Source organism: Pseudomonas fluorescens (assembly GCF_900636825.1).
In the GTDB taxonomy this organism is placed as follows: domain Bacteria; phylum Pseudomonadota; class Gammaproteobacteria; order Pseudomonadales; family Pseudomonadaceae; genus Aquipseudomonas; species Aquipseudomonas fluorescens_BG.
The window spans coordinates 3,360,909-3,417,490 of record NZ_LR134318.1; the positions used below are offsets into that span (position 1 = coordinate 3,360,909).

The window sequence follows — 56,582 nt, forward strand, 5'->3', positions numbered from 1 at the left end:
AGTTGCCGCCCATGAAATAGCCTTTGGCGTTGGTGCCGCCGAGGTGGAAGGACGAGTCGTTGAAGCCGTCGGGCAAGGCGTCCGGCTGGATGTACTTGTAGCCAGCGAACAGGTTCCAGTCGCCCTTGCGCTTGAGGTCCAGCGAGTTGCCGAGGGTGAACTGCACCATCCACGCATTGGCACCGCTCTCGATGTCGCCGTTGCTGTCGAGGTTGTTGACGATCTGCCCGGCGGAACGCTTGCGCATGTCGCCTTCGTCGTAGCTGAGGTTGTGGATGTAGTTGCCCTGGCTGCGCAGTTTGAAATCCTGTGGCAGGTCGGCGTCCCAGACCACGTTCAAATCCAGCAGGTTGAACTCCGAGGCCAGGCCGACATATTGCGGCTGCGCTGTAGTGCTCGGGTTGAGCGGGTTCGGCGTGATGTCACGCAGCAGGAACACGCTGTTGCCCTTCTGCATGAACGCCGCGCGGCTGCCATCGCTGTCGCAGCCCGGCGCGCCGGCCCACGGCTCGCAAGGGCTGGAGCGTTCGCCTTGAATATCGTCGAAGCGGTAATAAGCGAGTGCGCCCTTGAGACGGTTGTTGCTGTTGATCGCCCACTTGGCGCCGAGTTGTGCGCCATACAGCCATTTGTTGTCGCTCTCTTCCTTGTCGAAACCGTTGCTGCTGGAGGTGTCGTTGGTGTAGTCCACCGGGAACGCGCCGACGGTGCCGAACACGCCCCAATCATGGTTGAGCTTGTGGTCGAAGATAGCCGCGACACCGTCGAAGTTCAGGTCGTTGGAATAGAGCATGTCGGTGGACATGAAAGGGTTGGCGAAGCGCCCGCCGGTCAGCGTCAGCTCATCCGTGGGTTTCCAGTTCAGGTAACCCTGATCGAGCCAGATGTCTTTCTTGGCGAAGCCACCGCCGAGGTTCTGGGTGGTCGACACCGGGTTGTTGTCGGAGCCGGTGCCGATGCGGATACCCGCAGTCCATTCCTCCGAAATCACCGCTTTCATGCCCAGCCGCGCACGCAGGCGGAACTGGTTTTCGCGGTCTTCACGGGTGTTGAGCAACGGCGGCAAACTGGTGCTGCTATTCGGGTTGACGTCGTACGGGCCGTTGTTGTTGAGCTTGGCGAAGTCGACGATTTCGTTGCTGTTGTTGCCCGAGTAGTAACGCGATTCGTCACGCAGACGAATGTCGCCGTCGAAGCTGATCCGCGAGGCCCAGTCCGGGAAGGTATTCGGCGCGGCCCAGTTTTCCTGTTTGGCGGTGGCCATGACCTCGGCTTTGACCTGATCGCGAATCTGGTCGCGCACCGCCGCCGGCACGTACTGCACACGCACATCGCCCGGCGCGGCGACGGGCCCGGCCACTACGGCAGTGGACGCGGCAGCCTGTTTGGCCTGAGCGGCTTCGTTCTGCGCCTGAGCGATCAGCGCGTCAGCCTTGTCCTGTTTCAGAATGCCCTGCTCGACCAGCAAGCGGATCAGATTGATCGTGGCGTTCTCCGAGGGCGCAGGCGCTGCCACGGCCTGACCGACCAGGGTCGCAATGACCATGCCGACCGCCAGGGACAATCGATTCACGTTGGAAATCATCTGCACACAACTCCTTTTGCCGAAGCTTGAATAAGTGAATTAACCCGGACGCCGCCCTTGCAGGGACAGGCGCACAGGCAAAGTGATGGAGGCCGGAGGCCGTTCGCTAAGAGCCGGCGCACCACGCAGCGCGGCCAGCACCTGCTGGTCTATTTCGGGATTGCCGCTGGACTTGATCAGCTCGACCCGAGTGATTTCGCCGACGCTGCTCAGCCAGACATCGGCCTGTAGCGAGAACGCGAGGTTGCGCAGTTCGGGGTTTTCGCGCAGCAAACGCTGGAAGGTAAACGCCAGAAACTGGCTGTATGTCCCCGTGCCCAAACGCCCGCCGCCAGCCCCGGCCATGCCGCCGCCCTTGCCCGCGCCGATGTTGAAAGCGTCATTGCCGGACTGCGCGTCGCCATCCATTTGCATCGGGTTGGCCAGATCGTCGGCCGGGGACGGCGGCGCCTCTTCCTCGGGCTTGACCTCTTCCGGCTCCGGCGTTGGCTCGGGCTCGACAACCTTTTCTTCCACCGGGGTCTCCGGCTCTGGCGGTTTCTCCGGCGGCGGTGGTGGCGGTGGCGGCAACGGAATGATCGTCGGCACCTTCGGCGCTTCCCGGCGCACGCCAGCCATGTCGTTCGCCCATTGCCAGAGGAACCACGCGGCGAGCACGGCGAGCAGCAAAGCGGCGCTCCACTTCACATAGCGCAACGGCGACTTTTTCACGGGCGGCGGTTCGATCGGAAGTTGTGCGGTCATGACTCAGCCCTGACTCGGTTTGCCGGTAACGAGACCGACCTGGGACAGTTCGAGCCGGCGCAGCAGATCCAGCACTTCGATGACTTTCTGGTATTGCACCGTCGCATCGCCGCGCACGATTACCGGGAAATCCGGGCTCTGCGCCTTCTCGATGCGCAGGCGTTCTTCCAGTTCCGCCAGGGTCACCGGATAGGCATCGAGAAACACCTGGCCGCCGTCGTTGACCGAAATCGCCTTGGTCTTGGCTTCCGACAGCGACACCGAGGCGCTGGCCTTGGGCAGGTTGATCTGGATCCCGGAGACCTGCGCAGTGGCGGTGAGGATGAACATCACCAGCACCACCATCAGCACATCGACCAGCGGGGTGATGTTGATGCTGTCCACCGCAGCATCTTCGTCATCGTCGTGGGAGGCATTTACGGACGCCATGTCAATGCTCCTCAGGCCGGTACGGAGTGATTGGCGTGATGGCCGCGCTGATGCGCTGCCTCACTGAACTGGCTCTCGCCATGCATCTCCGCCAGGCGCGTGATGAACTCGTCGACGAACACGCGCATGTCGGCGCTGACTTCCTTGTTGCGGGTGATCAGGCGGTTGTAGCCAAACAGCGCGGGGATAGCGACGAACAGGCCCATCGCCGTGGCCAACAGTGCTGCGGCCATGCCCGGCGCGATGGCATTGATATTCACGTCACCGGCCATCGCCGTACCGAGGAACACCACCATGATCCCCAACACCGTGCCGAGCAGGCCGATGTACGGGCCACCGGCGATCGCATTGGACAGGGTCGACAGTTTCGAACTCAGTTGCTGGTTTTCGCGGGTGCGCACGCCGTCCATGGAGCAGCGGATGGCTTCGATGGTGGCGGCGGAAACCGACGAGGTATCGGCGCCCTGCTCGCGGCGGGTGCGGATCTCTTTCACCGCCACCAGATACAGGCGCCACAGCGACGAATGCTGCAAACGCTGCGCGAGTTGGGCGTCGTCGGCGAACATTTCCAGACGCGTGCCGACCTTGGCGAATTGCACGCGGAAATCTTCGTTGGCCGCAGAAACGCGGCTGAGGCTGCGGTTCTTGCGCAACATGATGACCCATGACTGGAACATCATCAGCACCAGCACGGCGATGATCACCCAGGCGTCGATCGGCACTGCGTTGAGGAGGAAGCCGAGGCTGCCGAAACCGAAGCCGGACTGTTCTTCATCGACGCCATAGGCGACCAGTTTCGACTCAGCGCCTTGCGAAGTGGCATCGGCCAGCAACAGCGCGGCGGGACGGGCGACTTTCGACAGGCGCAGTTCGTCGATGGCACCTGCGAACGGCTGCAACGGACCTTCGTGCACGTCAGCGCCGATGGCCATGACCGAGTTGAACGCCGGCATCGCTTGAGCCAGCACCGCGCCTTCGCGACCATTGATGTAAAGCGTCACTTTCGAGCCTTCAGCGGTCAACGCGACGTGTTGCCATTGGCCCGGATTGAGCGCTTGCGCGGCAGCGGCGCGTTGACCGTCGATCTCCACAAACGGCACGCCCTGATTGACGCCGATCAGCAGATTTTGCGTGCCTTCGCGACGCGACAGAATCAGCTGCTCGCCATTCGCTTGATCCAACCGCAGCCAGGCGCTGAAGGTGAATGCGCTGCCGGCGTTGTGTTGCAGCGAAGGGCTGGCCGGCAGCAGCAACGGCTGGCCGCTGAACTGCAAGGCGCGCCCTACTACACCGTCAATCGCCGCGCCGGTCGCACTTTGCGCAGTGTTGCCATAGGCGGTGGTGTCTTTGGCCGGAGTGCCGGTGGCGCCGTCGAAGTGATAGAGCGCGGTGTAATTCGGATCAAACGTCAGTTGGCCATTGCCAGTCGCCGCAGCTTTCTGGTTGCCGTAATACATCCAAATGTCCTGGCGCTGACCGCCCTCGACATTCGGCACATCTACCCAGATCAGCGCCATGCCCATCAGCGCATCGAAGCTTTCGATCTGATGATTGAGCACGGTTTTGTCATCGGCGGCGACGAAACGCAGATCGGCGCCGTCCTCCTTGACGCCGTCAAAGGTGAAATTGCCGGTGTGCAAGCGCACCAGCAGCGCAGTGCGGCCGAGGGCCTGATTGATCGCCGCGCCTTGTGGCGTGGTGTCGACAGCAATTTGTTTGCGGTAATGCCAGTCGTCCTGCCACCAGGCCTGAGCCGTGGCCGGGAGCACGAAGCCCAGGCAGATCAACAAGGAAAGGAAAAGGCGCGGCATGGAAATGCTCCTGATTAGAAAGTGGCCTGAAGGTTGAAGTGCAGGCGCGATTCCTGTTTCGAGGTGTTCGGCCCTTCGAGTAACGGGAAGCCCCAATCGAGGCTGCCGGACAGCCATTTACTGAGGCTGGCGCGGGTGCCGAGGCCGACACTGGCCAGGGCGTAATTGGCGTCCTGATCTGGCAGTTCGTCGCGCAGATACAGCTGCGCACCTTCGGCGAAGGCGTAGAAACGCCAGTCCTGCATCCAGGTGCCGGCGTACTTGGCCAGTGATGGCGTGCGTACTTCCTGACTGAGCAGCACGCCGTCATCGCCGGTACGTTCGGCGGCCAGATAGCCGCGCACGGAGGTGGCGCCGCCGGCGGAGAACTGTTCGTTGGAAACCAGTGGCCCGGACGCCAGTTGGAACGCAGCTTTGCTTGCGCTCTGCCAGTCGCTGTCGAAGGTCCAGGTGTAATTCGTGTCGCCCTTGAGTACGGCGAAACTCGGCTTGGCGCGGTAGCGTTTGTAGTCGAAATCTTCATCGTCGCTGCCGTAGCCGAAAACACTGCGGGTGGCGGCGACCAGGCTCAGGCCGAGGCCGAGCTGGCTCTTTTCGCTGTAGCGGTAGCCGTTGTAGGCAAAGGTGAACGGCGCATATTGCAGCGGCACCTTGTCGCTCTCGCCCGACAAGGTCAGGCGCTCGTCGAAGTCTTTGAAGTCGATGCCGGCCGACAATGAATTCGACCAGTTGCCGCTCGACGGCAGCGTGTAGATCGCCGACACGCCATAACTGTGGCCCCTGCCAAGCACGTTGCTGCCACCGATGGTGGCAACGTTGCTGTCGGACTGGTAACCGGAGAACTGCACGCTCCAGCGCTCGTCCAGCGGCGCGGTGTAGGAGCCCGACCAGACCTTGGCGTTATCGGTTTCCTGCGGCGCGGTGAAAAATGTCAGGTTGACGCTGTGGCCGAGTTGCCAGAGGTTGTTGTAACCGACGCTGGAGACCGTGCGCAGCTTTTCGGTGTCAGCGCTGTAGTCGTTGTTGAGGCCGACACTGGCGGTCCACGGGTTCTGGTCTTCGACTTGCAAATCGACATCCATGGTGCCGGGACGCTGACCTTCGCGCACCAGCGGCATGACTTGTCGACCGGGAGTTTTGTTGAGCTGCGCCAGTTCGCCCTGGACCTTGGCGAAGTCCGGCACCTCGCCTTCTTTGAGCGCCGGAACGTTGTCACGAATATCGAGTGGCGAATAGTGTTTGGCGCCGACCACACGCACGCGTCCGACTTTGGTTTCGCTGACTTGCAGATACACGATACCGTCGGCGACCGCTTGCTCTGGCAGTTCGACGAACACCGATTGGTAGCCGCGTTGCTGATACGCCTTCTGCAAGGCATCGCGCGCACCTTCGATATCGGTGAGGGCTTTTTGCGGGCCGAGAAACGGGTACACCGCTTCTTCGATCGCCCGCGCATCGAGCACGGTGTTGCCGCGCACGAAGTATTCGTTGACGTCGACTAGGCGCTGCGCCGCTGCGGTTTCGGCGACCTCCTGCGCCAATGCCGGCTGCGCGCCCGCCGTCACCAGCAGCCAGCTCCACAGCGCCAGCCGTGACTTGAAAATCGGTTCCACACTACCCCCTGAATTCGCGATGACCTGTTGGCGTGAATCGCCCGGTGTGTTGCCTCAGTTGCTGATCGTTGTGGCGCAGGCGTGCTTGCCCAGCCAGGTGTGCAGCAGCGCGAAGTTCAGCGAGAACTCGGGCATTTGCAGCAGCGCACCGCAGAACACTTCGCCGATGATTTTTTGAATGAGCAGCACCGCCCGCGGCTCGTTGAGTAGCGTGGCGATGTCGCGGCTGAGGGCGTTGAAGCTCCAGACTTTCTGGTTCAGGCCGAGGCCGACGAACCAGCGGAACAGCAGGTTGTAATTGAGCTGTTCATACAGCTGCTGCTCACTGGGCACCGAATACAGCAGTTGCAAAAGCAGGATGTGCATGACCGTTTGCGCAGGGATCAGCATGCCGGGCTGGGCATTCAGGTCGTGCATCAGCGCGCAGTGGGCGTCGAGAAGGTCGTCGATCTGTGGGCGCAGCAACACCAGCGAATGCCCTGGCGGAATGTAGCTCGACACCTCTTTCAAGGCGCCCTGCCAGTCATCCTGCGAGACGATCCAGACCCACGGCGCGCCGTAGCGATACACCGAAACCGGCTTCTTGCGCGCCGCTTCGACGATCTTCGACAAGCGTTGATCGAGCTCCTGCATGCCCACTTTCGAGTAGCGTTCCATAGTCCCCATTGCCTCACTCCCGGCGTCCCGCCTCGGCTTGTGAAAAGCGCCCCGTTGGGCCCCTCAAGCGCGTTACATAGGCATGACCGGACTGGCGATGTGCTACCGAACTTTTGTCATAAAAGCTTCATTACGGGAGATGGGGTGGCGGGGATTTCAGGCAAAGATAAAAGCCCCTCACCCTAGCCCTCTCCCGGAGGGAGAGGGAACTGACCCAGGTGTATGCGAGGTGTGCCGACGTGAAATACCAAATCGTACTCAGAATTTGAAAAGCCAACAGATCGGCCCCCTCTCCCTCGGGAGAGGGCTGGGGTGAGGGGCGAATCCACAACACATCCAACAATCATCCCCACAAAATAATCGCTGCCGCGCCCCATCTTCCCTGCATCTGCGCGTGACATTCGCGTGACATTTGCGGGTTTAAACTCCGGCGCGTTCAGGCGTATAACCTGTACAGACTTTTTGATCTGCATGGACATCAACACGGGGTAGCGACATGACCACAGCAAATATCCTTGGCAACCTGTTTCCTTCTGTCAGCGACATCCCGGAAAAATATCGCCTCGACGGTCAGGTCGAGCAACGCGAATACCTCGTCGATGGCCAGTTGCGGCGCTGGGACGGCCCGCTCGCGCAAGTGCGCAGCCCGGTGTATCTGCAAAACGAAAACGGCGCTGAGCAAGTGATCCTCGGCAGCACGCCGTTGCTTGACGCCGGCACCGCGCTCACCGCTCTCGACGCCGCCGTACGGGCCTACGACCGTGGTCAGGGCCTGTGGCCGACGATGCGCGTGGCCGAGCGTATCCAGCATGTCGAAGCGTTTCTTGGGCGCATGCGCCAACAGCGCGACGCCGTGGTCAAGCTGTTGATGTGGGAAATCGGCAAGAATCTCAAGGACTCGGAAAAAGAGTTCGATCGCACCTGCGACTACATCGTCGATACGATCAATGCGCTCAAGGAACTCGACCGCCGCTCCAGCCGTTTCGAACTGGAGCAGGACACGCTCGGGCAGATCCGCCGCGTGCCGCTGGGCGTTGCCCTGTGCATGGGCCCTTACAACTATCCGCTCAACGAAACGTTCACCACGTTGATTCCGGCGCTGATCATGGGTAACACCGTGGTGTTCAAACCGGCCAAACTCGGCGTGCTGCTGATTCGGCCGTTGCTGGAAGCGTTCCGCGACAGTTTCCCGACCGGCGTCATCAACGTGATCTACGGCAGTGGCCGCGAAACTGTCAGCGCGCTGATGGCCAGTGGCAAGATCGATATCTTCGCGTTCATCGGCACCAACAAGGCCGCCAGCGACCTGAAAAAACTGCACCCGAAACCGCACCGTTTGCGCGCCGCGTTGGGGCTCGATGCGAAAAACCCGGGCATCGTTTTGCCGGAGGTGGATCTCGACAACGCCGTCAGCGAAGCGCTGACCGGTTCGCTGTCGTTCAATGGCCAACGCTGCACCGCACTGAAAATTCTCTTTGTGCATGAGGACGTCGTCGACAGCTTCATCGAGAAATTCAACGCCAAACTGGCCACGCTGAAACCGGGCATGCCGTGGGACAGCGGCGTGTCGCTGACGCCGCTGCCGGAATCGGGCAAGGTCGATTACCTGCACGGTCTGGTCGCGGATGCGCGCAGCAAAGGCGCGGAAGTGGTCAACCCGAATGGCGGCGAGTCCCGCGAGTCGTTCTTTTACCCAGCGGTGCTATACCCAGTGAATCCGCAGATGCGCGTCTATCAGGAAGAACAATTCGGCCCGGTCGTGCCGATCGTGCCGTACCGCCACCTCGATACCGTGATCGATTACGTGCTGGAGTCGGATTTCGGTCAGCAACTGAGCATTTTCGGCACCAACCCGGTAGCGGTCGGGCGGCTGGTAGATACGTTCGCCAACCAGGTCGGGCGGATCAACCTCAATGCCCAATGCCAGCGCGGCCCGGACACCTACCCGTTCAACGGGCGCAAGAATTCCGCCGAAGGCACTCTGTCGGTTCACGATGCACTGCGGGTATTTTCGATCCGTACGCTGGTGGCGACCAAGTTCCAGGAGAGCAACAAGGATCTGATCAGCGAGATTATTCGCGGGCGGGATTCGAGTTTCCTGACCACCGACTACATCTTCTGACCGGCCACTGGCAGGAATGAAAATTAGCGACTGAAACCGTCAGCCCCCCGGCAATCCAGTGTCTACACTGAGCCCAACATTGCTCGATGCCGGGAGGGCTGGACATGCTCGATTATTTCGCGCTGGGTCTGTTGGTGTTCGTCGGTCTCGTGCTGTTTTACGGGATCATCGTGTTGCACGACATTCCGTATGAAATTGCCGTTCACCGTAACCACCCGCATCAGGATGCGATCCACGCCACTGGCTGGGTCAGCCTGTTCACCCTGCATGCGCTGTGGCCGTTTCTGTGGATCTGGGCCATGGCCTATCGCGAGGATCGCGGTTGGGGATTCGGTGACGGCAAACCCGTGCACAATCATGTCCTGCGCCTTGAGCAGCAAGTGCTCGAGTTGCAAACCCGACTTGAGCACCTTGAGGCGCAGTCGGCGATTGCACCATCTTCCGATGCACGGGAAGTCTGAGCATGGATCTGCTCCTTATCCTGACTTACGCGGCATTTTGCGTTGCACTGTTCAAAATTTTCCGCATTCCGCTGAACAAGTGGACCGTGCCCACGGCGGTACTCGGCGGCGTTTTGATCATCGGCGCATTGATTTTCACCATGAACTACAACCATCCGTACTCGGAGGTGGCGCGTTCCTATTTCGTTTCCGTGCCGGTGATTCCGATAGTCAGTGGCCAGGTCATCGAAGTGCCGGTGCAGGGTAACGAGCCGCTGGAAAAAGGCGATGTCTTGTTTCGCATCGATCCGACGCCTTTCGAAAACCGGCTCAAATCGCTGAAGGCGCAGCTGGTGGCCGCTAAAGGCGACCGCTATCGCATCACCGAACTGATCCGGCGAAATTTCGGCACGCAACGTGAACTGGACGCCGCGATTGCCCGTACCGATGACCTCCAGGCACAACTGGACAATGCCAAGTTCGAACTGGACAACACCGTAGTCCGCGCGCCCAGCCGAGGTTTCGTGACCCACGTTTCCTTGCGCCCCGGCATGATGGCGAGCAAGTTGCCGCTGCGCCCGTCGATGGTGTTCATTCCCGAGGAAGGCCAGTACTTTGCTGCGTGGATGCGCCAGAACAGCCTGTTACGCCTGACCGTGGGCGATGAAGCGGAAGTGGCTTTCGATGGCATTCCCGGCAGGGTTTTCGCCGGGCGGGTGAAGAGTGTCATCGGTGTGATTGCCGAAGGCCAGGTGCAGCCGTCGGGCACGTTGATCAGTTATACCGGATCGCCGCCGGCCGGGCGGGTACCGGTAATCATTGAAATCACCGACCCCGATTTCGCTCAGTATCGCCAGCAGATGCCCGGCGGCGCTTATGGTCAGGCGGCACTGTATAGCCAGCATTTCCACCACATCGGCGCCATGCGTAAAATCCTACTGCGCATGGCCGCATGGATGAACTACATCTTCCCTTTCCATTGACCTGAATTGAACAGACGAGGCCCGCACTGAGCCATTACAGCTCCCATCGACTTCCGCCCTTGCTGCGCCGTGTCTTGCGTCCGGTGCTGGATCCCTATCGTCGTTATCGCCACGCGCGGCTGATCCACGCAGTGCGCGTGGCCCTCGGGTTGCTGGCGACGATTCTGCTGACCACCGGCATCAATCTGCCCCATGGCGAGTGGGCGTCGGTGACGATGCTGGTGGTGATCGGCGGCTTGCAACATCATGGCAACATCGGCAAAAAAGCCGCCGAGCGCGCCACCGGCACGTTGATCGGCGCCGGTGTCGGATTGCTGCTGGTGGCACAGCACGCATGGCTCGGTCTGCCATGGCTGACGTATTTTGCGATGGCGGTGGTCTGCGGATTCTTTTCCTATCACGCAATCGGCAAAGGCGGCTATACCGCCCTGCTCTCGGCGATCACCGTGTTCATCGTCGCCGGGCACGGCGACAACCCGATCACCGATGGTTTGTGGCGTGGCGTCGACATCCTGATCGGCATCGCCCTCGCGCTGGCGTTCTCGTTCGCTTTGCCGCTTTATGCGGTGTATTCGTGGCGTTACAACCTCGCCGACGCTTTGCGCGATTGCGCCACTGTGTACGGGCGGATCATCAGCGGTCAGCCAGTCAGCGCCGATGAACACCTGAAACTGATGAGCCGCCTCGGCGCGGTGATGGTGCAACTGCGTTCGCTGATGCCGTCGGTGTCCAAGGAAGTGAAGATTTCCATGACCGAACTCGATGCCATCCAGCGCAACCTGCGCATGTGCATCAGCACCCTGGAAATTCTCGGCAATACCCGGCCCGATGCCAATGACCCGCACGCCATGGCCCATCTGCAATCGGCGCTCAAGGCCGAACACCGGCAGATCCGTGTGCAATTGATCGGTATGGCCCGAGCTTTGAAAAGCGGTGCCACGCAACGCCTGGATCGACCTCAGGAACTGCCGGACGCGAGTCTCGAAGTGCCGGTGTATACCGCGCTGGACGGTTATCGCTTGTTGACCAGGCAATTGGCGGCAAATATCGGCGAAATGCGCCAGCGCCTGGCCAAGACCGCACCGCGCTGGAACATCTGAGGCGCCGGGACGATTTCCGTGTAACAAACGCGACATGATCACTACAATGCGCCATTGCAACGTCAGTGACATGGATGCCCACATGCAGTTCAGGAAGAATATCAACGCTTTACGCGCACTTGCCGTGCTGTCGGTGGTGCTGTTTCATTTCAGGATTCCCGGCTTCGCTGGTGGATTTGCCGGCGTCGACGTGTTTTTCGTGATTTCCGGATTTCTGATGACCGGAATCATCGTTACCGGTCTGCAACAACAAAGATTTTCCCTCCTTGGGTTCTATGCCTCCAGAGCCCGGCGGATCATTCCCGCACTGCTGACGCTGTGCGTGGCCCTGCTGATCTTCGGCTATGTGTACCTGCCGCTGGATGATTTTCGCGAGACGATCCGCACGATCAAAAGCAGCTTGCTGTTCAGCTCGAATTTCCTCTTTTCCAAAGACGGCAATTACTTCGATGCGCCGTTGCACGAGAACTGGCTGCTGCACACCTGGTCGCTGTCGGTGGAATGGCAGTTCTACCTGCTCTATCCCGTGCTGATCATGGGTTTCTACAAATATCTGAGCGCAGAAAAAACCCGCCGGGCGCTGCTCGCACTGGCGGTCATTTCGTTCGGTGCGTCGGTGTTGCTATCGCAGACAAAACCGGTTTTTGCTTTCTACATGCTGCCGACGCGCGCCTGGGAAATGCTCGCCGGTGGCCTGGTCTTCCTGTATCCGCTGCGCCTCACTCAGCGCAGCGGTTTACTCTGCGAAGGCCTTGGCCTGCTCGCAGTCGTCACCAGCGTAGTGTGCTTGTCCGAGGACGACCTCTGGCCAGGCTATCTGGCGCTGTGGCCCGTACTGGGAACGGTGATGGTGATCTACGGCAACACGCAGTCGCTATTCAGTCGCCATCGGATTTTGCAGTTTACCGGAAGCATTTCCTACTCCGTTTACCTCTGGCACTGGCCGCTGGTGGTGTTGCTGTATCTGTGTGGTCTGTTGAGCAGTTGGCCTCATGTGCTGGGGGCGATCGCTTGCTCTTTTGTGTTGGGTGCGCTGTCTTTCCATTTCGTCGAGTCAAAGGTCAGCGGCGCTTCCACCGCCCCGCGAACGCTGGCCAAGTTTGCCTCGCTGACGATAGGGCTCATCGCCATCGCGTCAATGACGTCGTCGCTGGTCAAGCAATACCCGGCGTCTCGATTGGCGTTTGTCGACCTCGGGCAACCGCAATACACCAGCACACTCTACCCGCAAGAATGCTATTCCAACGCTCACGAGGCGGCGGATTGCAAATTGGGGAGCGGTGAGGTTTCGGTTATTTTGTTCGGTGACAGTCACGCGCAATCGACCGCCGCAGCCGTGCAGATGAACAACCCGCAAGCCGCCCTGTCCTGGTCACGCGGCGGTTGTCCGCCACTGCGCAACTTCGAGATGCGCGACAAGAATCTGCAACGCCAGTGCCTCGCGTTCAATGATGAAAAGCTCGAAGTACTCAAGCACTCCTATGCCGGCGTGCCGGTGGTGCTATTCAGTCGGGCGGCGTTGTATGCCGACCCGAGCAGAAACAACGGCTACCGCATTCACTTTGCGGATCAACCCGCGCCGGGCGAGGCAGGATTTATCGATGCTTATGTCGCCGAATACAGCCGGACCGTGTGTGAGATTGCCCAGCACCACCCGGTTTATATCGTCAGGCCGATCCCGGAGATGCCTTTCAGCGTTTACAAAGGCTTGAATCTCAATCAGCGTTTGTTTCAGCAGGCGTCCGATATTTCCGTCCCGCTGCTCGACTACCAAAAACGCAACAGGATCGCCAACTTCACCATTGAGGCCGCCGCCAGACAGTGCAATGCGACAGTGATCGATCCAACGCCATATTTGTGCCCGAATGGCAGCTGCATGGGCTCCAAAAAAGGCGTGGCGTTGTACTTTGACGACAACCATCTGGTCGACGCTGGCAATCGGCAACTGCAAGGCCTGTTCAAAGACCTGTTCAAGTCAATTTAAGGGCGCGCAGCGACTCCCGCTTTCGGCTTGAAGCCCCAGCCCTGTTGCATGCCCGCAGCGGCCAGCAGGATCGCGGCCACGCCGACCCATTGCAGTATTTCCAGGCGATGACCGAAGGCAAACCAATCGACCAAGATCGCCGCAATCGGGTAGATGAATGACAGCGCACCGGTCAATGCCGTCGGCAGTTTCTGGATCGCGCCATACAGCAACACGTACATCAAACCGGTATGTACGATGCCCAGTGTGACCAGGCTGGCCCAGGCACTCGGCGCTTGCGGCAGCGCGGTGAAATGCGCAAACGGCGCGAGCAACAGCACACCCGTGCACACTTGTATCAGCGCGATCAGGTGCGGTGGCGTGCCGGTGAGGCGCTTGATGATCAACGCGGCGATTGCATAAAGAAGCGCCGCGCCAAGTGCCAGCGCAATACCGACCAGATACTCGCCACCGCTTTCGCCTTGGGTCCCGTGAGCGCTGACGATCGCCAGCATGCCCATGAAGGAAATCGCCAGCCAGAACAACTTCTGCAGGGTAATTTTTTCGCCAAGCAACAGCGCCGCCAGCCCCACCAGCATGAACGGCTGCACGTTGTACACCGCCGTGCCGATGGCGATCGACGCTCGAGAATACGAGGCGAACAACAACACCCAGTTACCGACAATCGCAGCCCCGCTGAGCACGGCCAGCAGGAAGGTCGTGCGGGTGAGAATGCCTCGGCGCAGAAAACCGAATGCCGCGCAGATCAGCAGCAACGTCCCGGCGCCGAACACGCAGCGCCAGAACACTACGTCCAGCACTGGTTGCCCGGACACCAGCACGAACCAACCGATCGTTCCTGATATCAGCATGGCCGCGGTCATTTCAAATGAGCCGTGGCGAAGAGTCTTGTCCATCGTTCACCTCCATCGTGTCTGGCAAAAGTATGCCAAGCCGACTGGCAGCCGCTCCAGCGTTAAAAGAAGGCTAAACTCGACATCAGCCTTTTTTATCGCGGGCACATGGTGCCATTCGCCTCATTCCGGAGTTTTCATGACTGACGATATTGATCAGATGCTTATCAGCGCATTGATGGAGGATTCGCGGCGTTCGCTCAAAGCGCTCGCACAGATCAGCGGTTTATCGTCGCCGAGCGTGGCGGAACGACTGCGCCGGCTGGAGGAGCGCGGCGTGCTCAAGGGATACACAGTGGAGATAGACCCGAAATGCTTCGGCTATCAATTGCAGGCCATCGTGCGGGTCCGGCCACTGCCGGGACAGTTGCAAGAAGTCGAGCGACAGATTCTGGCGATTCCCGAGTTCACCGAATGCGACAAGGTCACGGGTGAGGATTGCTTTATCGCGCGTCTGCATGTGCGCTCGATGGAGCAGCTCGACGCCCTGCTCGACCGCCTCAATCTGTTGGCGGAAACCAATACCGCGATCGTCAAGAAGACGCCGGTCAAACGCCGTTTGCCGCCGATGGCCTAGGTGCCTTTTGCCAGAGATCGGCGTAGATTGAGGTTTTTCGCGGCTAAGGAATGGCGGTATGAGAATCCAGGTATTGGCGCTGGCGGCCCTGCTGCTCGGCGGTTGCGGTACGATTCAAACAGTGGCGCGCGACGATCAGGCCGCCATCGATGACCTCAAGAAACAAAAGAGTTATTGCGGGGCGGTGCCGAGGATCTACAGTGGCCTCGCCTATGACTTCTGCACGTTGAATGCGCCACTCGCTCCAGGTATCGATGCAGATGACCACCGCAACGCGGCGATCCCGGTGGTACTGGTTGACGCGGTGGTGTCTGGTGCGCTCGATACCCTGCTGCTGCCCTACACGATTTATCGCCAGCAAGTGGACGGCAGCATCGTCATCAATTGAACCCGCACGTTCCTTCAGGCAACAAAAAACCCGCCGAAGCGGGTTTTTTGTTGTACCGGCAAAGACAATCAGTCGTCGCGGCTCATGATGCCGAAAATCTGCAACAGGCTGACGAACAGGTTGTAGATCGAGACATACAGGCTGATGGTCGCCATGATGTAGTTGCGCTCGCCGCCGTGAATGATGGCGCTGGTCTGGAACAGAATGCAGACCGACGAGAACAACACGAAACCTGCGCTGATCGCCAGTTGCAGGCCGCTGATCTGGAAAAAGAAGCTCGCCAGCGTTGCACCCAGCAGGACGAAGAAGCCAGCGGTGATGAAGCCACCGAGGAAGCTCATGTCCTTACGGGTGATCAGCACGTAAGCCGACAGGCCACCGAATACCAGGGCGGTCATGGCAAACGCCGAGCTGACCACTTCCGCGCCGCCCTGCATGCCCAGATAACGATTGAGGATCGGGCCAAGCAGGAAGCCCATGAAACCGGTCAACGCGAATGCGGACACCAGGCCCCACGCTGAATCACGGAGTTTGTTGGTGAGGAAGAACAGCCCATAGAAGCCGATCAGCACCACGAAGATATTCGGGTAGCCAACGCGCATCTGCTGCGCGACGAATGCCATCACGCCGCTGAATGCGAGGGTCAGTGCCAGTAGGCCGTAAGTGTTGCGCAGGACGCGGCTAACCTCTAGCTGCTCAGCCTGCACGCTGTTATTAACTGCGTAATCCTGTTCGCGCATGGCGACACTCCTGTTGGTTTGAAACGTTCAGTCGCAAAGATCATAACAGACGCCCTGTAACAAGCCATGGAGAGAGTTTGACAGTGTGTTTCATTCAGGTATTATGGCGCCCGCAACGCAACGGAGGTGTGGCCGAGTGGTTTAAGGCAACGGTCTTGAAAACCGTCGACTGTAACAGGTCCATGAGTTCGAATCCCATCGCCTCCGCCATATTTGATACGACAAAGCCCTGATTATTCAGGGCTTTGTCGTTTCCGGGATTCGTGATTTGCACTCACCGTTCTCGGAATCATCGCCGCATCTTTTCGACCATCTCCGCGACCTTCCCTCCTCCCGCTCTGATTTCGCTGGTTCATCTTCGGCACATAGGGTCTGCCTTCAACAGACAGTTTTGCGGTCAGAAGCTGCCCATCGCGATCAGAAACGTTTGACGACAACGCGTTGCTCTCGCAGTCTGCTTTGCCCCTATTCTTCACTAGGCTCCCTATGTCATTCGCAACCGTAGTGCTGCTTGACTCCTGGCCACAGCCAAATACGTCGCCCGAACCCATCGTGTTTGCCACGGACACGCAGCTATGTTTACGGCATTGCACCGCTGGGGAAGAAATAGCTGTAATCCATTTTCCCCTGGTTAAAAAATTCAGTTCGGCTCACCAAACGACGCACCCCGCTCAGCCAAAAAGGATTCACACCGAATCAGGGACGATGAATGAAACCAATCGAAATTCAACACATCACTCACCTGCCGGCGGAAGTTCTTACTTTGGAGAAACAGGCAGTTGCAGAAGGGTTCAGATTTCTGACGCGCCTGATTTCGGAATGGCATTCACGAAAGAATCGCTTCAACGCGCCCGGTGAATGTCTCATGGCAGCGTATTCGAACCAGCAACTGATAGGAATCGGAGGCCTATCAGTTGATCCCTTTACTCAAACCAATACCGCAAGGCTACGGCGACTGTACGTAGCGCCTGCGGCAAGAAATCAACATGTCGGTCACGCGCTGGTAAAGGAGTTGGTTGCACACGCCGCTCTTCACTTTCAGAAGGTGCGTCTTTCTACCGATACTTCTAAAGGCGATGCGTTTTACCTGCGCTGCGGCTTCATGCGAACAAAAGACGCCCATGCCACCCACATCATGGAGCTGGTCAACACCTGACCCGGCAGCTTGCGACCAATAGCGGATACTCATGAACGATCGCTTCCGACCCCATTTCGCTCTTCTACCTATGTAGGGGCGATTCTTTTATAGTCTTGATCCTGACGAAAGTAAAAAAGGACGTTTTCAGTGTTAAAAGTCTCTATTAATACATGTTTCGCTATTACTTCTATTTTTTTGGTAGCCCTCGCAAACGCAAGCAACTTTAAAATATCCGAAGAAAGTGAAGCTCTGTACTTCAAAGCGCTACCTTACCTAGTGAAAGTTGATGAGCTGACTAGCAATTTGTACGCTGCTCGTGATCAGTTACCTATCAACGAGAAATTTCCTGCACAAAAGAAACAACAATATAAGGATGAAGTGCAAGCGCTTCTAAAGGAGGGAATGCCTTTGCTCAAGCGCTCAGCTGACGATGGCAACCCAGCTGCACAGTATCGCCTAGCATTTTTGTCGTCGAGCGTTCAACTTTCCGAGGAAGAAGCCTGCACCCTGCTGAGGGCCAGTTTGAGCAATGGATTTACTCCGGCGGGTGTAGAGATGTTTTTCAAATGCTCCGATGAGGTTAAAACGCCTAGGTTCCGCTCACTCATCGAGGCACTGCCTAAAAATGAAACTATTTATAAAAAATACTACCCTCAACCGACAATGCTACCGACATGCGATATCTTCGGCGTTAGACCGCCTATGTTCACGATCATATCGCTAGACGAAAGAAGCTTTCGCGCCAACCTTTTTATGCGCTTATCGGTTCAAATGTCGACGCCAAACCTTAAACAAGAACAGCTCATGTATCTCAACAAAGCCGCCGAGAATGGGTGCGCCGACGCAATGGTGTGGCTAAATTCTCGTCGAATGTGAAGCGTCTTTCGTGAGTTACGAAAGTCTGATCGAGTTGAATGCCGAGGAGCTGCGTGACTACCGTGGCTTGGGTTGGCTATCCATTCAGCATCTGGCTAATCGAATCAACTACTTCCTCGGTGATTACAACGACAGAAAAATCACAGGGCCATTGCTTGAAACAGCCATTCAGGCATCGAAGCTCTAGTTATCTCAAGGCGCTTGGTTAATGTCAGTCCGCATGCATTTAGACGACCACGAACCGAAAAACCGTCAGCAATGACTGACGGCTCCTCGCCGATTGCTACCCATCGCAACAGTCGCGTCACCGGCAGGCAATGTGAATGGACAAAAGGGACGATAACGACAGATCAAAACCCCTACAGCCTCAAAACCCCTGCAGACAAGCTATCCGCCTGAGCTCTCGGCGAGCTGCCGTTCCGCCCGCAGAAAGTCGACAAACGCCCTGAGCGGCGAAGGCATGTGACGGCGTCCGTGGTAGTAAAGAAACGGACCGTCGAAGGCCTGCCACCAGTCCTCGAGAATCGGCACCAGTCGACCATCGGACAGCGGCTCGCGCAGGAAATCCTCGAAGGTATAGACGATGCCCAACCCGTTGATGGCCGAACGAACTTTCAAATCGTGCGACGATGTCAGCAGTTGCCCTTGTGGCGGGATACGCACAATACGGCCGTCTCGATGGAACTCGAACACGCCCACTTTTCCACTCTCGAAGCGATGGCCAAGCAAGTCATGGCCCGGCAGTTCTTCGGGCTCAGTGGGCGTCCCACGTTCAGCCAGATAGCGCGGGGCGGCTGCCGCAACGAAGCGCTGGCGACGCGGGCCGATGGGCACGGCGATCATGTCCTTGGCCAGGCTCTCTTCATAGCGCACGCCGGCGTCATACCCACCAGCGTTGACGTCGACAAAGGCGTTGTCCATGACGACTTCGACGCTGATCCCAGGATAAAGACGCAGAAAACGCGCCAGCAGGTCGGGCAAAACAAAGCGTGCCACCGGCACTGGCACATTGAGCTTCAGCGTACCGACCGGGCGCTGAGGGTCGTCGTCCAGATCGTTGAAAGCGGCGTCGATTTCTAGCAAGGCCGGGCGCAGGCGCTCGAGCAATCGCTCGCCGGCCGCCGTCGGCGTGACGCTGCGAGTGGTTCGATTGAGCAGCCGCAAGCCCAGGTCGCCTTCCAGCCGACGTATGCAGTCGCTTAGCGACGACGCGGACAGACCCCGCTTCTGCGCGGCGGCACGAAATCCCCCCGCCTCGACCACCGCAGCAAAGATCGATACATCGGTAAGGTTCGGTTTTCGCATCAGTGCTTCCTCCGCAGGGTGCTCACTGTACGCCATGCCGTACGGGCCATCCAACAATGCCCGACTTATCCTCGCGCACTCGTACATCGATACTGCTCACTCGCCCCGACAACCGGGAACCTACAACGCGAACGAGAATTCACCGATGAGCCATTCACCCGCTACGTCGAACAGTACAGCGACGCAACGCATCCTCAAGGCCGCCCGAACGCTGTTCGCCAGTACCGCCTTGGCCGGCACGCTGGCTGCACAAGCTACTCCCCGAACAGAGCCGAAGCCGGACTGGTCAACCCACGACATGCCCAGCCAGACAGGCCGCATCGTGCTGGTGACCGGAGGGACCAGCGGCATGGGCTATGAAGACGCGCTGGCCCTGGCACGAGCCGGTGCTGAGGTGATCATCGCCGCACGCAACCCCGAGCGCGGCCGCGAAGCGATTGCAAACATCAAACAAGCCGTGCCCGAGGCGCGCGTGCAATTCGAAACGCTGGATCTTGCCGATCTGAAATCCGTGCGCGACCTCGCCAACCGCCTGCAAGGGCGCCTGCCGAGGCTCGACGTTCTCATCAACAACGCCGCGATCATGTCGCCGCCGGTTCGAGGCGTTTCGGCCGACGGCTACGAGATGCAGCTGGCGACCAATTACCTGGGGCATTTCGCCTTGACTGGCCTGCTGATGCCGCTGCTGCGCAAAAGCGACGATGGTCGCGTGGTCAGCCTGTCGAGCATCGCCGCAGGGCGCGCAGTCCTGAACTTCGATGACCTGCAGGCCGAGCGCGATTACGACCCTTTCGCCACCTACAGCCAATCGAAACTGGCGGTTCTCAAGTGGAGTATTGATCTGCAGCAGCGCAGCGATGCCGCCGGTTGGGGGATACGCAGCATCGCCGCTCACCCCGGCGTTGCCGTCACCGAGCTGATCGCCCGTGGGCCTGGCCTGGAGAGTAAATTCGGCAAACAATGGGCTGTGGAGCGCGACATGTATCATTCCGCAGCGCAGGGCGCGCTACCCACGCTGTATGCAGCGACGGCGCTGGAGGCTGTTGGCGGCGCCTACTATGGACCGACCGGAGATAACGAGAAGCGCGGGCCGCTGGGCTTCGCCAAGATGCCTGCGGCCGCTGCCGATCGCTCGAACTCCGCCGCGCTGTGGCAAATTTCCGAGCGGCTGACCGGCGTCACCTACCGCTGACCGCCAAGGCACGGGCAAGCCCCGCGCGATTGCCTCGACACTCCTACAGGAGCGCAACATGGATATGTCCCTTCTCGCCCGCCGCACGAGCGCCATCATCAATGCCGAGGCGCACGAGCTGCGCCCTGCGCTCCATGGGTTTCTGCTGTTCGTTTGCCTGTTCGCCGGCTATTTCATGCTCCGTCCGATCCGCGAATCGATGGGCATCACTGCCGGCGTCGAGAACTTGCAGTGGCTGTTCACCGCGACCTTCTTCGTCATGCTGGCAGCCGTTCCGCTGTTCGCCTGGCTCAGCGCACGCGTGCCGCGCCTGCATTTCGTGGACTGGGTGTACGGTTTTTTCTGCGCCAACCTGCTGTTGTTCGCCGCCTTATTCCTGGGCGAGGAAAGCCCGTGGCTGGCGCGAGTGTTTTACGTCTGGATATCGGTCTACAACCTGTTTGTCGTATCGGTCGCCTGGAGCCTGATGGCCGATGTATTCGACAGTGCCCAGGCCAAACGCCTGTTCGCTTTCATCGCGGCGGGCGCCAGCGTCGGCGGCCTGAGTGGCCCGGCGCTGAGCGCCTTGCTGATCGGTCCGCTGGGCGAGTCCGGCCTGATGCTGTTGGCCGCTGTTCTGCTGGGCGCTGCGATGTTGTTCAAGCGCAAGTTGATGCGTTGGCGTAACCAGGGTGGCGCAGGACGCCCCGATGCCGCGCCGAGTGAAAGCCCTCGCAGGCCGTTGCCGGGCAATCCCTTCAGCGGTATGACGGCCATTTTGAAATCACCTTATCTCTTTGGCATCTGCGGCTTCGTGGTGCTGCTGGCCACGGTCACCACTTTCCTCTACTTCGAGCAGGCACGGGTCGTCGCCGAACACTTCCCGGACCGCGAGTCGCAGGTGCGGGTGTTCGGCATCATCGACTTTGTCGTGCAGGCAGGCGCCCTGCTATGTCAGGTGTTCATCACTGGACGCGTCGCCCAAAAACTGGGCGTCGGCGTGCTGTTGGCGATGGTGCCGCTGGTCATGTGCGCGGGGTTTATCGGGCTGATCTCCGCCCCCAGCTTCGGCCTGATCGCCGCGCTGATGATCGTGCGCCGCATCGGTGAGTACGCCTTCGTGCGCCCAGGCCGGGAGATGCTGTTTGCCCCGCTCGATGCCGAAAGCAAGTACAAGGCAAAGAACGTCATCGACACCGTGGTCTACCGCGCCGGTGACGCCATCAGTGCCTGGGCAAAAAGCGCCCTGGACGCGCTCGGCCAAGGTGCAGGCATGGCTGCGCTGGTCGGCGCGTTGTGTGCCCTGCTGTGGGGTTTGCTGGGATGGCGGCTCGGCGAACGGGCGGATCGACGATCCAGTGTGTCGCCAGCGCGGCAAACCCCCGCCTAGCGTTCAAGGGTCATGGAGAGAGAGCGGAAGCGCCGCCCTCTCTGCATCACCAAGCACCCGTCCCACAAGGGTTCTCTTTCGAGTTGTAAGGCTTGGTCAGCTTACTCAGCCCTTTGGCAGGAATCTGACTGGACAGACCTTCAGCCTTCAACTCAATAGTTTTTGCCTTGCGCATCGCAGTCCAAAATTCAGGAAAATTTCCGGAACAGGCGTTGCACTCGACATAAAAAGGATTGCTGTACTCGACACCGTCAACGATAACGTCGAAACCGCCTTTATCGTTGTGCGAGTAGAACTCTTTACCCGCAATCGTTGCCGAGCCGCTTACCGGGCTCATTTCGTCATTCTCATCACAGGCGAAGTTCAGGTAACTTTTCGCCTCATCGCCAACATAGAATTCAGTCTTTCCCTGGCCCCAGCCAGTTTGCCATTCGTTGGTTGCGGCTGTAGCTGAAACACTGACCAAAGAAATCAAAATCGCAAATGCAGCCTTGTTCATATCTATTTCCCTATCACGCTTAGCTGGCCAAATGATGCCAAAGCAATCCTACACGGATATTTTGGGAAAATTGAATGCCCATATGAAAAACCCGACGCGGTGGCCGGGCTTTCAAAAGACAACTGAATCTGACCTCCTGAAAAAATACGTTGCCGAGTCTGGGACCTCAGCCGCGAAAAATGAATTTCTCGAGCCGTTTACGAGCCTACTTTGCGCCGCCGTTATCGCGGCCCGTCTGGGCATCTTGATCAGAACCTGGGTTACCGGGCGGCGGGTTCCAGTCTTCGGGTCGTTGGTCCGTGCCCTGCTTTGGCTCCGAATCAGCCTGCTCGAGGCCGGAATCATGACCTTCGCCAGAGTCAGGCGCTTGCTCGCTTGGTCCCGGGTATGGCGCTTCAGGGCCATTGTTGTCGTCAATCATCATTTTCTCCCGTCAGGCCTGCGCTTATATTTGAGAGAAGGCACGTCGTCCAGGAGTGCGATCAACTCGACGAGTGGCCATAGGAAAGCCGCGTTCAATGACCATTCAATGACGAGGCTTTTTGGGTCAATCCCTGACGCGCAAGATCGACAGGTGGGTAAATATTTACGCCGCGCAACTGTCGATCAAATCCTCCGAATCGAGCAGTTGCTGTGCCGCTTTGAGCGCTTCGTTTACTTGATCATCCCCGTCACGCTATGCGCAGCAAGAATCAGATCAGCCGCCCGTTCGCCAATGACGACGCACGGCGCCATGGTGTTGCCGACGGTGATGCGCGGCATGACCGAGGCGTCGGCGATGCGCAATTTTTCGATGCCGTACACGCGCAGTTGATGGTCGACCACTGACATCGCATCGCGCCCCATCTTCGCGGTGCAGCACTGGTGCCAGTACGTCACGGCGGAGTTGCGGATGAACTGTCCCATCGCGCGGTGTTCCCTGGGCCCAGGCACCACTTCGCGTTTGATCAGCGCGTTGAAGGCGTCGCTGTTTCCGAGCGCCCTGCACAACTCGATCGACGCATAGGCTGCGGTCATATCCTCCGGTGCGCTCAGCGAATTCGGTTCAATCAGCGGTGGATCCAGCGGCCCGGCGCCCGACAGCCGCAAGCGCCCTCGACTGGCAGGCCTGGCCAGCCCGGCGAACATCGTCCAGCCATGTTCTGGCGGCGCGATGGCGACCTCAGGCGGGGATGGCACGGCGAACGCCAGCTGACACTGCAAAAGGTCCGGGGCTTCCAGGCGACTGTCACTTTTCCAGTACAACGTGGTTTCGCACCCGCCATTCCCGACGACCTGGGGTTGCCGATATTCCCATGTGCAGCCGAAGGCCAAATGGTCCTGCAGATTTTCGCCCACGCCGGGAAGATGATTGATCGCTGCGATGCCGTGGCGGCGCAATTCTGCTTGCGGGCCGATCCCCGACTGCATGAGCACTTTCGGCGTGTGCACCGCGCCCATCGACAGGATGACCTCCGCCGTCGCGTGGAAGCGCCGCCGCTCGCCGGCGATCATCACTTCAACTCCGACAGCCCGCGTACCGGCCAGCAATACCCGGGTCACCAGTGCCCCGGTTAGAACGGTCAAGTTCGGATAGTGCAGCCGAGGCCGAATGTAGGAATCGTAAACGGATTCGCGCTTGCCCTGTTTGATGCACAGGTCGGTGATCGCGATGCCGCCCGGTGCTTCCATCATCTCGCCATTGGGACTGTCGAATCTGGGGATGCCCAACCGGCTCGCCGCGTCCAGCGTCGCCCATGCCAATGGCTGCGGCGTGGCTGGCTGTTGAACATGCACCGGACCACCGCAACCTCGCCGAATGGCATCAGGACTGCCTTGCCAATCCTCGATCCTGCGGTAGTAACCGAGCACCGACTCGTAGCCCCAGGCCGGGTCGCCGGACTCGGCGGCGAAATGATCCCAGTCGCAGCGGTGCCCGCGTGACCAGACCATTACGTTGATGCTAGAGCCACCGCCGAGTCCCTTGCCCATGTTCAGGGACAGCCGACGACCATTGAGGCGTGCATCGGGTTGCCCCTCGAATGCCCAGTCGCGGCTTGAGCCCAGATTCATCGGCCATTGCCCCGGCTCGGTAACCTCGGGGCCTGCGTAGCCCTCGCCCGCTTCAATCAGCAAGACGCGCGCGCTGCCGTGGTCGGCAAGACGGGCAGCGACCACACAGCCCGCCGTTCCTGCGCCACACACGATGAAGTCGAAGTCGCCCTCACGCCGGTCATTCATACGCCTACTCCGCTCGTTGCCCGCGCTCACTTGGCGCCAACGCTGGCCACTGCCTTGAGAATCACTGCCGCGACTTCGGCCGGTTGCGACTGCTGCGGAACATGGCTGCTGTGCACTTCGGCCAGGGTGGCGCCGATTCGCTTGGCGGCTGAGCGCTGGACGTCGGGGTGGATCATCCGGTCGTCTGTGGCGAGCAAGTACCAGGATGGTTTGGTCTTCCAGGCCGACACGGTGGTTTTGTCTTCAAACGCCGACGCCTTGATCGGACCTTGCGTCGCGGTCATGACGGCGGTCTGCGCGGCGGGCAGATCCTGGGCGAAATCCTTGGCCATGCCTTCCGGCGTCATCGACAGGAAACCGTTGCCGTCGGCCTTGATCTGGCTGATGCCTGGCGGCGTGGGCGCGCCTTTGCCCTGTTCGCCGCTGGTTTGCCCGGCCTCCGGCGCGAAGGCGGCGACGTACACCAGTGCGCTGACCTTCTGATCGCTACCGGCCTCGGTAATCACAGTGCCGCCCCACGAGTGGCCGACCAGCACCACGTTGCCCTGCTGGTTGCTTAACGCACGGCGCGTGGCGGCGACATCATCGGCAAGCGACGTAAGCGGGTTCTGCACAACGGTTACGGTCACGCCTTTGGCTTGCAGTAGCGGCACCACTTTGGCCCAGTCGGAGCCGTCGGCGAACGCGCCGTGTACGATCACCACTGAAGGCGTTGTATCCTGCGCGTGGCTGGCGCTGGCGATGAAGGTACCGGCCAGTGCAAACGCGACGGTGGCGAATTTCGATTTGATTGTTTTCATTGGATGAGCTCCTGTTCGGGAGTTCGAATTCTGCTGACTGGCCTGCATGGTGGGCATCGGTCAATTATCCGACCCCGGGACATTTTTCATGGATAGTGCGGCGCAACTGGACATCTCCCTGGAGGGGGCATTAGCGACGATCGCCCAGGTCGGTGACCTGAGCATGGGCCAGCCCCTCGGGCATTCCCGGCGGGTTGCCGCCCTGGCACGGATGCTCGCGCAGGCCCGCGACGGCGACGGTGAACACCTGAAGGTTGCGCAACAGATTGCCTTGCTGCGCTGGTCCGGTTGCACGGCCAATGCCGAAGGCTTTGCGGATCTGCTCGGCGATGACGTCGATGGCCGCCGCGCCATGCTTGATCTGACGCTGGGCAGCGAACAAATGAACGCCGTGCATCAGGCGACCCCGCTGGCTGTTGTGCACTGTGAGGTGTCCGGTGCAATCGCCAAAACTCTGCAACTCGGCGCCGCCGTCGAAGCCGGATTGTGCCGCGTGTTCGAAACCTACGACGGCACTGGCCGGCCACTGGGCCTGAGCCACGAACATATTCCGGACGTCGCCTATCAGGTGGTCATCGCTGGCGATCTGGACATTCTCAGTCGGGCACACGGCGTCGACGCGGCGCTGCGCTGGATCAACGGGCAGGCGGATCGGCGCTACCCCGCGTCGCTGGTGTCGTTGCTTGTGGAAAATGCCAAGGCTTGGCTGGCGCAGTTGGAAACGCTGGCGCAGACGCTTGACCACGTGCCCGAGCAGCGACGCGTTTCACTGACGTTGGTGGGCGACGTGATCGACCTGAAGCTGCCGTGGCTCGCCGGGCATTCGCGGCAGGTCGCGCATGTGGCGATGGAAGCTGCACGGCTGTTGGGGCTGCGCGAGCCGGTGCTGGCTGACCTTGGCAAGTCCGCGCTCATTTATGGGCTAGGCCGGGCAGCCGTTTCAAATCACCTCTGGAATAGCGCAGGTGCGCTGCCCTATGGCGCCGCCGAGCGAGTGCGGCTTGTTCCTTACTGGACGCAACAGGCGCTCAGACCTGTCACTGAGCTGGCCGTGCCAGCAGAAATCGCCGCCCATGCTTATGAACGCCTCGACGGCAGCGGCTATTTCCGCGGCGCAGCGGGTGATGCGCTGCGCGCGGAGCATCGTCTGTTCGCCGCTTCTGTAGCATGGGTGGCACTACGGGAGGCCAGGCCATGGCGCCCGGCTCACAGCGAAGCGGATGCAGCGCGCCTGCTCAAACAGGAGGCTGGCAGGGGCTTGTTCGACAGCGAGGTTTGCGAAGTCGTCATTGCCGCCGCCGGTGGCGAACGGCGGGTTCGTCAGCCAAAGCCGTCGTTACTCACCGCTCGCGAATGTCGCATCCTGCTCGAGATCAGCCGCGGCGCCAGCAACAAGCAGGTGGCGCGGCTGCTGGATATCAGTCCCAGCACCGTGCGCACCCACATGGAAAGCATCTTTCGCAAACTCGAATGCTCGACCCGGGCAGCCGCCACGCTGAAAGGCCTGACACTGGGATTGATTGCCTGAATCCGCGCCAGGTCACGGCTGTTCAGCCTGGCGGGCACGTGCCAGATCGATGAAGGCCTTGGCTGCCGCAGAGGGATTGCGGCGGTTCGGATAGTACAGACACAGCCTGTCCCGGGGCGGAGTCCAAACCTCCAATGCCCGTACAAATTGCCCGCTGCGGATTTCGTCGTGAACGTCCTGCTCCATGAAAAAACCCAGCCCCATGCCTTGCTGCACGGCCACCTTGACAACACTGGACTCATCCAGCGTCAGTGGCCCGTTCACCTCCAGACGAATCACTTCGCCGCCGCGCTCGAACTGCCACGGGAAAATCGCCCCGTTCGGGAGACGGACGCGGATGCATTGATGCTTGAGCAGTTCGCCGGGGGTTCGTGGTGTGCCGTGTTTCTCGAAATACGCCGGCGAGCCGACTACCGCGTACCGCTGCGGCTGGCCAATGGGGATTACAATCACGTCGTTCGGCACGAGGCTTGCCGAGCGCACGCCGAAATCGAAGCCGTCCGCGACGATATCCACCAGACGGCCTTCGGTGACCAGATCAATGTGTACTTTCGGGTGTTGCTGCAGGAACTCCATCACCAATGGCAGCAGCGCTGAGCGGGCGGCGCTGGCAAACGTATTGACGCGCAGCGTGCCCGAGGGCCCGGCGCTGTGCGATCGCACCGCATCGAGTGCAGCACGCAAATCCTGCAAGGCCGGCCCAACCTGCTCGAGGAATACCCTGCCCGCTTCGGTGATCGCCACGCTGCGCGTCGTGCGATTGAACAGCCGCGACTCAAGGCGCGCTTCCAGTTGCGCAATGGTGTTGCTCAGCGCCGTTGTGGAGACATCGAGGTCGATAGCCGCTTGCCGGAACGAACCCCGACGAGCAACGGCGATAACCGCGTCAAGTTCATTAAGGGCGAAACGATCTTGCGCCATGGTTTGTCCTGATTTTCGGGATGGGTCATTACAGTTTGTCCCAGTTGAACAAACGATCTCCTGGGCAGCAACATCGCTCTACCCAACCCGATTCAGGAGAACCACAACATGACCCTTCAACTCCCCGACGCCGTGCCAATGTACATCGCGTGCTGCGATGACCAGATCCGTTCGTTGGAGATCTCTTCATGCTGAATCTCGAGCTGACCGGCAAACGGGTTCTCGTCACAGGTGGCACCAAAGGCATCGGCAAAGCTGTAGTCGAATTGCTCTTGGCCGAGGGCGCGAAGGTCATCACCTCGGCCAGAAAGGTGGACGTCGAAATGCCAGGCGTGCGCTTGGTCGCGGCTGATCTGTCGACCCGCGAAGGGTGTGACGTGCTGATCGCAGCGATCCAAGAGCAACTGGGCGGCGTGGACATCATGATCCACGTGCTCGGTGGTTCGTCGGCGCCCGGCGGCGGATTCGCTGCACTGGATGAGGAACAGTGGCAACAGGAACTGAACCTGAACCTGTTGCCGGCGGTGCGCCTTGATCGCGCGTTGCTTCCGGCAATGCTTGAGCGCAAGCAAGGCGTGGTCATTCATGTCACTTCGATCCAGAGTCGTCTGCCACTGCCGGAGGCGACCACGGCTTACGCCGCTGCCAAAGCCGCACTGTCGACCTACAGCAAAAGTTTATCGAAAGAGGTTTCGCCCAAAGGCATTCGCGTGGTTCGGGTTTCGCCCGGCTGGGTGGAAACCGAAGCATCGGTCGCATTGGCCGAGCGACTCGCGCAGGACGCAGGAACCGACTATCAGGGTGGCAAGCAAATCATCATGGAAGCACTCGGAGGTATCCCGCTCGGCCGTCCCGCGACACCCGCCGAAGTGGCCGACCTGATCGGTTTTCTGGCGTCGCCGCGTGCGGGCGCGATCACCGGGAGCGAGTTTGTCATCGACGGCGGAACCGTGCCTACGGTTTGATTCGCGCCGCCATCGGCTCCGCCCTGTCGATGCGACAAAGCCCTGATCATCAGGGCTTTGTCGTTGGCATCAACCAGCCTCGTCGTCTCTGCCGAGCACGGCGCGAACCTTGCGCGCGAGATCGGTGGGACGATACGGTTTGGCCAGCAACTCGAACTCAGCGCCGCCCAGTTCGCTGCGCTCCAGCGAGTCTTGCGAATAACCTGTCGTCAGCAGAATTCGCGTCGACGGATAGAGCCGGCAAACTTCCCGCGCCAATGCCACGCCATTCATCGTGCCCGGCATGATCAGGTCGCTGAAAAGCAGTTCGAAGCGCGCCTTTTGCAGACATTCGAGCGCCTGGTTGGCGTCGTAGGCGATCGTGACCTGATAACCATAGTCTGCGAGCATGACCCCGGCCAACTCGGCGACTTCCTGACGATCCTCGACAATCAGAATGCGCTCGGTGCCCCTGAGCAGGCCGTCGTCCGATGGCTGTTCTTCAACCCATGCATGGCTGTCATCGGCGGGGAAATAAAGGTGAATCGTCGTACCGATGTCCGGCGTCGATTCGAGGCGGGCGGCACCACCAGACTGCTTGACGAAACCGTAGACCATCGACAGTCCCAGGCCAGAACCCTGGCCCTCTTCTTTCGTCGTGAAGAACGGCGTCATCACTTTATCCAGGTCTTCGGTAGCGATGCCGACGCCATTATCCGTCACCGCAATGCTGACGTAGCGCCCCGGCGCAAGTCCGGCATGTTCGTCATCAGCCGCTGCAACGACGAGGTTGCGGGTTCGCAGGACAATTTGTGGCTGGTCGCGATCACGCAGCGAGTCGCGCGCGTTCGACAGTAAGTGATTGAGTGCCATCTCGGCCTGGGCCGGGTCGATGCGACAGTTCCACAGATCGGCTGCGAGATCGAACTGCGGTTCCACCTCCGTCGAATATGGCGGGGATGAGGCGGAACGTTCGAGCAAGGCGTTGAAATTGATCACCCTGCCCTCAAGCCGCTGCCGGCGGGAAAACGCCAGCAAATGCTGGGTCATCAAGCGCGCCTTTTCCGCCGCGGCACGAGCATGACCGGCCCCGGTAATGATGCGTTGCGGGTCGGCGCTGGGTCGTTTGGCCGTGTGCTGGATCAACTCGATGTAGCCAATCATCACTTGCAACAGGTTGTTGAAATCGTGGGCGATACCACCAGTCAATTGCCCCAACGCTTCCATATCATGCGCATAGCGCAACCCGTCCTCGGCGTCGCGGCGGCGACTGACATCCAGTTGCGACGCAAAAAAGTACACCAGTTTGCCCTGTTCATTGAACAACGGCGCGATGAACAATTCGTTCCAGAACGTGGAGCCATCCTTACGGTAATTGAGCACTTCCACGCAGATTTCATGCTGGTTTTTCAGCGCATCCTTTATTCGCTGCAAGACGCTTTTGTCGGTTTCGTCGCCCTGCAAAAATCGGCAATTACGCCCCAGCACTTCGTCCTGCGCGAAGCCGGTGAGTTCGGCAAACGCTTGGTTGGCAAAGACAATGGGGTTATCCGGCTGCGCAGGATCGGTAACTATCATGGCCATGCGGCTGACTTCCACCGCAGCGAAAAAAAGTCCCTTTCTGCTTTCGGAAATAACGGCCGCGTCCGTGTTGTCGACGACGGGCCTTGATCTTTTTCGCACGAGAATCTCCCGGTCATCCATTCAGGTGAGCGTATGACCTTAAGAGCCGGCCGGAGTGCCGCAAGCCATATGGATACGTGAGAGCGCGATTCATTTCGGAAAGATGGGGTCAGAAAACGGCGTCCGCTCGCTCGCGAACGGACGCGCGCCGATTTTATTTCTTGGCTTCTTTATCCGGGTCTGCCGAGCGCACAAGGAACGCCTCGGTGAGCTGCGGCAGGTGCTTGAGCAGCCAGTCGGCCATGGCCACTTCCTGCGGGAGGATTTTTTCGCAGACCTTCTGGGTTTGCGTGTCGCCAGCAGCTTGGGCAGCCGCGATCAGCACCGTGTAGCTGGCAATTTCCATGTTCTCGAAGACATAGCCCGACATCGCGCCTTTGATCACTTCGTCGCTCATCATCGATCCACCGACGGCTTGACCGAACGCCATGAGCTTGCCGCCCAGATCCTTCATGGTCGACGCTTCGCCGCCCAGACGTTGCAGGCACTCGTCGATGAGCTTCTGCTGGTCAAGCGTTTCTTCAATGTGCTGATCGATGCGCGCCTTCAACTGAGGATAATGTTCCAGGCGCTTGGATTGCGCCTTGAGCATCTGCTCGGCCTGTTGCTCCATGGCATGGGCATCACGCAACCAATCGAGCAGATTTTCCTGTGGAGTAGCCATATTCGAGTCCTCTTCTTGATGTTTCCCAGTGATCGGCGAGGCGCGCCGCCTGAATGACGGCGCACCGGATGCCGCAACACATATCCGCGGTCAACGTTTACAGACCGGGCTTCGCTTGCGCGCCGGAGCCTAGATCGGCACCGGTGACCGGCTCGCTGTTCGGGTCGGACTGAGTGCGCATTTTCATGTTTTCCAGCAGCGCCTCGTCGGCACTATCGAGTTGCACCGTGGCCAGACCATCGCCACCGTCGACCGCTGGCGACGGGCTTTCGACGAACTCCCAATCGTCACCCTGGTTCCATGGCCCGCGCATGCTCTCGGTACCCTGCGACATGTTGAAATAGACATTGGTGAATTCAGGCATGCCGGGCAGCTTGCCTTGCGGGAAGTTCGGCTGGATCGCGTGCAGGGCTTTTTCGAAAGACAACTGGTGCGCAATTTCACGGGTCATCAGAAAACCCAACGCTTCTTTGACGCCGGGATCATCCGTCACATTCATCAACCGTTCGTAGACGATCTTCGCCCGCGCTTCGGCGGCGATGTTCGAGCGCATGTCCGCTGTCGGTTCACCGATGGTATCGACGTACGCCGCCGTCCACGGCACGCCCGCCGAATTGGTCAGCGGTGAGCCAGCGCCGTACAACAGGCTGGTGATGTGCGAGTCATTGCCCGCGCCATTCAGCGAGCGGTATAGCTCGCCCTCCTGCTCGACGCCTTCGGCCATTCGCCCCTTCGCCCCTTTGTTAAGCATGACGATGATCGAACCGATGATCTCCAGGTGGCTGAGTTCTTCAGTGGCGATGTCCATCAGCAAGTCTTTGCGACCCGGATCCTCCTCGGACAGGGCTTGCGTAAAGTAACGCGACGCGGCCGCCAACTCGCCTTGCGCACCGCCGAACTGTTCCAGCAACAAGTTGGCGAGCCCTGGATTGGGTTGAGCTACGCGCACGGTGTATTGAAGTCGCTTGTTATGTAAGAACATAAAAAATCTCCTCAGTCTTGATAGGCGCGGCGGCGTTCACGGGTTAAACACTGCCTACATTTTCTGAAAGACCGGCGTTGCAGAAATTTCAAAAAAAATGCGTTTTCAGGACAAGTGGTTCGAACTGCAAAACAAGCGAAACGGCCCGTAAACACTGGCTTTCAAGCTGTGCGCCAGACGTGGCCAGCGTTACCCGTTTCGCTTGTTGCTTCTCATGGTTTCAAGTCGGGATCACTGTCCAGATGCTGCTGTTCGATCGCGTCGACATCGGTCGGCGGGTTGGCCGGTTGCGCCTGATCGATGCCCGGCGGCGGCGTCAGTTGCAACACCTCACTGGTGTAGCGCCACTCCGCCATGACCTGCTCGGGATGTTCATTCAGACGAGTGCCGTAACTCGGCACGATCTGCCGCAACTTGTCCTGCCACGGCGCGGAAGCGAGCTTGTCTTTGAACACCTTTTGCATCAGGTCGAGCATGATCGGCGCGGCGGTCGAGGCCCCCGGCGATGCGCCGAGCAATCCGGCGATGCTGCCATCCCCTGAAGCGACCACTTCGGTCCCTAGCTTGAGCACGCCGCCCTGCTCCGGGTCTTTCTTGATGATCTGCACCCGCTGGCCGGCTTGCCACAAACGCCAGTCGTCCTGTTTCGCCTCGGGGAAGTATGTTTTCAGCGCTGCGAATCGATCATCGTCCGATTGCATCAGTTGGCCGGCGAGGTATTGCACCAGATCGAACTCGCGCACACCGACGCGCACCATCGGCCAGAGGTTGTGCAAGGTCGTGCTCCCCGGCAGGTCGAAGTACGAGCCTTCCTTGAGGAACTTGGTTGAGAAGGTTGCGAACGGGCCAAACAGAATGACGCGCTTGCCGTCGAGCACGCGGGTATCCAGATGCGGCACCGACATCGGCGGCGCCCCCGTCGAGGCGATACCGTAGGCTTTGGCCATATGACGCTGCGCGACCGCCTCGTTGTCAGTGACCAGAAACGAGCCACCGACCGGGAACCCGGCGTAGTCTTTCGCTTCTTCGATGCCGGACTTCTGCAGCAGCGGAAGTGCCGCGCCTCCTGCACCGATAAAGAGGAACTTGGCGTCAGTGGCGGAGGTACTGCCGTCCTTGAGATTTTTGTATTCGACGTGCCAGGAGCCATCGTCGTTGCGGGTGATATCGCGCACTTCCGTGGAAAGTTTCAGGGAAAAATTCTCGCGGCTTTGCAAGTGGCTGACGAACTGCCGAGTGATCTCGCCAAAATTCACATCGGTGCCGATCGGTGTCCAGGTCGCGGCAATTTTCTGCGTTGGGTCGCGCCCCTCCATCATCAGCGGCACCCATTTTTTGATCTGTTCCGGATCCTCGGAATATTGCATCGGACGAAACAGCGGGCTGGCCTGAAGAGCGTCATAACGTTTTTTCAGAAAGCGAATATTGTCGTCGCCCCAGACGAAACTCATGTGCGGCGTCGAATTGATGAATGAACGCGGGTTCTTCAGTACGCCAGTCTTCACCTGCCATGCGAGAAACTGCCGGGTGATCTGAAACGATTCGTTGATCTCGACGGCCTTGGTGATGTCGATCTTGCCGTCCTTTTCCGGCGTGTAGTTCAGCTCCGCCAGTGCCGAGTGCCCCGTGCCGGCGTTGTTCCAGCCGTTGGAGCTTTCTTCGGCAACCTTGTCCAGACGCTCGACCATTTCCATCGACCAACCGGGTTCGAGTTCACTGAGCCAGACCGCCAGGGTCGAACTCATGATGCCGCCGCCCACCAGCAGCACATCGACTTTTCGGGTTTCTGCGCCATACGCATGGGCGATGCCAAGCGACAGGGTCAGCGCGACCATGGCACGGGTGAATGTCGGTTTGTTCATGGGGCCTCCTGCGATATCCGCCGATCATCCAACCGGTTCAATCGGCATTGTCGTGTCCCGTCAGGACGTTTAGCCGTGTTCGGCAACGTCGGCGTTCGTATATTGGATAGCTCCAATTTTGCGTACGCCGAACTTTTTGGAAGGACAGGTCAGTGCCGAGTGCTACGCAAAGGACGAACGGTGGCGCCGCGTTCTTCTTGTCACTTCGCTTGAACCACTTTCTGATTAAACGGTTCCCAGTGAAAACAAGCCCGGACGCCAGACGCCATGAATGTTTTCAGAAACCTGCTGACCGTTGCGCAAGAAACCAGATTGTGTGCACTCGATGCCTGGCACGTGACCTTCGAAGATCAGGCGCTGCGCATGGAGTGCCCTGATCGTTATCACGAAGAGCTGCTGCGTCAGTGCGATGAGATGGACCGCCAGGGGATTATCAGTTGGGAAGAATGTCGCGAGTTGCGCCGCATGGCCGATGAGGCCTATCTGGACGCCGTTGCCGGCCGTGACTATCACTGACCATAACGCCTCGGCCGACTGAAGGCCGAGGCAGTGTCTTCATTTGTCAGTCTTTGCCGGTGCGCGTGCCACCGTGACTGTGTTGCCCTCCCACTCGTGCCTTTTCAGCTCGATCGAGTTTGACGTCGCCGGCGTTTCCGCCCTTCTTCCCTGCATCCTTGATCTTCTGCGGATCGTCGGCAAAGGAATGCTGGCTTTGTGGTTTGTCGGTCATGGCTGTAATCCTCCGCTATTGCGCCGTTCGTCTTGGTAAAGTTCTCGCCATCGTTTCAACGGCGCTCTCGAAAAGACATTAACAGCTCAACTCTATGGACACTTTGTGCGGCGACAAAAGGTCGAGCAAGCGAAGCGAAGCGCGATTTGGAAATCATTTTAATATCAGAAAACTTATACGAAGCGGCGCCGCGAATGCGCACTTGTATAACTTTCAATCGGTTCACTACCATTCATCGGGCGCAAAGAAAATTATTCAAACATTTTCCCAAAGAGCGATATCGGAGTAGATGTCCGTTGCGACAATGGATAACTAACGAAACGCTTAAAGATATTGGAGAGCTATCATGACTACAGGTAATAAAAATCCGGGTAACTTCGCCAACGATCGCGAGAAGGCGTCTGAAGCCGGCAAGAAAGGCGGCCAATCCTCGGGCGGCAATTTCGCCAACGACCGGGAAAAAGCTTCCGAAGCAGGACGCAAAGGGGGCCAGAACTCCCATGGGGGCGGCCGTAAATCCTCATGACCATCGGCCTGACCTGCCATTGGCTGGTTAGAAACATACAACCGGCGGGACGCATTCATTAAAGCGTCCCGCGGTTGTAAACCTTTGGTCTTACTTGGCTGAACAATACGCGACAGATATACAGCCAATACGACATCAAGCAACTTCATGGCGATCACCGAACGCATCAATATGCAACTAACAAACATATTCGTGTCGGGTGACCGTCTTTTCAAACATGAGGTAAGTTGAAATGGCACAGGATAAACAACAAGGCGGCATGTCCGTAAACGAAGCGGGTCAAAAAGGTGGTGAAGCCACTTCGGCTTCCCATGGCAAGGAGTTCTACCAGGAAATTGGCAGCAAAGGCGGCCAGAACAGTGGTGGCAACTTCAAAAATGATCCGGAACGGGCGGCAGAAGCCGGCAGCAAGGGCGGCCAGAACAGCGGCGGCAACTTCAAAAATGATCCGGAACGCGCGGCGGAAGCCGGCAGCAAGGGTGGCCAGAACAGCGGCGGCAACTTCGCCAATGATCGCGAAAAGGCCGCCGAGGCAGGTCGCAAGGGCGGCGAAAACAGCCGCGGTGGTGGGCGTGACAGTGATAGCTGATTCGTCAAGCGCAGGGGAGCCCCGCTCCCCTGCTGTTCGCACCTCAGGGACGAGCGCTTTCGGCCCTCTTTTGCAAATTTTCTGAATTCCCGGCCACCGTCAGCATTCCAATGATTGAATGCAATCGACGCCTGAAAACAGGAGTTCACTCATGTCCACTGAACACCGCTACATCGTCAGTTTCATCGCCGACAATCAACCGCAGAGTCGAACGCTTGTGCATGACCGCGAAACACTAGAACCTGCGATGGCCGCGAGCCTGGTCAAGAGCACATTTCCCGAATTCAAAGACATCGAACTCACCGATGTACAGGTGCAGAAACGCACCAAACCCGAAGAAGGCGACAACATTCCCGGGCACTATCAACAACCGTGAAGTGTTCCGCGCGAGGGTTGCCTCGCGCCACTCTGCAGAGGGTTGCGCACCATGAAATCATTCGCCGTGAAATGCCTGGCTGCGCTGGTGCTCAGCGCGCAAATGCTCAACGCTTGCTACGCGGTCACGCTCAACGCGTTTATCGAGCAAGCGACTCAGGAGAGTCTGTTTCAGAAACAAAGCGCCGAAGTGGCGCTGACCAAGAATCCCTCACCGCAAGTACAAGCCTTTGCCAAGCAGGCCATCGCCGATCATCAGAAGCTTTTGCCACGGCTGAAACAGTTGGGCGAAAAGCTGCGTATGGACGTACCGACCGAATTGTCCATGGCGGACAAAGCCAGGCAGTTGCGCTTGGAGTCACGGGATGATCCCTTCGATCGGATTTACATTGAAAGCCAGACCGAGAGCCTTCAGCGCCAGGTCATGCTGTTCAAGAAGGAAACGATGCAGTCGGAAAATCCGGAGCTCAAGGCGTTTGCGCAGTCGGAGCTGGTCGATCTGGAAAAGCAGGCGGAAAAAGCGCAGTTGCTGCGCGAAAAGCTCAAGCCTTCCGCGGGAGCACTGACGGCCCCCGCCCCTCTGAAGTGACCCTGCCGGGTTAATCTATCGGACCGATATTGATCATTCGGTCCTCTCCCAAGCCTTGCACCTTGGCCAGAACTTCGGCGGGTGTCTCGCTGGAAAAATGCACCACGTAGCCCATGCCGCTGCCATCCTCCTCGATCGAACTGACCCACCGTTCAACCTCGTCAGCCTCAAGCCCCAGCGCTTGCGCGAACTGACGATTGCGGTGTTCGGAATCGGTTTCGTCTAGCGGATAGTCGTTCATTCCCGTCTCCTCGATTCATGTGGCAGTCAGAACGATGGACGTGCGAGCGGCGGCAACAGTTCGTTTTTTTGCTCGCCATTTTGAGCAGCGACCGGCGCTCGATTGAACGGCACTGGCGCGCGCATGAGCGGTCGCACATTACAGAGGCTCGAAGAAGCTTACCCAACTCGCCGCTTCGGGAGACGCACATGCTTGAACTCAAACGACAACCGTTTGCCGGACGCTTGGTCATGATAGGATATGGCAGCATCGGTCGCGGCGTGCTGCCGCTGCTGTTGCGCCACATCGATCTGGAGCCTTCGCGTATTTTGTTGATATGCCCCTCCGACGCGGCATTCGAAGCGCATCAGCAATTCGCCGTTCAAGTCGAGCAACAAGCGCTGACTGAAGACAACTTTCATGCGTGTCTGGAGCCCCGGCTGAACGCCGGCGATTTTCTCCTCAACCTTTCCGTGCAAGTGTCGAGTCAGGCGCTGCTCGCCTTTTGCCAGGCACGCGGTGCTCTGTATCTCGATACCTGCACCGAGCCATGGCCCGGCGGCTACGACAGCGACAGGCAGACGCCACAAGCGTGCACCAATTACGCGTTGCGCCATGGCATTCTGGCTCTGCGCGGCAGCCGCGATACGGCTACTTCAATACTCACCCACGGCGCAAATCCGGGGCTGGTTTCGCATCTGGTAAAGCATGCTCTCGAGAATCTGGCGGTCGATCTCGGTCACGCTCAGCCGGCCTGCGCAAGCCGCGAAGATTGGGCACAACTGGCGCAAACGCTGGGCATCAAAGCGATCCACATTGCCGAATACGACTCTCAGTTCAGCAGCCTGCGCAAGCAGCCCGGAGAGTTCGTCAACACCTGGTCAGTGGACGGGTTTATCGCCGAAGCCTGCCAACCTGCGGAACTGGGTTGGGGCACGCATGAGTCGGCGTTGCCGGCCGATGCCCGACGCCATCCGACAGGCAGTCAAGCGGCAATCTATCTGCAACGACCCGGCGCGGCGACACAGGTGCACACCTGGACGCCCGGCACCGGCGCGACCCTGGGTTTTTTGGTTACCCACAGCGAATCCATTTCGATTGCTGAATACCTCACACTCGGCGAAGGCGCGCATCCGCACTATCGCCCCACCGTGCATTACGCCTATCGCCCCTGCGATGATGCGCTGTTGTCCCTGCATGAACTGGCTGCACGGCACTGGCAGGCGCAGCCGCGTCAGCGTTTGCTTGACGACGACATCGTCGGAGGCCGTGACGAACTCGGTGTGCTGTTGATGGGGCACGCGAAGAACGCTTATTGGTACGGTTCGACGCTGACCATCGAAGAGGCGCGATCACTGTGCCCGCACAACAGCGCAACTTCATTGCAGGTCACGGCGGCGGTGATGGCCGGGGTCATCTGGGCAATGAAAAATCCCCGGCGCGGGATTCTGGAACCCGACGAATTGCCCCACCGCGAGATCTTGCAAATGTGCGATCCCTATCTGGGTGAACTGCGCGGTTTCTACACCGATTGGACGCCGCTCGGCTCAACCAGCGAAGACACAGACAACGCGACGGGCGACGACCCGTGGCAATTTCGCCATGTCCGCTTCGGTTGAGCAGCAGTGCCGGGCGGCGTAACCTGCCGGACATCGACACAATGTTTGCCCGCCCGCCCAACGGCAATCCTGAACAGGTTCATGAATGTCCAACAAACCCCCAACTGCCAGAGAATCCGCCAGCGCCGCCGAGATCGAGCGATCGATCCAGGCGCTGAACAAAATGGCCGAGCGGCTCTGGGGCGAAGGTCGCGAAGCCGAGGCCAAGGCGCTGCTCGATGCACTGGATGCGTTGAACCGTGCGCTCGATCGCATTCGCATCGGCGAAAGTCGCCGCGTAGTCACGCTCCACTGATGTGTCTTGCACCCTGACGGTTACGGACTCGATTCAAACCCCTGTAGGAGCTGCGGCACGCTGCGATCTTTTGATCTTATGCTCCAAAATCAACAGACCGCAGCGCCTACGGCTTATAAAACTCCCGATGCCAGTCCACGAACGCCCTCACCCCCTGCTCGATCGGCACGCTCGGACTAAAGCCGATGCATGCAGACAGCGCTGAAACGTCCGCCCATGTCTTGACCACGTCACCTTCCTGCATGGGCAGAAAATGCCGTCGGGCCTTGATGCCCAGTGCTTTCTCCAGACACTCGACAAACGTCAGCAGCGCAACAGGACTGCCGCGGCCGATGTTGAACAAACGGTGGCTGCCGCGCTCGCCGTTCGGCGCTGGCGGTTGATCGCGCAACCGCCAGATGGCTTCGACGATGTCGTCGATATAGGTGAAATCCCGCGACATTTCGCCTTGGTTGTAGAGCTCCACGGGACGGCCCGCGAGGATCGCGGCGGTGAATTTGAAAAGGGCCATATCAGGTCGCCCCCACGGCCCATACACGGTGAAAAAACGCAGGCCCGTTGCGCGCAGTCCGTAGAGGTGGCAATAGCTGTGCGCAAGCAGTTCGTTCGCCCGTTTGGTCGCCGCGTACAGCGATACCGGTTGTTCGACCGGATGCTTTTCGCTAAACGGCATGATGCTGTTGGCGCCGTAAACCGAACTGCTCGATGCATAAATCAAATGACTGGGCGGGTACGCTCGGCAGGCCTCGAGAATGTTCATGAAACCGACCAGATTCGACTGTACATACGCGTCGGGGTTATCAAGGGAATAGCGTACGCCGGCTTGTGCTGCCAGATGCACGACCTGTTCGAAACGACAGCGTTCGAACAACGCCATGAGTGGCTGTTTATCGGCAATATCCAACGGAAAAAAGCGAAAATGCCCGAGCTTTTGCAAGTTGTGCAGGCGCGCCTGTTTGAGCGCAACGTCGTAATAATGATTGAGGTTGTCGATGCCAACGACATCCAGGCCGGCGGCGCATAAACGTCGGACGGTGTGATAGCCGATGAAGCCTGCAGCGCCAGTTACCAGCACGACCATGGACGAGACCTCAATCAACAGGATGCCAATCTTCACGCAGTCGAACGCCCGAATACTGGCCGAACATCGACTTTATGACAACTAATCAAAAAGTTATTTAATTATGCTTACGAGTGATAGCGAAACCTTCACAATCGTGCGAACGAAGTTCCGGCGACCGACCAAGCCGCTCAAATGCAACTAATTTGACATCATACAAAGCCAACTAACGAAGGCGACCGCAAAACGTAAAAATAGTTTAAAAAATCAGACGAAACTGATTAACCCAATAAAAACAGCAGATTGCGCACATGCTTTTTTGGAACTGGATAAAAGGTACACTTTTTGACTGTTATTATTTGACAGTTTTCGCGGACTGGCCGATAACTATCTCCTGCCCGGGGAACACCGCGCCGAATGAACTGTTGAAGTTCTTTTGCCAGTGGGCAGTTAATGAAACACCGTATTTTCCAGGTCGCATTGCGCACCGTGCGGTAGCTTTGTCTAAACGAAAGCCCGTCCACTCCTGACATTAAAACGACGGCACTGATAATAATAACTCGCCCCAAGTGATTCATTATTGAAACACTTCTCTCTGCCAATAAAGACATTGATGCATCTGGCTCGGCCAATTTGCCTTGATCAGCTTACTACCTACTAGCCAGCACCTCGACCTGTGTCACGACATCGGCCGTGCTGCTTAAACGATCGCTATGTATGGAGTACTCCAGCATGCTAACAGTTTGCCGCAATGGCTCTAACTGGTACTTATTGCAGTGCAAGCCCCGCCAGGATGAACGGGCACAACTCAACTTGCAGCAACAAAACTACATGACGTTTCGTCCACGGTTGATGAGCGAGAAAAGTGTCCGTGGCAAACGCCATCGCGTGCTTGAATCGCTGTTCCCCGGCTACGTCTTTATCCAGCTGAGCCGAGACGACAATTGGTCGCCCATCCGCTCGACACGCGGTGTGAGTCGCATCGTCGAGTTCAATCACGTTCCCGCCATCGTCGACAATCAGGTGATTACGCATCTGCGCGAACGCACCCTGCAATCCATTGGCTTTCCTGCCGAGCATGCGCTGGAACCCGGTGAATCGTTGCAAATCGTCGAGGGCCCATTGTCCCCGCTTGAAGGTGTGTTCCTGTCCATGCACGGCGACGAGCGCGTCATGCTCCTTCTGCAATTTCTCAACCGGCAGCAGCACGTTTGCGTGCCGCTGAGACATCTCGAGCGTCAGCGGCCATCGTCCGAAAACCGCCCGGCCTGACAACGACATTTCCTTTCAGGAACACCCACCATGGCCCTGAAGTCTCGCTGTCCAGCCGCGTTATTCGTGGCTTGTTTATGTCCCGAAGCAGCCTGGAGCACCGACCCGCAAGCCATCAATGTCTATGGCTTCGGCTTCACCCCGACATTCGAGCTGTCGGAAAGCTACGACGATAATTTCCGCGAAGTGGAGCACGACGTTGAGTCGACCATGGTCACTCGACTCGCCCCCGCCTTCGAGCTCAAGGCCGAAGATCGCAACAGCGCCACGCGGGTGATCTGGGAACCGACGCGCTACATCTATCACAGCGCCTCCGACGCTTCGAACACCGCCCAACGCCTGCGCGCCGACAGCATCATGGAATTCACCGACCGGCACCGTTTGAAGCTTGAAGCCGAAGCACGCAAATACGAGCGCACCACCTCGACCGCCGTCGATGGCATCAACGACAAGATCGAAAGCAAGCGCGTTGGCGGCGTCTACACCTTCGGCGCACGCAGCGCACAGAATCAGCTCGACTTCGGCGCCAGTTACGCGCAACTGCGCTACGACAATGCCGACGGCATCAATGATGACAAGGAACGCAATACCAGCAACCTGAGCACCACCTGGTATCACCGTCTCGGCAGCAAGACCCGTGGCTTGCTCGAATATGACCACACCCGTTTCGACTATCTGCAATCCGACAGCCCGCGCAGCAGCCGCTCCGATGCCGTGCTCGCGGGTGCCGAATGGGACATGACGGCAAAAACCACCGGCAAGGTGCGCGTCGGTTACGAGCGCAAGAACTTCGATGAAAGCGGCGCCGATGACCTGAGCAATCCGACCTGGCAAATCGACCTGGCATGGAAACCACGCACCTATTCGACCTTCACCTTTCTCGCCCGCCAGGCTCTGGCCGAGGGGGACGACGGCTCGGACGCGGTGAAAGCCACTTTCACCCAGATCGGTTGGCGCCATGGCTGGACCGAACGCATCACCACCGTCGCCGAAGCCGGCATGGGCCATTACGTCTACGAAGGCCAGGACCGCAGCGACGATCTGCAGGATTACAAACTCGGCGTGATCTATGAAATGCGCCGCTGGCTCGATGTCGAACTCGCCTATCGCCACCGCGATAACGACTCCGACGCCGAGAACGAAAGCTTCACCCGCAATGTGTTCCAGATCACTTTCGACGTCAGTCTGTAAGAGGGTTGGGCCATGAACACGCGCCTGTTGTTGCTGTTATTGCTGCTGTGGATCACGCCTTCCATCGAAGCTGCAGAGCCGGCCACCGATTACCGGCTGGCCGCCGGCGATGTGTTGCGCATCACCGTATTCGGCGAGCCGGAGCTGAGTTTCAAGAAGATTCGCCTGAATGATGCCGGCACGTTTTCCTACCCCTTTCTCGGCGAAATCGTGGCCCGGGGCCTGACGCCCAACCAGGTTGAACAGAAGATCGTCGACGGCCTCAAGCAAGGCTATCTGGTCGATCCCAAAGTCAGCCTCAGCCAGATCGAGTACCGGCCGTTCTACATCAACGGCGAAGTGCAGAAGCCCGGCAGTTATCCATTCCAGCCCGGCCTGACCCTGGAAAAAGCCATTGCGCTGGGCGGCGGCCTGACCGAACGCGCCTCAATGAAACGCGTGACGATCCTGCGCGGCAGCGGCGGCCCACCGGTCACCGAGAACATCTCGCGCACCACCGTCATCGCCCCCGGCGACACCATTTCCATTGCACAAGGCTTTTTCTGATCATGGACAACAGCCCAAGCACCTACGTCGAACGTCCGCTCCAGACGCATCAGGCACAACAGCCTGGTGACGAGTCGGATACCCTTGATTTGCTGCACCTGTGGCGTGTCGTCTGGTCCGCCAAATGGAACATCGCCTGGCTGGTATTGCTCAGTTGCGCCCTCGCCGTGGCCGCCCTTTCCTTCGTCACCCCGCAGTACGTCGGCAGCGCGACGTTGCTGATCAAGGACAAAACGCCGCCGGTGCTCAGTTTCCAGCAGGCTGCCGAGTCTGGCGGCGGTAGCACCACCACGGATTATTTGCAGACCCAGCAAGCGTTGCTGCAATCGCGCGATCTGGCGGAACGCGCGGTGCGCAAGCTCGGCTTGACCACAAACCCGCTGACCGACCCGCGACAGCAGCCCAAGAGCTGGTTCGCGCCACGCCAGTGGCTGGCCGAGCTCAATCACGGCCAATGGCTGCCGTGGCTTGATCTGCTGCCGCCGCCCAAGCCAGCACCGACCGAGGCGGATGTGTTCAACGACGTCACGCAGAACATCATGCTGCACACCAGCGTCAAATTCGTCGGCAAGAGCCAGTTGCTGGAAATTGAAGTCGAACTGCCCGACCCGGGCCTCGCCGCCGCTGTTGCCAACGCCCTCGCGCAAGGCTTTATCGACAGCCAACAAGACACCAGCCTGAAATCCTCGCAGAACAACACCAGTTGGATGAACACCCGGCTGGTCGAGTTGCGCGACAACCTGCGCGTTGCCGAGAACAAATTGCAGGCGTACCGCGAAGAACAGGGTCTGGTGGATGTCGACGGCGTCGCCACGATCAGCGCCAACGAACTGCAAATGACCGGCAATCGCATGATCGATGCGCGGCGCGATCGTGCCGAGGCGGAGAGCCAGTTCCGCCAGGCGCAGGCCTTGAGCAATGGCGATATCAGTCGCCTGTCGAGCGTGCCGGCGGTGCTGAGCAACCCGTTGATTCAGCAATTCCAGGCCGATCTGGCCAAGGCGCAAGCCAAGGTCGAGGAATTGTCCGGGCGTTATGGGCCGAAACATCCGGCGCTGATATCCGCCCGTTCCGAACAGCGCACCGCCGCCAACAGCCTGCGCCTGCAAGTGCAGCAAGTGGTGGCCGGCATCGAACGCCAATATCAACTGGCGATGGCCAGCGAAGATGCCTTGCGCAAATCCTTCAATACCAACAAGGCGCAGATTCAGGATATTTCGCGCAAGGAATTCCAGCTGCGTGAATACCAGCGCGAGGTCGACAGCACCCGTGCGCTGTATGAAACCTTCGTCACCCGCCTCAAGGAAACCGCCGCCACCTCTGACATGGATTCAGCCAAGGCGCGCATCGTCGACCCGGCGATCATGCCGCTGGAAGCCAGCAAACCGCGCAAGAGCCTGATCGTGGCAATCGTCGCATTGGTCGCGGCGGTGGTTGGCGTGGCCCTCGCCTTCCTGTTCGACACCCTGAGCAACACCTTCAAAACCGATGACACCGTCGAAAGCCTGCTGAATGTGCCGTTGCTCAGCGTGGTGCCTTTGGTGGTGAAGAAAAGCCGCAGGCAGTTGGCGCGCCTGTTTGAAGACAACGACCACCCGCGGTTCTGCGAGACCATTCGCAATCTGCGCACCTGGCTGATGTTGCAGAGCAGCAAAGCACCGTCACAAGTGGTGCTGGTCACCTCGTCGGTATCTGGCGAAGGCAAAAGCACTATCGCCAACAACCTCGCCTGCTCGCTTGCTTCGCTGGAGCGCGTGTTGCTGATCGACGCCGACATGCGCCAGCCGACGCTGTCGCTGAACTTCGATTTCCCGGCGGAGAATCCCGGGCTGGCCAACCTGATGGCCGGCACCGCACGCCTCGAGGATTGCATTCGCACTGTCGGCAATCTCGACATGCTGCCGGCCGGCTGCCTGACGCCTTCGGCACTCGACCCGTTCGATACGCCACGCCTGCGTTCGGCAAGCGGCGCGCGCAGCGCGGTCGCGCCGGCGCAGGATTTGCTCAGTTCACCACGGCTGGGCCGCATGCTCGAGGCACTGAAGACTCGTTATCGGCACATCATTATCGACTCGCCGCCCGCTGAAATCGTCAGCGACGCGCTGCTGTTGGCCAAGCATTCGGACGCCGTGATCTACGTGGTCAAGGCGCAGAGCACCCCGGTCGGCCAGGTACGCAAAAGCATCGCCGTGCTGCAACAGAGCCACGCGCCCGTGTTTGGCGTAGTGCTCAACCAGGTCGATCTGCGCAAAGCACGCAAGTACGGCCACAGCCACTCCCGTTCCTTCTACGACTACGACTTCGCGCCGCGCTGAACCTCAGGGCTGTGCCGCCCGCCAATCTTCCCTTCTTTGCTCGTCGACTCGGAGATCGCGCCGATGACTTCGCAATATTCCGCGCAAATGGCACAACGCCGCGGCCTCACTTTCTGGGGCCAATGGTTGTGCGCAATGACCTTGGTGAACCTGCTGCTGATGGTGCTGGTGCAATGGCGCATCGGCGAAGTGCCCAGTGAATATCGAGTACTGATCATCCTCACCGTGCTCGGCTCGCTGCCGGTCTACAGCCTGGTGCAGGTCTATCACAAGCGTCATGGTTTGCTGGTCGGGCTCAGCCGCTTGCTCGCCGGTTGGCTGATCGTGCTCGGATTGCTGATGAGCATCGCTTTCGTCACGCAGACCAGCGCGCTGTTTTCCCGGCAAGTGGTGATTGTCTGGGCGGTGGCGGGGTTTGTCGTGCAGGCGGCGAGTTTCCTGCCGTTGCACCTGTTCGTGCGGCTGTACACGCGCAAGATCTGCCACGAACGCCGCGCCGTGATCATCGGCACCTGCCCGACCGCCCATGAACTGGCGAGAAAGCTGTTCGATCCCGAGCGGACCCTGCTGCTCGGCTTCATCGCGGCGAAACCGGACAGCGGGCCAGCGCCAAGCATCCTGCCGTTACTCGGGGAAGTCGACGAGGTACGCGAGATCATCACGCGGCTGCAGGCGCGGCGGGTGTACATCGTGTTGCCGATGGCCGAAGCGGCGACCATCGAAGCGCTGTACATCAACCTGCTCGACATGAATGTCGACGTGGTCTGGATCCCCGATCTGGGCAGCATGGTGTTGCTCAATCACTCGATCTCGGAGATCGAGCGGATGCCGGCGATCTACCTCAACGAGAGCCTGCTCACTTCGCACCCCGGCAGCCTGTTCTGCAAAGATCTGTTCGAACGCAGCCTCGCTGCCACGGCGATCATTTTGCTCAGCCCGTTGCTGCTGGGTGTCGCGCTCGCGGTCAAGCTGACCTCGCCGGGTCCGGTGCTGTTCAAGCAGAACCGCCATGGCTGCGACGGCGAAGTGATCCGCGTGTGGAAATTCCGGTCGATGCGCGTGCATGACGACCAGCAGGTGCGTCAGGCGACCCGCGACGATGACCGTGTTACGCCGCTGGGACGCTTTCTGCGGCGCAGCTCCATTGATGAGCTGCCGCAACTGTTCAACGTGCTGTTCGGCCACATGGCGCTGGTCGGGCCGCGGCCGCACGCGGTCACTCACAACATTTATTACACCGGCAAGGTCCGCGCCTACATGGCGCGCCATCGGCTCAAGCCCGGCATCACCGGTCTGGCGCAGATCACCGGGCATCGCGGGGAAACCGAAACCGTCGAGAAGATGCAGCACCGGGTCGCCCAAGACCTGAATTACATCAACCAATGGTCGCTGTGGCTGGACATCAAGATCCTCCTGAAGACGCCCTTCACCCTGTTCTCGAAAAACATCTACTGACCACGGACCGCCCGTGGCCCGCCCCACCGCGCATGAGGTTTTCCCATGAATGTGAGTGTATTCGGTATCGGTTATGTCGGACTGGTGCAAGGCGCCGCCCTGGCCGAGGTGGGCCACAATGTGCTGTGCGTCGATGTCGACAGCGCCAAGGTCCAGGCCTTGAACGACGGCACCCTGCCCTTGTACGAACCGGGTCTGAAAAGCCTGGTGCGCGATAACCATCACAGCGGACGGCTGCAATTCGGCAGCGATCTGGCCAGCGCGGTGGTGCACGGCGACGTGCTGTTGATCGCGGTGGGCACGCCGCCGGATGAAGACGGCTCGGCAGACCTCAAACACGTATTGAGCGTTGCCCGCACCATTGGCGAACACCTGCGCGGCGAGCAAACCATCGTCGACAAATCGACCGTGCCGGTGGGCACCGCAGATCGGGTGCGTGAATGCATCGCTGAAATACTTGCGGAGTCTGGTCGCAGCGCGCTGACCTTCGATGTGGTCTCCAACCCCGAGTTTCTCAAGGAAGGTTGCGCGGTCGAAGACTGCCTGCGCCCGGATCGCATCATCGTCGGCACCGACAGCCCACGCGCTGAGGCGGTCATGCGCGAGTTGTACGAGCCGTTCAACCGCAACCGCGAAAAGATCATCGTCATGGATGTGCGCAGCGCCGAGCTGACCAAGTACGCGGCCAACTGCATGCTCGCGACCAAGATCAGCTTCATGAACGAAATGGCCGGTCTCGCGGAAAAGCTCGGCGCGGACATCGAAATGGTCCGTCACGGCATCGGTTCCGATCCGCGCATCGGTTATCAGTTCATCTATCCGGGCGTCGGTTACGGCGGCTCGTGCTTCCCCAAAGATGTGCGCGCGCTAATCCACGCAGCGCAGGAAGTCGACATCGATGCGCGCATGCTCAAAGCGGTCGAGTCGCGCAACAACGAGCAGAAAACCACACTGTTCCACAAGATTGCCGATCACTTTGGCGGCGCGCTGCACGGCAAGACTTTTGCGCTTTGGGGCCTGAGTTTCAAACCCAATACCGATGACATGCGCGAGGCACCCAGTCGCGTGCTGATGGAGGCGCTGTGGCGCGCCGGCGCCAACGTTCAGGCATTCGACCCGAAGGCAATGGAACAGACCCAGCAACTGTATGGCGCGCGCGATGACCTGACGCTGGCCGGAACCAAAGAGGCCGCGCTGAAAAATGCCGATGCACTGGTCATCGTCACTGAGTGGCCCTCGTTTCGTGCGCCGGACTTCGAACTGCTGGCGCGGCAACTCAGACAACCGCTGATTTTCGATGGCCGCAACCTGTTCGATCCGCAGCGGCTGAGCCGCCGTGGCTTCACGTATATCAGCGTCGGCCGTCCGACCCAGGATGCCCGGACGCAAGGCGTTGCATCATGATTCGGCTGGAACTGGTGGGCCGTTATTCGCCGGCCTTGCTCGAATCGAACCGCGCCTTTTCGTTCATCAACTTCGCCTCGATCGGCAGCTTCATGCACCAACCGTCGCCGTCGCTGGCGTATTTCTGCGACGGCATGCTGATGTCCGGTTTCATGTCACGCATGACCGGGCGCGCGGTTGAACGGGTCAGTTTCGATTTCACCTCGATCGCGGATCCGGTCTTGCGTGAATGCGAGCAACGCGGCAAACGGGTCTACATCGTCGGCGCCCGCCAGCCCGAGCTGGAACGCTTCGTCGAAAAGCTCGGCACGCAATATCCGCGCTTGCAACTGGTCGGCGCGCATGACGGCTATTTCAATGCCGAACAAGCTGTTGCGCTGCAGGCAGACATCCGCCGCCAGCGCGCCAACGTGTTGCTGGTCGGCCTCGGCGCGGGTTTGCAGGAGCGCTTTGTGCTGCAAGCGCTGCACGGTGGATTCAACGGTGTCGCGTTCACCTGCGGCGGGTTTATCCGCCAGGAAGCCAATGCCAGCGAACGCTACTACCCCGAGCTCGTCAATCGCCTGCATCTGCGCGCGTTCTACCGCATGTACCGCGAGCCCCACACGATCAAACGCTACCTGCTCGATTACCCGAGCAATGCGCTGCGCCTGACCGAGTTGATTCTTCGCCGTCAGGTCGCCATCGACGTCACCGCCCCGTAAGGATTCCGACGATGCATATTCTGTTTACCCTCAAGGATTACCAGACTGGCGGCGGCGTCGAGTGCGTGCAGCAACGCCTCGCCGAACAGTTTCTGCAGGACGGCCGCCGAGTGAGTTTCTTCGTCATGAACGGTGATGCGCCGAACGTCGATGGCGCGCAGAACAGCGCCGGTGGCGGCAGCGGTGTCGGCGGCTGGCTGAAGTCGATCGTGCTGTTGCGTCGACTGATTCACCGCGAAGGCGTCACGCATCTGATCAGTGCCAAGGAGCAAGCCAACCTGTGCGCGTGGTTCGCCACGTTCGGCAGCGACTGCAAAGTCATTTACAGCCGCCACGCCGCGCTCGATTGCACCGAACAGAAAACCGGACTCGCCAGCCTGCGCCTGTTGTACGCGCTGTACCTGTGCGGCAGCGGCAAGGTGGTGGCGGTGTCCCACGGTTTGCGTCAATCGCTGACGCGGCTGATGCCGTGGGGGCGACCGCGAATTCGTTATTGCCCTAACGCGGTGATCACCGAGCAACTGTTGCAGGCCGCGCAAGCGCCATTGCCCGGTGGCGTGCCGCATCAATACTGGCTGGGCATCGGTCGTCTGGTCGAGCTCAAGGGCTTTCATTTGCTGCTGGAGGCGTATGCGCAGGCGGGCCGGCAACGGGTCCTGCCGTATCTGGTGATTGCCGGCGACGGCCCGATGCGCGTCGCGCTCGAAGAACAGGCTGCCCGCCTCGGCATCGAGCGCAACGTGCATTTCACCGGACATTTGCGTAATCCCTATCCGCTGATCCGTCAGGCGCGACTGCTGGTTCTCAGCTCGCTGGACGAAGGCTTGCCGACGGTGTTGGTCGAGGCTTTGGCGCTCGGCACTGCGGTGCTCTCCACCGATTGTGGCAGCGGCCCGCGTGAATTGCTCGACCACGGCCGCCTCGGCCGTCTGGTCAAAGTCGACGACGTCCCGGCGCTGGCCCAAGCGCTGCTCGACAGCCTGGACGGCCCTGTGGCCGCGCGGCCGTCAGTCAGCGAGGCGATCCGCCCCTATACCAGCCAATACGCCGCTGAGGCTTATTACCAGGTGTGGCTGCGATGAAAAAACTGCTGATCATTCTTCAGGACCTCGGTGCCGGCGGCGCGGAGAAGATGATGATGCGCCTCGCCGGCGCGCTGGTAGAGGCCGGCAATGACGTGACATTGCTGATGCTCACCGGTGGCGGAATCAACCTCGCGGCGCTCGATCCGCGGGTGCGCCAGGTGACGTTGCAACGTTCCCGCAGCGCCGTTGCCGTGCCGGCGCTGACCCGATTCCTGCGCGAAAACCGCTTCGATGCGCAACTCGCCGCGCTCACCCACGTCAACGTCGTTGCCATCGCCGCCGCGACGTTGTCCGGCACGTTGAAACGCCTGCATGTGAGTGAGCGCAACGCGTTCTCCCGCGACAAACATGTCAACCCGGCGCTGTCAGTGCGCTTCGCCTACTGGCTGGCGCCGTGGCTGTATCGGTTGATTCCCAACCCGGTGATCTGCGTTTCGCAGGGTGTCGCGCAAGACCTCATCGACAGCACCATCGCCCGTCCACGGGATGTGACCACCGCCGACAATCCGGTGCTCGACAACGATTTTCGCGAGCGCCGTCCTGGTGCCCCCAACCATCCCTGGCTGCAAGACAAGTCCACCCGGGTGATCGTCGCAGTGGGCCGGCTAGCCCGGCAAAAAGGCTTCGACAGCCTGATCGAAGCCTTCGCCCGCCTGCCGGAGCTTGATGTGCGCCTGGTGATTTTCGGCGAAGGTTCGTTGCGCAGTGATCTGCTCGCACGGGCCACGGCGCTTGGCGTTGCGCACCGTTGCGACTTGCCGGGCTACGCAGCTGACCCCATCGCCGAAATCGCCCACGCCGACTGCTTCGTCCTGTCGTCACGCTTCGAAGGCAGCCCCAACGCTCTGGTTGAAGCCCTGTCGACAGGTACGCCGGTGGTCGCGACCCGGTGCCCTTACGGCCCGCAGGAAATTCTCGCTGACGGCACGGTGGCGCCGTTGGTTGAGGTCGATGACGCGGTGGGCCTCGCCGCCGCTATCAGCACGCAACTGAACAATCCCCGGGCGCTGAATCAACAACGACGCATCGATGCGGCAGCCCGTTTCATCAACGCACGGGCCGTGCAGACGTATCTGCAAGCGTTGCTGGCGAGGCCTCGGCGATGAACAGACTGCAAGTTCGTTACTCGACGCTGGGCGACGCGTTCATTCTTTTCGGTGTGTTGTTCTACACCCAAGTGATCGGCTTCTTTCTGCGCCTGGGTAACGTCAGCGTGCTCGACGATGCGCAGCAGGACCTGGAAGGCAACGTCGCCAATCAGGTGTGCGGGATGTTGACTCTGCTGGTGCCGCTGTTTTTCTTTGTGCGCCACAAAGTCTTCCTGAGCAAAAGCTTCTACCAACAGAATTTCTTCCTGCTGCTGTTCCTTGCTTGCGTCGCGGCGTCGATTGGTTGGTCGAGCGAGCCGATGCTGAGCTTCAAACGCTTCATCGCGCTGCTGAGCGTGGTGTTTTTCGGCGGCTTCATCGCTTATCGCTACAGCCTGGAACGCATCGCCCTGCTGTTCGGTTGCGTGATTGGCGCGGCGGCGCTGGTCGGGCTGATTTTTGCCTTGATTCGACCGGACATCGCGTTCATCTCCGGCGGCATACGCGACGGTGCGTTTCGCGGGATCTTCGCGGAAAAGAACGCCGGGGCGCGTCTCAACGCCATCGCGATCCTGTTGCTGCTGCCGATGATTCGTCAGCGCAACCCGTTGGCAATGCTCTATGGCTTGTTCGCGCTGATCGCCATTGGCCTGGCGCAATCGGCGACGGCCATTGCGCTGGTCGTCGCGGGCGCCGTCAGCTACGGCTACTTCCTGCTGCTGATCCGTTTGCGCATCAACCGGTCAATGGCCACCCTGTGCGCCGCGACGATTGTGTTCTTTCTGCTGTGCCTGATGCTTTACGCCAACTATGCGCTACTGCTGGAGCTGGTCGGTCGCGATCCGTCACTCACCGACCGCACGCTGATCTGGGATCTGCTTCAGCCGCTGATCGATGATCGCTTTATCAAGGGCTACGGCTTCGGTGCGTTCTGGGCCAGTGCCGAGGCCGACGCTTTCATCAACCGCTGGGGCTACATCGGCAATGCCCACAGCGGCTACGTGGAAACGTTGCTCAACGGCGGGCTGATTCAACTGGTCGCATTGTTGCTGCTGTTTGCCCAAGCCTTGAGCAAACGGTATCGCGCCCTCACCACCGCCGACCAATCCGCGCGCTATCAAGCCTGCGCGCTGGTGATCATCGGCTTGTTCGTGGTCACCAATTACGTCGCCTACGTCATTCCCAATTATCGCTCGGGCGAGTTTCTGCTGTTTTGCGTGCTGAGCCTGACCTTCCGTCATCACCGCCTCGAACGCACCGCGGTTCGCCGCCCTGGCGTTGAATCGCGCCCGCTGCGCAATGCCTTTCAGGAGCAACGTCCATGCTGAACGAACCGGTGCCGCCCCTCACGGTGTGCGTGGTGATTCCGTTGTACAACGCTGCGGCGAGCATCGTGCAAACGCTGGATTCGGTGTGCGGGCAAACCCGCCTGCCGGACAAGGTGATCGTCGTCGACGACGGATCCAGCGACGCCGGTGCGCAAATCGTCAAAGACTACCCGGCGCCCTTCCCTTTGCTGTTGTTGCAGCAGGCCAATCAGGGCCCGGCCACGGCGCGCAATCGAGGCATTTTCAGTGCCGAAGAAACCTTTATCGCCTTCCTCGACGCCGACGACCGCTGGCACCCGCAAAAGCTCGAAAAGCAGCTTGCGCTGTTCGCCGATCTGACCCGGCAAGGGCGCAAGGTCGGCCTGATCGATTGTTACCAGATGAGCGAGTTCGATGACGGCAAACGCCAGCTCGAAGATCGTCGCAAGCACGGTGATCATTTTGCCGATTTCATCCGTGAAAACATGATCAACGGCACCTCGGGCGTACTGGCGCTGCGCGAGACGATCCTGGCCATCGGCGGTTTCGAGCAGAGCCTGCGCTTTGCCGAGGATCGTTTGCTGTGGACCCGCATCGCCGAGCTGGCGGAGATCCACACCGTGCCGCAGATTCTGCATTGGCGCGCGGTCAGCAGTGGCAACATCACCGCGCAACCGCACAAGTATTACCCGCACAAAATCCGTTTCATCGAGCTGTATCTGAGCCGCTACGGCGCGCGGCTAAGCAAGCAACAACGCATCCATTTCGTCCTCGCCAACCATGCCGAATTCCTTAACGCGTTTTCCCGTCGCGGCGACCACACGCGGGTCATCCAGGTGTTTCGGCAGATGCTTGCGCACTCGTGGCAAACGCTGCTGTTTTTCCATGGCAAGCCGACCCTGCGCTACCTCTACGCCCGCTTGAAAACGTTGCGCAGGCACGCCTGAAGCGATCGCCCCTTCTCTACAGGTTCCGCCCCATGGCCAACCATCGACTGATGACGCTGATATGGATTTTCACCGAGAAATTCGGGCTGATTTTCCTTTCGATGATTACCTTCGTGGTCTACGCACATCTGTTGACGCCAACCGAACTGGGCGTCGGCACGGTGATCATTGCCATCGTCGAAGTGGTCGGCATTCTGTTTTCATCGATGCTGGAAGATCCGCTGGTTCGCCTGCAGCGCATGGAAGACAAACATGTCAGCAGCGTGTTCTGGTTCGCGGTGCTGGTCAGTCTCGCGTCGATTGCGCTGATCTCGCTGGGCGTCATGCTGTACACGACGTCTGCCGAGCTGCGCTGGATGACCGCCGTGGCGTCGGTGAAGATTCTGTTCACCCTGATGGCTCGGGTCTACGTCGCGCAAATGCGCCGCAGCGGCAACTTCAAATTGCTCGCCTCGCGCACGTTGCTCGGCAAAGTCGCCGGTGGCCTGGGCGGCGTAGCGGTCGCACTGCTGGGCCTGGGGCCGTGGGCCGTGATTGCCCAGGCGTTGATCATGGATTGTATTTCGGCCGTGGTATTGATGCGCAACGACCCGCGCCGCATCCCTCTGCACATCGACCGCCAAGTGCTCGGCGAAGTGCTGCGCGCGGGCACGCCGGTGGCGATCAATGTCATGAGTTCGCAAACCCTGCAACGCGGGGTCAACGTGATTCTCGGCCTCACCGCTGGCGCCCACGCGGTGGGCATGTTCAACCTGGCGATGCGCATCATCGACCTGCCGCGCTCGGCGATCTACAACGGCTTGATGAGTTACGCGCTGCCGGTGTTCGCCCGGCGCAGCGCCGAACCCGCGCGACTGATCGGCGTGATCGGCGACTCGACCGCCATCAGCGGCTTTGTCCTCACCCCGCTGTTTTTCGGGATTGCCCTGACCGCCAACGACATCATCCTGCTGATCTTCGGCGCCAAGTGGGCCGATGCAATCCCGATGCTGCAAGTGCTGGCGTGCACCGCTGCGCTGGGCAATCTGGCGCTATACGCGACGACTGCGCTGGTGGCGGTGAACCGCACGCACCTGACCCTCAAGGCCGAAGTCGGCACCACGCTGCTGGCGCTGTCGCTGGTCTATCTGTTCGGTGCTCAGCTCGGTGGCATGGCGGCGGCGTGGGCGCTGCTGCTGCGCATGGTGCTGATGACGCCCTTGCAGATTCGCGGCTTGCACGCGGCGATCGGTTATCACTGGCGCACCTGCTTGCAGTCCGGTTACCGCAGCATGGTCGCCTCCTGGGTGATGGTCATGGCCGTGATCTGGACGTCCGCGCATTCGGGCTTGTCCGGGTATCTGCATCTGCTCTGTGACATCGCCGTCGGCACCGTGACCTATGGCCTCGTCTACAGCCTGTTGCACCCGCGCTGGCCGCACGAATTCAAGTTGGTGTTCACCGCCCGCTGACCTGGCTTTTCCCGCAATGGAGCACGTCGTCATGCGCAAAACCACGCTGATCACTGGCGGAGCCGGCTACCTCGGTTCTCACACGGCACTGCAACTGATCGAGGCCGGCCGCTCGGTGCTGATTCTGGACAATCTGAGCAATAGCTGCCGGGAATCAATTGCACGGCTGGAACAACTGAGCCATTCGCGCATCGACTTTATCGAGGGCGATATCCGCGACGCAGCGCTGCTCGAGGAAATTTTCAGCACCTACGACATCGACGCGGTGCTGCACTTCGCCGGGCTCAAAGCCGTGGCGCAAAGCGTGCGACGGCCAATGGATTATTACGCCAACAATGTCGTCGGCACCCTCAGTCTGTGCCAGGCGATGGCGCGGGCGCACGTGTTCAACCTGGTGTTCAGTTCATCGGCGACGGTGTACGGCGAGCCGGCGGCGACGCCGATTGTCGAAGCGTCGGGCACCGGCAAACCGGCCAACCCATACGGTCGCTCCAAGTTGATGATCGAAGAGTTGCTGAGTGATCTGGCGCGTTCCGACTCGCGCTGGAGTATCGCCGTACTGCGCTATTTCAACCCCATCGGCGCCCACCCCAGCGGCCGGATCGGCGAAGCGCCCAATGGCCTGCCGAACAATCTGCTGCCATGCCTTACCCAAGTAGCGATGGGTCTGATGCCGGCGCTGACGGTTTACGGTAACGACTACCCGACGGCGGACGGCACCTGCGTGCGCGACTACATTCATGTAGTCGATCTGGCCGAAGGTCATCTCAAGGCATTGCAGGTATTGCAGGCCGGAGCCGGGCTGCACATCTGGAACCTCGGCACTGGTATCGGTTACAGCGTGCTGCAAATCATCAGCGGCTTTGAAGACGTCACCGGCATCAGCATCCCGTACCGTTTCGCCGAACGCCGTGCCGGTGACGTCGCCGAGTGCTGGGCCGATGTCGACAAGGCCCGGCGCGAACTGGGCTGGAGCGCCCAGCGAGATCTGACGCAGATGCTCATCGACAGTTGGCACTGGCAATCGAACAACCCTCGGGGCTATAGCCCGCAACCGGCGCCGCTGCTCGCGGTCGGCATGAAGTAACCCGGCAGCCGAGGCGCAATCACACGTAAAGGATGACCCATGAGCCGTTATTCCTGGCTACTGCTTGCATTGACTTTGCTGGCCGCGAGTGCGCGCGGGGAGCTTGAACGACCGACCGCCGACGGCCTGGTGTTGTGGCTGGATGCCGACGATCCGGCCGCTATGACCCTCGACGCGCGGAATCAGCTGCTGCGCTGGCATGACAAGTCGACGCACGGCCACCACGTCGAGGTCGACAATCCCAAGGCCGTAACCTTGCCGCTGCGCGTGAGCGATGCGCTAAACGGCCGCGGCGTCGTTCGGTTCAGTGGCACCGCGGCGTTTTTGGGTGCGGCCATCCGCACCGGTAAAGGCCCGGTCACGGTGTTCGTAGTGTCGCGGCGCTTGCCCGAGCAGGCGGGTGGCAAGGCCTGGCAACGCCTGTTCAGTTCGCGCCCGCAATTGGCCGACAACGATAACGTCGCGCCGAACTTCGGCATCAGCGTGCAACAGACCACGGCGTATCCAGCGACCTTGGCGTTTCTGGAAGCCAATGACGTGCCGATCGGCCCGTTCGCCGTGGCGCGCAATGTGGTGGGCACCTCGGAAATCCTCCGTGGCGATGTCGCCGAGGTCCTGGTGTATGACCGCCCTTTCAGCAGCCAGGCCGAGCGCCGCAGCGTCTTCGAATATCTGGCG

At 59.8% G+C, this 56,582-nt stretch carries 55 protein-coding genes and 1 tRNA gene (2 of these 56 cut by a window edge); 36 read left to right on the plus strand and 20 right to left on the minus strand.

Features of this window, described 5'->3' with window-relative positions; all coding sequences use genetic code 11:
- The 6 genes in view from EL257_RS15055 to EL257_RS28435 are tightly spaced (at most 54 nt apart) and all read right to left on the minus strand, a layout consistent with a single transcriptional unit that may run on beyond the window.
- Positions 1–1,585, minus strand: the 5' portion of a protein-coding gene (locus EL257_RS15055) for a putative porin (protein ID WP_126363836.1). 113 nt of this gene lie to the left of the window's left edge; 1,585 of the gene's 1,698 nt are visible here — the first part of the coding sequence; the start codon lies at positions 1,583–1,585; its stop codon lies off the left edge, out of view.
- 39 nt (positions 1,586–1,624) lie between these two features.
- Positions 1,625–2,329 (minus strand): energy transducer TonB family protein, encoded by a 705-nt coding sequence (locus tag EL257_RS15060; RefSeq protein WP_126363847.1) that lies wholly within the window; start codon positions 2,327–2,329, stop codon positions 1,625–1,627.
- A 3-nt stretch (positions 2,330–2,332) separates the two neighbouring features.
- Positions 2,333–2,758 carry an ExbD/TolR family protein gene (locus EL257_RS15065; RefSeq protein WP_007915482.1) on the minus strand — a complete coding sequence of 142 codons (426 nt, stop codon included), beginning with the start codon at positions 2,756–2,758 and terminating at the stop codon, positions 2,333–2,335.
- A gap of 11 nt (positions 2,759–2,769) precedes the next feature.
- Positions 2,770–4,569 carry a DUF2341 domain-containing protein gene (locus EL257_RS15070; RefSeq protein WP_126363850.1) on the minus strand — a complete coding sequence of 600 codons (1,800 nt, stop codon included), beginning with the start codon at positions 4,567–4,569 and terminating at the stop codon, positions 2,770–2,772.
- 14 nt (positions 4,570–4,583) lie between these two features.
- The gene (locus tag EL257_RS15075; protein WP_126363853.1) at positions 4,584–6,182 is read right to left on the minus strand and encodes a ShlB/FhaC/HecB family hemolysin secretion/activation protein; all 1,599 of its coding nucleotides are present in this window, start codon (positions 6,180–6,182) and stop codon (positions 4,584–4,586) included.
- 54 nt (positions 6,183–6,236) lie between these two features.
- On the minus strand, positions 6,237–6,848 hold the full coding sequence (locus EL257_RS28435; RefSeq protein WP_126363855.1) for a transposase: 612 nt from the start codon (positions 6,846–6,848) through the stop codon (positions 6,237–6,239).
- Between the two features lie 487 nt (positions 6,849–7,335).
- Between EL257_RS28435 and EL257_RS15085 the strand changes: the two genes are divergently transcribed.
- From EL257_RS15085 to EL257_RS15105, 5 genes are all read left to right on the plus strand, one after another.
- Positions 7,336–8,961: an NADP-dependent glyceraldehyde-3-phosphate dehydrogenase gene (locus tag EL257_RS15085; protein WP_126363858.1), complete on the plus strand. Its 1,626-nt coding sequence runs from the start codon at positions 7,336–7,338 to the stop codon at positions 8,959–8,961.
- A gap of 104 nt (positions 8,962–9,065) precedes the next feature.
- Positions 9,066–9,422 carry a DUF3302 domain-containing protein gene (locus tag EL257_RS15090; protein ID WP_126363860.1) on the plus strand — a complete coding sequence of 119 codons (357 nt, stop codon included), beginning with the start codon at positions 9,066–9,068 and terminating at the stop codon, positions 9,420–9,422.
- Between the two features lie 2 nt (positions 9,423–9,424).
- Positions 9,425–10,384: an HlyD family secretion protein gene (locus EL257_RS15095; protein ID WP_126363863.1), complete on the plus strand. Its 960-nt coding sequence runs from the start codon at positions 9,425–9,427 to the stop codon at positions 10,382–10,384.
- A 59-nt stretch (positions 10,385–10,443) separates the two neighbouring features.
- A complete protein-coding gene (locus EL257_RS15100) occupies positions 10,444–11,484 on the plus strand; it encodes an FUSC family protein (protein ID WP_172604484.1) in 1,041 nt (346 codons plus the stop codon).
- A gap of 82 nt (positions 11,485–11,566) precedes the next feature.
- Entirely contained in the window at positions 11,567–13,468 is a 1,902-nt protein-coding gene (locus EL257_RS15105; RefSeq protein WP_126368140.1) for an acyltransferase family protein, read from the plus strand.
- Here EL257_RS15105 and EL257_RS15110 read toward each other — a convergent pair.
- Complete coding sequence (locus tag EL257_RS15110) at positions 13,465–14,364, minus strand: DMT family transporter (protein ID WP_126363866.1); 900 nt, start codon at positions 14,362–14,364, stop codon at positions 13,465–13,467. The genes EL257_RS15105 and EL257_RS15110 overlap by 4 nt on opposite strands.
- Before the next feature lie 136 nt (positions 14,365–14,500).
- Between EL257_RS15110 and EL257_RS15115 the strand changes: the two genes are divergently transcribed.
- A complete protein-coding gene (locus EL257_RS15115; RefSeq protein WP_126363868.1) occupies positions 14,501–14,938 on the plus strand; it encodes an Lrp/AsnC family transcriptional regulator in 438 nt (145 codons plus the stop codon).
- A gap of 58 nt (positions 14,939–14,996) precedes the next feature.
- Positions 14,997–15,326 (plus strand): YceK/YidQ family lipoprotein, encoded by a 330-nt coding sequence (locus tag EL257_RS15120; RefSeq protein WP_126363871.1) that lies wholly within the window; start codon positions 14,997–14,999, stop codon positions 15,324–15,326.
- Positions 15,327–15,394: 68 nt separating this feature from the next.
- Here EL257_RS15120 and EL257_RS15125 read toward each other — a convergent pair whose 3' ends face one another.
- Complete coding sequence (locus EL257_RS15125) at positions 15,395–16,066, minus strand: Bax inhibitor-1/YccA family protein (RefSeq protein ID WP_126363874.1); 672 nt, start codon at positions 16,064–16,066, stop codon at positions 15,395–15,397.
- Between the two features lie 122 nt (positions 16,067–16,188).
- Between EL257_RS15125 and EL257_RS15130 the strand changes: the two genes are divergently transcribed.
- From EL257_RS15130 to EL257_RS15145, 4 genes are all read left to right on the plus strand, one after another.
- Positions 16,189–16,276 (plus strand) — tRNA-Ser (locus EL257_RS15130).
- 499 nt (positions 16,277–16,775) lie between these two features.
- Positions 16,776–17,222, plus strand: a complete 447-nt coding sequence (locus EL257_RS15135; protein ID WP_126363876.1) for a GNAT family N-acetyltransferase — start codon at positions 16,776–16,778, stop codon at positions 17,220–17,222.
- A gap of 129 nt (positions 17,223–17,351) precedes the next feature.
- Positions 17,352–18,080 carry a hypothetical protein gene (locus EL257_RS15140; protein ID WP_232013019.1) on the plus strand — a complete coding sequence of 243 codons (729 nt, stop codon included), beginning with the start codon at positions 17,352–17,354 and terminating at the stop codon, positions 18,078–18,080.
- Positions 18,081–18,090: 10 nt separating this feature from the next.
- Positions 18,091–18,267 carry a hypothetical protein gene (locus EL257_RS15145; protein ID WP_172604485.1) on the plus strand — a complete coding sequence of 59 codons (177 nt, stop codon included), beginning with the start codon at positions 18,091–18,093 and terminating at the stop codon, positions 18,265–18,267.
- Positions 18,268–18,467: 200 nt separating this feature from the next.
- Here the strand turns inward: EL257_RS15145 and EL257_RS15150 are convergent, their stop codons facing one another.
- The gene (locus tag EL257_RS15150; protein WP_126363878.1) at positions 18,468–19,385 is read right to left on the minus strand and encodes a LysR family transcriptional regulator; all 918 of its coding nucleotides are present in this window, start codon (positions 19,383–19,385) and stop codon (positions 18,468–18,470) included.
- A gap of 145 nt (positions 19,386–19,530) precedes the next feature.
- On the opposite strand from EL257_RS15150, the gene EL257_RS15155 reads away from it, so the two are divergent.
- Positions 19,531–20,577, plus strand: coding sequence for an oxidoreductase (locus EL257_RS15155; RefSeq protein ID WP_126363881.1), 1,047 nt, complete (start codon positions 19,531–19,533; stop codon positions 20,575–20,577).
- 58 nt (positions 20,578–20,635) lie between these two features.
- Positions 20,636–21,946: an NTP/NDP exchange transporter gene (locus tag EL257_RS15160; RefSeq protein WP_126363884.1), complete on the plus strand. Its 1,311-nt coding sequence runs from the start codon at positions 20,636–20,638 to the stop codon at positions 21,944–21,946.
- 46 nt (positions 21,947–21,992) lie between these two features.
- On the opposite strand, the gene EL257_RS15165 is transcribed toward EL257_RS15160, so the two are convergent.
- The 3 genes from EL257_RS15165 to EL257_RS15180 form a co-directional block, all read right to left on the minus strand.
- On the minus strand, positions 21,993–22,445 hold the full coding sequence (locus EL257_RS15165) for a hypothetical protein (RefSeq protein WP_126363887.1): 453 nt from the start codon (positions 22,443–22,445) through the stop codon (positions 21,993–21,995).
- 654 nt (positions 22,446–23,099) lie between these two features.
- Positions 23,100–24,665: a GMC family oxidoreductase gene (locus EL257_RS15175; protein WP_126363893.1), complete on the minus strand. Its 1,566-nt coding sequence runs from the start codon at positions 24,663–24,665 to the stop codon at positions 23,100–23,102.
- A 26-nt stretch (positions 24,666–24,691) separates the two neighbouring features.
- Positions 24,692–25,465 (minus strand): alpha/beta fold hydrolase, encoded by a 774-nt coding sequence (locus EL257_RS15180; RefSeq protein WP_126363896.1) that lies wholly within the window; start codon positions 25,463–25,465, stop codon positions 24,692–24,694.
- An 88-nt stretch (positions 25,466–25,553) separates the two neighbouring features.
- Here EL257_RS15180 and EL257_RS15185 point away from each other — a divergent pair, with 88 nt between their 5' ends.
- Complete coding sequence (locus EL257_RS15185; RefSeq protein ID WP_126363899.1) at positions 25,554–26,993, plus strand: HD domain-containing phosphohydrolase; 1,440 nt, start codon at positions 25,554–25,556, stop codon at positions 26,991–26,993.
- A gap of 12 nt (positions 26,994–27,005) precedes the next feature.
- Here EL257_RS15185 and EL257_RS15190 read toward each other — a convergent pair whose 3' ends face one another.
- Complete coding sequence (locus EL257_RS15190; RefSeq protein ID WP_126363902.1) at positions 27,006–27,914, minus strand: LysR family transcriptional regulator; 909 nt, start codon at positions 27,912–27,914, stop codon at positions 27,006–27,008.
- A 188-nt stretch (positions 27,915–28,102) separates the two neighbouring features.
- Here EL257_RS15190 and EL257_RS15195 point away from each other — a divergent pair, with 188 nt between their 5' ends.
- Positions 28,103–28,879 (plus strand): SDR family oxidoreductase, encoded by a 777-nt coding sequence (locus EL257_RS15195; protein ID WP_126363905.1) that lies wholly within the window; start codon positions 28,103–28,105, stop codon positions 28,877–28,879.
- A 69-nt stretch (positions 28,880–28,948) separates the two neighbouring features.
- Here the strand turns inward: EL257_RS15195 and EL257_RS15200 are convergent, their stop codons facing one another.
- From EL257_RS15200 to mqo, 4 genes are all read right to left on the minus strand, one after another.
- On the minus strand, positions 28,949–30,562 hold the full coding sequence (locus EL257_RS15200; RefSeq protein WP_126363908.1) for a histidine kinase famiy protein: 1,614 nt from the start codon (positions 30,560–30,562) through the stop codon (positions 28,949–28,951).
- Between the two features lie 133 nt (positions 30,563–30,695).
- A complete protein-coding gene (locus EL257_RS15205; protein ID WP_126363911.1) occupies positions 30,696–31,205 on the minus strand; it encodes a ferritin-like domain-containing protein in 510 nt (169 codons plus the stop codon).
- A 97-nt stretch (positions 31,206–31,302) separates the two neighbouring features.
- The gene (locus EL257_RS15210; protein WP_126363914.1) at positions 31,303–32,187 is read right to left on the minus strand and encodes a manganese catalase family protein; all 885 of its coding nucleotides are present in this window, start codon (positions 32,185–32,187) and stop codon (positions 31,303–31,305) included.
- Positions 32,188–32,399: 212 nt separating this feature from the next.
- Positions 32,400–34,022 carry a malate dehydrogenase (quinone) gene (gene mqo / locus EL257_RS15215; protein WP_419866626.1) on the minus strand — a complete coding sequence of 541 codons (1,623 nt, stop codon included), beginning with the start codon at positions 34,020–34,022 and terminating at the stop codon, positions 32,400–32,402.
- Positions 34,023–34,316: 294 nt separating this feature from the next.
- On the opposite strand from mqo, the gene EL257_RS15220 reads away from it, so the two are divergent.
- On the plus strand, positions 34,317–34,565 hold the full coding sequence (locus tag EL257_RS15220; protein ID WP_126363920.1) for a hypothetical protein: 249 nt from the start codon (positions 34,317–34,319) through the stop codon (positions 34,563–34,565).
- Between the two features lie 46 nt (positions 34,566–34,611).
- Here the strand turns inward: EL257_RS15220 and EL257_RS15225 are convergent, their stop codons facing one another.
- Positions 34,612–34,779 carry a general stress protein gene (locus EL257_RS15225; protein ID WP_126363923.1) on the minus strand — a complete coding sequence of 56 codons (168 nt, stop codon included), beginning with the start codon at positions 34,777–34,779 and terminating at the stop codon, positions 34,612–34,614.
- 346 nt (positions 34,780–35,125) lie between these two features.
- Between EL257_RS15225 and EL257_RS15230 the strand changes: the two genes are divergently transcribed.
- From EL257_RS15230 to EL257_RS15245, 4 genes are all read left to right on the plus strand, one after another.
- A complete protein-coding gene (locus EL257_RS15230) occupies positions 35,126–35,305 on the plus strand; it encodes a general stress protein (protein ID WP_126363927.1) in 180 nt (59 codons plus the stop codon).
- A gap of 232 nt (positions 35,306–35,537) precedes the next feature.
- Positions 35,538–35,894, plus strand: coding sequence for a general stress protein (locus EL257_RS15235; RefSeq protein ID WP_126363930.1), 357 nt, complete (start codon positions 35,538–35,540; stop codon positions 35,892–35,894).
- 151 nt (positions 35,895–36,045) lie between these two features.
- Entirely contained in the window at positions 36,046–36,270 is a 225-nt protein-coding gene (locus EL257_RS15240) for a hypothetical protein (protein ID WP_126363933.1), read from the plus strand.
- A gap of 51 nt (positions 36,271–36,321) precedes the next feature.
- On the plus strand, positions 36,322–36,858 hold the full coding sequence (locus EL257_RS15245; protein WP_126363936.1) for a DUF4142 domain-containing protein: 537 nt from the start codon (positions 36,322–36,324) through the stop codon (positions 36,856–36,858).
- A gap of 10 nt (positions 36,859–36,868) precedes the next feature.
- On the opposite strand, the gene EL257_RS15250 is transcribed toward EL257_RS15245, so the two are convergent.
- Positions 36,869–37,099, minus strand: coding sequence for a hypothetical protein (locus EL257_RS15250; RefSeq protein WP_126363939.1), 231 nt, complete (start codon positions 37,097–37,099; stop codon positions 36,869–36,871).
- A 188-nt stretch (positions 37,100–37,287) separates the two neighbouring features.
- Between EL257_RS15250 and EL257_RS15255 the strand changes: the two genes are divergently transcribed.
- Both EL257_RS15255 and EL257_RS15260 read left to right on the plus strand, forming a co-directional pair.
- Positions 37,288–38,697 carry a homospermidine synthase gene (locus EL257_RS15255; RefSeq protein ID WP_126363942.1) on the plus strand — a complete coding sequence of 470 codons (1,410 nt, stop codon included), beginning with the start codon at positions 37,288–37,290 and terminating at the stop codon, positions 38,695–38,697.
- Positions 38,698–38,782: 85 nt separating this feature from the next.
- Positions 38,783–38,992 (plus strand): hypothetical protein, encoded by a 210-nt coding sequence (locus EL257_RS15260; protein WP_126363944.1) that lies wholly within the window; start codon positions 38,783–38,785, stop codon positions 38,990–38,992.
- A gap of 106 nt (positions 38,993–39,098) precedes the next feature.
- Here the strand turns inward: EL257_RS15260 and EL257_RS15265 are convergent, their stop codons facing one another.
- Positions 39,099–40,073 (minus strand): SDR family NAD(P)-dependent oxidoreductase, encoded by a 975-nt coding sequence (locus EL257_RS15265; protein WP_126363947.1) that lies wholly within the window; start codon positions 40,071–40,073, stop codon positions 39,099–39,101.
- A 711-nt stretch (positions 40,074–40,784) separates the two neighbouring features.
- Here EL257_RS15265 and rfaH point away from each other — a divergent pair.
- The 14 genes from rfaH to EL257_RS15335 form a co-directional block, all read left to right on the plus strand.
- Positions 40,785–41,324, plus strand: a complete 540-nt coding sequence (rfaH, locus tag EL257_RS15270) for a transcription/translation regulatory transformer protein RfaH (protein ID WP_126363950.1) — start codon at positions 40,785–40,787, stop codon at positions 41,322–41,324.
- Positions 41,325–41,354: 30 nt separating this feature from the next.
- Positions 41,355–42,515, plus strand: coding sequence for an outer membrane beta-barrel protein (locus EL257_RS15275; protein WP_126363953.1), 1,161 nt, complete (start codon positions 41,355–41,357; stop codon positions 42,513–42,515).
- 12 nt (positions 42,516–42,527) lie between these two features.
- Complete coding sequence (locus tag EL257_RS15280) at positions 42,528–43,061, plus strand: polysaccharide biosynthesis/export family protein (RefSeq protein ID WP_126363956.1); 534 nt, start codon at positions 42,528–42,530, stop codon at positions 43,059–43,061.
- Between the two features lie 2 nt (positions 43,062–43,063).
- Complete coding sequence (locus EL257_RS15285) at positions 43,064–45,376, plus strand: GumC family protein (RefSeq protein ID WP_126363959.1); 2,313 nt, start codon at positions 43,064–43,066, stop codon at positions 45,374–45,376.
- Between the two features lie 63 nt (positions 45,377–45,439).
- Positions 45,440–46,831: an undecaprenyl-phosphate glucose phosphotransferase gene (locus EL257_RS15290; protein ID WP_126363962.1), complete on the plus strand. Its 1,392-nt coding sequence runs from the start codon at positions 45,440–45,442 to the stop codon at positions 46,829–46,831.
- Between the two features lie 45 nt (positions 46,832–46,876).
- On the plus strand, positions 46,877–48,235 hold the full coding sequence (locus tag EL257_RS15295; protein WP_126363965.1) for a UDP-glucose dehydrogenase family protein: 1,359 nt from the start codon (positions 46,877–46,879) through the stop codon (positions 48,233–48,235).
- Positions 48,232–48,939 carry a WecB/TagA/CpsF family glycosyltransferase gene (locus tag EL257_RS15300; protein ID WP_126363968.1) on the plus strand — a complete coding sequence of 236 codons (708 nt, stop codon included), beginning with the start codon at positions 48,232–48,234 and terminating at the stop codon, positions 48,937–48,939. Before EL257_RS15295 ends, EL257_RS15300 begins: the two co-directional genes overlap by 4 nt.
- Before the next feature lie 11 nt (positions 48,940–48,950).
- The gene (locus EL257_RS15305; RefSeq protein WP_126363971.1) at positions 48,951–50,021 is read left to right on the plus strand and encodes a glycosyltransferase; all 1,071 of its coding nucleotides are present in this window, start codon (positions 48,951–48,953) and stop codon (positions 50,019–50,021) included.
- Complete coding sequence (locus EL257_RS15310; protein WP_126363974.1) at positions 50,018–51,130, plus strand: glycosyltransferase; 1,113 nt, start codon at positions 50,018–50,020, stop codon at positions 51,128–51,130. Before EL257_RS15305 ends, EL257_RS15310 begins: the two co-directional genes overlap by 4 nt.
- Positions 51,127–52,440, plus strand: coding sequence for an O-antigen ligase family protein (locus EL257_RS15315; protein ID WP_126363977.1), 1,314 nt, complete (start codon positions 51,127–51,129; stop codon positions 52,438–52,440). The genes EL257_RS15310 and EL257_RS15315 overlap by 4 nt, the downstream gene beginning before the upstream one ends.
- Positions 52,434–53,366, plus strand: coding sequence for a glycosyltransferase family 2 protein (locus EL257_RS15320; RefSeq protein WP_126363980.1), 933 nt, complete (start codon positions 52,434–52,436; stop codon positions 53,364–53,366). The genes EL257_RS15315 and EL257_RS15320 overlap by 7 nt, the downstream gene beginning before the upstream one ends.
- 32 nt (positions 53,367–53,398) lie before the next feature.
- Positions 53,399–54,817 carry an oligosaccharide flippase family protein gene (locus tag EL257_RS15325; RefSeq protein WP_126363983.1) on the plus strand — a complete coding sequence of 473 codons (1,419 nt, stop codon included), beginning with the start codon at positions 53,399–53,401 and terminating at the stop codon, positions 54,815–54,817.
- A 31-nt stretch (positions 54,818–54,848) separates the two neighbouring features.
- Positions 54,849–55,904 carry a UDP-glucose 4-epimerase GalE gene (gene galE, locus EL257_RS15330; protein WP_126363986.1) on the plus strand — a complete coding sequence of 352 codons (1,056 nt, stop codon included), beginning with the start codon at positions 54,849–54,851 and terminating at the stop codon, positions 55,902–55,904.
- A 39-nt stretch (positions 55,905–55,943) separates the two neighbouring features.
- Positions 55,944–56,582 carry the 5' end (the start) of a family 16 glycosylhydrolase gene (locus EL257_RS15335; RefSeq protein WP_126363989.1) on the plus strand. The gene runs 834 nt beyond the window's last position, so only the first 639 of its 1,473 coding nucleotides appear in the window; its start codon is at positions 55,944–55,946; the stop codon falls past the right edge of the window.

Bases quoted from the DNA above. Each gene is read 5' to 3' on its own strand.
- EL257_RS15060 (WP_126363847.1), bottom strand. From the start codon at position 2,329: ATGACCGCACAACTTCCGATCGAACCGCCGCCCGTGAAAAAGTCGCCG.
- EL257_RS15065 (WP_007915482.1), bottom strand. From the start codon at position 2,758: ATGGCGTCCGTAAATGCCTCCCACGACGATGACGAAGATGCTGCGGTG.
- EL257_RS15070 (WP_126363850.1), bottom strand. From the start codon at position 4,569: ATGCCGCGCCTTTTCCTTTCCTTGTTGATCTGCCTGGGCTTCGTGCTC.
- EL257_RS28435 (WP_126363855.1), bottom strand. From the start codon at position 6,848: ATGGGGACTATGGAACGCTACTCGAAAGTGGGCATGCAGGAGCTCGAT.
- EL257_RS15085 (WP_126363858.1), top strand. From the start codon at position 7,336: ATGACCACAGCAAATATCCTTGGCAACCTGTTTCCTTCTGTCAGCGAC.
- EL257_RS15090 (WP_126363860.1), top strand. From the start codon at position 9,066: ATGCTCGATTATTTCGCGCTGGGTCTGTTGGTGTTCGTCGGTCTCGTG.
- EL257_RS15095 (WP_126363863.1), top strand. From the start codon at position 9,425: ATGGATCTGCTCCTTATCCTGACTTACGCGGCATTTTGCGTTGCACTG.
- EL257_RS15105 (WP_126368140.1), top strand. From the start codon at position 11,567: ATGCAGTTCAGGAAGAATATCAACGCTTTACGCGCACTTGCCGTGCTG.
- EL257_RS15110 (WP_126363866.1), bottom strand. From the start codon at position 14,364: ATGGACAAGACTCTTCGCCACGGCTCATTTGAAATGACCGCGGCCATG.
- EL257_RS15115 (WP_126363868.1), top strand. From the start codon at position 14,501: ATGACTGACGATATTGATCAGATGCTTATCAGCGCATTGATGGAGGAT.
- EL257_RS15120 (WP_126363871.1), top strand. From the start codon at position 14,997: ATGAGAATCCAGGTATTGGCGCTGGCGGCCCTGCTGCTCGGCGGTTGC.
- EL257_RS15125 (WP_126363874.1), bottom strand. From the start codon at position 16,066: ATGCGCGAACAGGATTACGCAGTTAATAACAGCGTGCAGGCTGAGCAG.
- EL257_RS15135 (WP_126363876.1), top strand. From the start codon at position 16,776: ATGAAACCAATCGAAATTCAACACATCACTCACCTGCCGGCGGAAGTT.
- EL257_RS15150 (WP_126363878.1), bottom strand. From the start codon at position 19,385: ATGCGAAAACCGAACCTTACCGATGTATCGATCTTTGCTGCGGTGGTC.
- EL257_RS15155 (WP_126363881.1), top strand. From the start codon at position 19,531: ATGAGCCATTCACCCGCTACGTCGAACAGTACAGCGACGCAACGCATC.
- EL257_RS15160 (WP_126363884.1), top strand. From the start codon at position 20,636: ATGGATATGTCCCTTCTCGCCCGCCGCACGAGCGCCATCATCAATGCC.
- EL257_RS15165 (WP_126363887.1), bottom strand. From the start codon at position 22,445: ATGAACAAGGCTGCATTTGCGATTTTGATTTCTTTGGTCAGTGTTTCA.
- EL257_RS15175 (WP_126363893.1), bottom strand. From the start codon at position 24,665: ATGAATGACCGGCGTGAGGGCGACTTCGACTTCATCGTGTGTGGCGCA.
- EL257_RS15180 (WP_126363896.1), bottom strand. From the start codon at position 25,465: ATGAAAACAATCAAATCGAAATTCGCCACCGTCGCGTTTGCACTGGCC.
- EL257_RS15185 (WP_126363899.1), top strand. From the start codon at position 25,554: ATGGATAGTGCGGCGCAACTGGACATCTCCCTGGAGGGGGCATTAGCG.
- EL257_RS15190 (WP_126363902.1), bottom strand. From the start codon at position 27,914: ATGGCGCAAGATCGTTTCGCCCTTAATGAACTTGACGCGGTTATCGCC.
- EL257_RS15195 (WP_126363905.1), top strand. From the start codon at position 28,103: ATGCTGAATCTCGAGCTGACCGGCAAACGGGTTCTCGTCACAGGTGGC.
- EL257_RS15200 (WP_126363908.1), bottom strand. From the start codon at position 30,562: ATGGATGACCGGGAGATTCTCGTGCGAAAAAGATCAAGGCCCGTCGTC.
- EL257_RS15205 (WP_126363911.1), bottom strand. From the start codon at position 31,205: ATGGCTACTCCACAGGAAAATCTGCTCGATTGGTTGCGTGATGCCCAT.
- EL257_RS15210 (WP_126363914.1), bottom strand. From the start codon at position 32,187: ATGTTCTTACATAACAAGCGACTTCAATACACCGTGCGCGTAGCTCAA.
- mqo (WP_419866626.1), bottom strand. From the start codon at position 34,022: ATGGTCGCGCTGACCCTGTCGCTTGGCATCGCCCATGCGTATGGCGCA.
- EL257_RS15220 (WP_126363920.1), top strand. From the start codon at position 34,317: ATGAATGTTTTCAGAAACCTGCTGACCGTTGCGCAAGAAACCAGATTG.
- EL257_RS15225 (WP_126363923.1), bottom strand. From the start codon at position 34,779: ATGACCGACAAACCACAAAGCCAGCATTCCTTTGCCGACGATCCGCAG.
- EL257_RS15230 (WP_126363927.1), top strand. From the start codon at position 35,126: ATGACTACAGGTAATAAAAATCCGGGTAACTTCGCCAACGATCGCGAG.
- EL257_RS15235 (WP_126363930.1), top strand. From the start codon at position 35,538: ATGGCACAGGATAAACAACAAGGCGGCATGTCCGTAAACGAAGCGGGT.
- EL257_RS15240 (WP_126363933.1), top strand. From the start codon at position 36,046: ATGTCCACTGAACACCGCTACATCGTCAGTTTCATCGCCGACAATCAA.
- EL257_RS15245 (WP_126363936.1), top strand. From the start codon at position 36,322: ATGAAATCATTCGCCGTGAAATGCCTGGCTGCGCTGGTGCTCAGCGCG.
- EL257_RS15250 (WP_126363939.1), bottom strand. From the start codon at position 37,099: ATGAACGACTATCCGCTAGACGAAACCGATTCCGAACACCGCAATCGT.
- EL257_RS15255 (WP_126363942.1), top strand. From the start codon at position 37,288: ATGCTTGAACTCAAACGACAACCGTTTGCCGGACGCTTGGTCATGATA.
- EL257_RS15260 (WP_126363944.1), top strand. From the start codon at position 38,783: ATGTCCAACAAACCCCCAACTGCCAGAGAATCCGCCAGCGCCGCCGAG.
- EL257_RS15265 (WP_126363947.1), bottom strand. From the start codon at position 40,073: ATGGTCGTGCTGGTAACTGGCGCTGCAGGCTTCATCGGCTATCACACC.
- rfaH (WP_126363950.1), top strand. From the start codon at position 40,785: ATGCTAACAGTTTGCCGCAATGGCTCTAACTGGTACTTATTGCAGTGC.
- EL257_RS15275 (WP_126363953.1), top strand. From the start codon at position 41,355: ATGGCCCTGAAGTCTCGCTGTCCAGCCGCGTTATTCGTGGCTTGTTTA.
- EL257_RS15280 (WP_126363956.1), top strand. From the start codon at position 42,528: ATGAACACGCGCCTGTTGTTGCTGTTATTGCTGCTGTGGATCACGCCT.
- EL257_RS15285 (WP_126363959.1), top strand. From the start codon at position 43,064: ATGGACAACAGCCCAAGCACCTACGTCGAACGTCCGCTCCAGACGCAT.
- EL257_RS15290 (WP_126363962.1), top strand. From the start codon at position 45,440: ATGACTTCGCAATATTCCGCGCAAATGGCACAACGCCGCGGCCTCACT.
- EL257_RS15295 (WP_126363965.1), top strand. From the start codon at position 46,877: ATGAATGTGAGTGTATTCGGTATCGGTTATGTCGGACTGGTGCAAGGC.
- EL257_RS15300 (WP_126363968.1), top strand. From the start codon at position 48,232: ATGATTCGGCTGGAACTGGTGGGCCGTTATTCGCCGGCCTTGCTCGAA.
- EL257_RS15305 (WP_126363971.1), top strand. From the start codon at position 48,951: ATGCATATTCTGTTTACCCTCAAGGATTACCAGACTGGCGGCGGCGTC.
- EL257_RS15310 (WP_126363974.1), top strand. From the start codon at position 50,018: ATGAAAAAACTGCTGATCATTCTTCAGGACCTCGGTGCCGGCGGCGCG.
- EL257_RS15315 (WP_126363977.1), top strand. From the start codon at position 51,127: ATGAACAGACTGCAAGTTCGTTACTCGACGCTGGGCGACGCGTTCATT.
- EL257_RS15320 (WP_126363980.1), top strand. From the start codon at position 52,434: ATGCTGAACGAACCGGTGCCGCCCCTCACGGTGTGCGTGGTGATTCCG.
- EL257_RS15325 (WP_126363983.1), top strand. From the start codon at position 53,399: ATGGCCAACCATCGACTGATGACGCTGATATGGATTTTCACCGAGAAA.
- galE (WP_126363986.1), top strand. From the start codon at position 54,849: ATGCGCAAAACCACGCTGATCACTGGCGGAGCCGGCTACCTCGGTTCT.